Source organism: Caballeronia sp. LZ032 (genome assembly GCF_031451315.1).
Taxonomy (GTDB): Bacteria; Pseudomonadota; Gammaproteobacteria; order Burkholderiales; family Burkholderiaceae; genus Caballeronia.
Genome location: NZ_JARUXP010000001.1, coordinates 1,957,066 through 2,012,459, shown reverse-complemented (window position 1 = coordinate 2,012,459; position 55,394 = coordinate 1,957,066). Strand labels below are relative to the sequence as shown.

Below are 55,394 nucleotides of genomic sequence, written 5' to 3'. Positions count from 1 at the left end.
TGTTCCGCCTCGACCACCAGCCAGCCCGCGTAATCATGCGCCGCCAGACACGCGATGATGGCCGGATAGTCCACCGTGCCATCGCCGGGCACGGTGAACGCGCCGTTGATGACCGCATCCAGAAAACTCCAGTTGCGGTTGCGCGCGAGCTTCACGATCTCCGGACGCACGTCCTTGCAATGCACATGGCACACGCGCCCGATGTGCTTCTTCAGTTCCGTCAGCGCATCGCCGCCTGCGAAGGTGATGTGGCCGGCATCGAACAGCAGGCCCACCGCATCGCTCGTGAGCGCCATCAGGCGGTCGACGTCGGCGGGCGTTTCCACATATGCGCCCATGTGATGATGATAGGCAACACGCACGCCGCGCGAGAGCGTGTATGCGGCGAAGCGGTCGAGCCGCTCGGCGTATTCGTTCCAGCGGGCATCGGAGAAGAAACGCGGGCGTTGATACAGCGGCCGTGGCGCGCCCTGGATCGAGTCGGCGACCTCGCCGTACACCATCACCGTCGCGCCGTTCTGCGCCAGCAGATCGAGATGCGGACCCACCGCTTCGATCTCTTCCTCGACGCCGCGCGCCGCGAGCCGCCCCGAATACCAGCCGGACACGAGCGCGAGATCGTACTGGGCGAGCAGCGTCTTCAAGGCTTGCGGTTCGCGCGGAAACTTGTTGCCGAGCTCGAAGCCCGCATAGCCGATCTGCTGGCCTTCCGCGAGCGCGACAGACAGAGGCGTCTCCCCGCCGAGCGAAGGCAGGTCGTCGTTCATCCACGACAGCGGATTGACGCCGATACGTACGTTCAAGGACATGTCGGATCCTCACCGTTTTTGGGTACATCGCCGGCGCGCGCATTGAGCGCGCGCTCGTAGGCTTCCCGGGCCACGACCACCGCCGCGCGTTCCGATACTTCCGGCACCGCGACTTCCCACCACCAGCCGCCTTCTTCGGTCGGCCGCGCGGGATCGGTGTCGATGGAGATCAGATAGCTGCGGTCCGCGGCGCGTGCGCGCTGCATCGCGGCCTGTAGTTCATCGATGTTCGCGACATGTTCCGACAGCGCGCCGAGCGACCGTGCATGCATCGCGAAGTCGATCGTGGGCGCACCGAGCGCGCCTTGCCTGCAGTCGTCGATGAGATTGTTGAACGGCGCGCCGCCGCATGCCTGTTGCAGCCGGTTGATGCAGCCGAAGCCGCGGTTGTCGAGCAGCACGACGATCAGCTTGGCCCCGAGCATCACGGACGTCGCGAGCTCGCTGTTCATCATCAGATAGCTGCCGTCGCCGACGATCACGATCACCTCGCGCTCCGGTCGCGCCAGCTTCACGCCGAGGCCGCCGGCGATCTCGTAGCCCATGCACGAATAGCCGTATTCGACGTGATAGCCGCCCGGCGCACCCGTGCGCCACAGTTTCTGCAAGTCGGCGGGCAGCGTGCCGGCCGCGCACACGACGATATCGCCCGTGGGCGAGGCCTCGTCCGAGCGCTGCACCGCGCCGATCACATCGGCCTCGCGCGGCAACTGGCCGGCGTCGGGCGGCGTGTTCGTCACGTGGGCGACGGTCGCGCGCCAGTCCTCGGCGAGACGATGCGCACGCGTGGTCCATTGCGGCGCCGCGCGCCAGTCGCCGAGCGCCGCCGACAAGGCTTCCAGCGCGAGCCGCGCGTCCGCCTGCACGGCGACGGCGTCCTGCTTCAGCGCATCGAACGGATTGGCGTTGATGGCGACCAGCCGCGCCTGCTTGAAGAGCGTGTTCGAACCCGTCGTGAAATCCTGCAGCCGCGTGCCGACCGCCAGCACGCAATCGCCCGCGTGCGCCAGTTCGTTCGCGGCCGAGCCGCCCGTCACGCCGATGCCGCCGACATTCAACGCATCGTCCCACGCCAGCGCGCCCTTGCCGGCCTGGGTCTCCGCCACGGGCACGCCGTGGCGGTGCGCGAACGCGCGCAGCGTCTCCGCCGCCTGACCGTACAGCACGCCGCCGCCGGTCACGATCAACGGTTCGCGCGCGTCGCGCAGCAGCGCGGCGGCGCGTTCGATCTCGCGCGGCAGCGGCGCCGGCGCATGAAACTCGACGACACGCGGCGCAAAGAACGACGCAGGGTAATCGAAGGCCATCGCCTGCACGTCCTGCGGCAGCGCGAGCGTCACCGGGCCGCATTGCGCCGCGTCGGTGAGCACGCGGATCGCGCGCGGCAGGGCGCTCAGCAGTTGCGCCGGATGCACGATGCGATCGAAGTAACGCGACACGGCTTTCAGCGCATCGTTGGCGGAAACGCCGCCGTTGTGGCTGTCTTCGAGTTGCTGAAGCACCGGGTCCGGCGCGCGCGACACGAAGATATCGCCCGGCAGCAGCAACACCGGCAGGCGGTTCACGTGCGCGAGCGCCGCCGCGGTGACGAGATTGGTCGCGCCCGGACCGATGGACGTCGTCACCGCCATCATGCGGCGGCGCATGTGCGCCTTGGCATAGGCGATTGCGCTGTGCGCCATCGCCTGCTCGTTGTGCGCGCGATAGGTCGGCAGTTCGTCGCGATGTCGATACAGCGCCTCGCCGAGCCCCGCGACATTGCCGTGCCCGAAGATCGCGAACACGCCGCCGAACAGCGGCTCGCCATGCTCCGTGCGCAGCGCCGCGAGATAGCGCACGACCGCCTGCGCGGCGGTCAGTCGAACCGTGGACGACAGCTCGGTCTCCGGTTGCGTGGCTCGCTGGTTCATGCGATCTGCTCCTGTCGGGTGTGGAGGGACGCCGCGGACGAATCGCGCGTCTCGCGCCACGCCGCGATCAGCGTTTCAAAGGTATGCCGCACGCGCGTGATCAGTTCGTCGTCGCTGATTTGCTCCGAGAGCCACGCGCGGCTCGGTTCATGAAAGATGGTTCGACCGACCGTGAAGCCCCGGCAGGTCGCCGAGTCCGCCGCGGCCCTGAAGGCGTCGCGCAACTGCTCGACGCCCGCCGACAAACCGAGCAGCACGACACCGCGGCAATACGGATCGCGCTCGGCGATCAGTGCATCGACGGCTTGCCATTGCTGCGGGTTCATCGCTTCGAGCTTCCACCATTCGGGGTAGATGCCCAGGTTGTAGAAGCGCTTCAACGCGCGAACCACCGTGTCGTCCGCGACGGGCGGCCCGTTCTTCGGCACGATCACTTCCAGCAGCAGCTCATGGCCGCTCTCCTGCACGGCGTCGTAGAGCGCGCGCACTTGCGCTTCCTGTTCGAGCCGCAGTTCGTGCGGATGATCGGGGTGATACTGCACGAGGCACTTCGCGACCTGTTCGCGCGGCCACTGCACGAGCGTCGTGCCGATCGAGCGGCCATGGTCGAACACCAGCGGCAGCGAGCCCGGCAACTCGACCGGACGTCCGATCCACCAGCCACGGCCCGTCGCGGCGTTCAACGCATCCTGGCCGTAGCGGTCGTCGATCAGCACGCCGATCCGGCCTTCGAGTCCATGCTCCTTTTCGGTCTGGGCAACGGCCTCGACAAACAGGTTCTTCAGCGTCGCGATGCGCGTCTCGCTCCCGCCGGTCTGCTGTGCGAGATCGAAGAACTGGTTGCGATGATCGAAGGCAAAGCCGAGCACTTCGTCCCATGGTTTGCGCCGCGGGCTCACGCGATGCAGGCGCGCCAGCGTCGCATCGCGATCCGGCCGGCGCATGCGAACCGGATCCTCTTGCGCGGTTGCTAGAAAGTAGTCGAGCTCGGCGGGCGTGGGCATTGCGGGCGCGCAGCCGTGCCGCGACACCACCAGCGCGCCGCATGCATTCGCCGCGCGCGCACAGGCTTCGAGCGGCGCGTCGCGCAGCCATCCCGAGAGAAAGCCCGACGCAAACGCATCGCCCGCGCCGAGCACGTTCAGCACCTCCACTTCGACGCCGCCGTGCACCGCGGCGTCGTCGATGGAAGCGGGCACTTCGCCTTCGATGATCGAGCAGCCGAGCGGCCCGCGCTTCACGACGAGTGTCGCGCCGGTGACCTTGCGCACCATCGCGAGCGCATCGGTCAGGCGGTCCTTGCCGCCCGCGATGCGGAACTCTTCTTCCGTGCCGATCACGAGATCGATCAGCGGCAAAATGCGTTGCAGGTGCGCGGTGACGTCTTCGTTGGCGACGAAGCGCGTCTCGCCATCGGCCTTGCCGGTGAGTCCCCACAGCACGGGCCGGTAGTCGATGTCGAGCACCGTGCGCACCTGGTGACGCCGCGCAACTTCCAGCGCGCGCCGGCTCGTGCGGTTCACCTGTTCGGTCGAGAAGTGCGTGCCGGTGATGAGCAGCGCCTTCGATGACGCGATATAGGCTTCATCGAAATCCGCTTCGTCGACGGCCATGTCCGCGCAGTTCTCGCGATAGAACACCAGCGGAAAGGTGTCGCGGTCTTCGAGCCCGAGCAGCACGAGTGCGGTCAGCCGCTCCGGATCCACGCGCACATGGCTGACATCGCAGCCTTCGCGCGCGAGCGTTTCGGTGAGGAAGCGGCCCATGTGATCGTTGCCGACACGCGCGAGCATCGACGACGAGAGACCGAGCCGCGCGCAGCCGAACGCAATGTTCGCCGACGAGCCGCCGAGATACTTCGCGAAGCTCGAAACGTCCTCGAGCCGCGCGCCGACCTGCTGCGCGTACAGATCGACGGCGAGCCGCCCGAGGCACACGATGTCGCGCTCGCGGTCCGCAGCAAAACGAGAGGGGGAGAGTGTGGTCATGCCGGGGTCCTCAGATCGTCGCGCCTTCGAGTTCGCTCATCATCTGCTGCATTTCGGCGCCGCCCGCCATCATGTCGAGCACTTCGTTCTTGCTGATGGTGTCCTTCGTGAAGGTGCCCATCGAGCGGCCGCGATTGAGCAGCGTGAACGAGTCGCCGATCGGATAGGCGTGGTGCACGTTGTGCGTGATGAAGATCACCGAGATGCCTTTCTCGCGCGCCTTGTGGATCAGCTTCAGCACGTTGAAGCTCTGCTTCACGCCGAGCGCAGCGGTCGGTTCGTCGAGAATCAGCACGCGCGCGCCGAAGTGGATCGCGCGGGCAATCGCGAGGCATTGCTTTTCGCCGCCGGACATCGTGCCGATCGGCTGATGCGGATCGCGCACGTTGATGCCCATCTCGGCCAGCTTGGCGCGCGAGGTCTCGGCGGCGAGATCGAGATCCATCACCGTGAAGACGCCGAAGCGCTTTTTCTGCGGCTCGCGGCCCATGAAGAAATTGCGCGCCACGCTCAGCAGCGGCACCAGCGCGAGATCCTGGTACACGGTGGCAATGCCGAGATCCAGCGCGTCCTTCGGCGACTCGAAGCGGACCGGCTTGCCGTCGACAAGATAGTCGCCCGACGAGGGCGCGTGCACGCCCGCCAGCGTCTTGATGAGCGTGGACTTGCCGGCGCCGTTGTCGCCCAGCAGGCAGTGCACTTCGCCGCGCCTGAGCCGCAAGGTGACGCCGTTCAGCGCGATCACCTTGCCGAAGTACTTGCTGACGTTTTCGAGCGCGAGGATGTTGTCGTCATTCATGATGTCCTCCTCATTGGGCCTGCGACACGCGGCGGCGCACGTAGTGGTTGAAGAGCACGGCGAGCAGCAACATCACGCCGAGGAACACGCGGAACCAGTCGGAGCTCACGTTCGTGTAGGTGATGCCGATCTGCACGACGCCGAAGATCAGCGCGCCGAAACAGGCGCCGACCACCGAGCCGTAACCGCCCGTCAGCAGCGTGCCGCCGATCACGGCTGCGATGATCGCTTCGAACTCTTTCTGCAGGCCGCGATCCGCCGCGGCCGAGCCGATGTCGCACACTTGCAGCACCGCGAACAGGCACGAGCAGAACGCGGTGAGCACGAACAGCGAGATTTTCACGCGCCGCACCGGCACGCCGACATTCTTCGCGGCATTTGAATCGCCGCCGACGGCGAGGATCCAGTTGCCGTAGCGGGTCTTGGCGAGCACGAACGCGCAGACTGCCGCGAGCGCGAACCACCAGATGATGACCTTCGGAATGCCGGGCACGAGCGGTTCGCCGCTGTCGAGCAGCTTGCCGACGCCCATGTGCGCAAGCCACGTGAACACGCCGTGCAGCGCGACGCCATGGAACAGCGTGTTGGCGACGGGATCGCTCTGGGCGAGATCGCCGACGCCGGAGATGATGGTGCGGTCCGCGAACATGATCGAGAGCGCGAGCGTGAGGCCGCGCAGGATGAACAGGAACGCGAGCGTGACGATGAACGACGGCAGGCGCGTCTTCATCACGAGATAGCCGTTCAGCGCGCCGAGCAGCATCGACGTGACGAACGCGAACAGGATCGCGAGCGACAGCGGCCAGTGCAGATACACGGCGGGCAGCGCGACCATCATGCCGGCGAAGCCGATCATCGAGCCGATGGACAGGTCGAACTCGCCGGCGATCATCAGCAGACACGCGCCCACGGCGAGCAGCCCGAGATAGGCGGCGACTTGCGACCAGTTCATCACGCCGTCGAGGTTGAACATGCCCGATGAACCCGCGCCGAAGCCGAACACGAGGAACACCAGCACGGTGCCGGAGATGGCGGCGAATTCCGGGCGGTTGAGCAGATGGCCGAACCACGACTGGCGGCGCACGCGTTCGTCGGACGGCTTGACCGTGTCAGGTGTGTCGACGGTGTCCTGATGCGGGTTCGCGTGGAGAGGGTAATGCTTGCCGGCTACGCCCATGATGGCTCCTTGATGCTGACAACGACGCTGACGTCGAGACTGACTTCGATCCTGTGGCGAGTTGCGCGTCTCCACCCGCGTCCATGAAGGGTGGCGGGGGAGACGGGTCGAGCGGATAAAAGCGGGCAGTCCAGGACGGCTGCCCGAAACAGGTCAGGTGACGGTCAACGATATTGACCGGCGTACTTCACGACCTTGTCGAGATTCTCCTTGGTGATGAAGCCCGGGCCCGAGCGGATATTCTTCGGGCCATACGAGGGCTGCAAACCGTAGGTTTCGAGGCGTGCCTTGAATTTCGGATTGGCTTCGAGGATCTGACGGATCTTCGCCGGATCGGTGGTGTGCTCCTTGTGAACCACCGCGAGCACCGCGACCGGAATGTAGCCCTGCAAGTAGGGCTGCTGGTCGATCGCGAACTTGATGGTGCCGTCCTTGATGCCCTTCGCGATGTCATCCGAGAAGTCGAAGGTCACGAAGTAGATCTTGTTTTGCAGGCCCATTTGCGTGACGGCCTTGAGCGTGGCCGAGGCGGGCGTCGGTCCGAGCGTCAGGATCGCCTGCGTGTCCGGATGGTTGCGCAGATAGGCGGAGACTTTCGACTGGATCTCGGTCGGGTCCTGGCCCGAGTCGATGGTCGAGGCCTTGTAGTCGATGCCCAGTGCATCCGCGAAGCCCTTGCAGCGATCGAAGGAAACCGTATTGGTGGCGATGTGGTTCACGCACAGGAACGACTTCACGCCCGCGGCCTTCGCCTTCTTGCCGGCCTCGTTGCCCGCCACATATTCCGGCTGGCCAATATGCATGATCGCGCCCAGTTGCGCGCTCTGTTCTTCCGTGCCGGAGTTGATCGTCACGAGCGGAATCTTCTTCGCCGTGACCTTGCTGATTGCACTCTTCAGCACGTCGAAGTCCGCGATGGTGGTGATGACGCCGTCATAGTTGCGCGCCGCCGCCTGCTCGATCAGCCGCGACATGTCCGCGATGTCGCCGTTCGGCGGATTGCGGTAATCGGTCTGTACGTTGAAGTCCTCATCCGCCTGCTTGATCGCATTCTTGATGACGTTCCACCAGGAATCCGAGTCCGGCGCGTGACTGATCAACACGAACTTCGCGTCAGGCGCTGCCTGAGCAGGACTTGCCGACATCCACGCCGCGCTGCACAACGCAGCAGCAGCCGCCAGCGCGCGCAGCGCGGCCCGACCGTTGCAAAAGGTCATTGTCTCCACCTATCTCGGTTGTTGTCTGGTGTGATGTTTTGGCGAACGCGGCGCCGGGCTCTGACCGCCCGAACGTCGCGTTCAGGACCAAGAGTAGGTCAGTTTCCAAGCGTCTGCAATAGATATTTCACCCGCGATTCAAATGGAAAATACATTCCAATTTGCTTCCGCCGTTCCTATAATCGGTTGCACGGCGCGCGGCATCCGGCGCGCATAACACGAGCGTGGACATGGAAGAGACCAGCAACGAAGTGCAGGGCGTCGAGGAACTGATGCAACGGATCACCGACGCCTACGATTCGCTGCCGCGTCAGTTGAAGAGCGTGGCGACGTATATCGAGCAGCATCGCAGCAGCGTGATGATGGACCGCACCAGCGACATCGCGGCCGCCTGCGGCGTGCATGCCTCCGCCGTGGTGCGTTTTGCGCAGCGCTTCGGCTTCTCAGGCTTTTCGGATTTGCAGGCCGTGTTCCGGCAGGCTTATGCGGGCGGTGAATCGCCGCAGAGCTATCAGGAGCGCATCCGCAAGCTGATCGACGAGAAAGCCGGCGAGGCTTCGGGCGTGTCGGTGGCGCGCGAGTTCATCGCGGCGAGCCGCACCGGCCTGTCCGAGCTCGAAGCCGGCCTCGATGACGCGCAGTTCGAAGCCGCTGTCGAGATGCTGTCGCAGGCGGAGAACATCTATGTGATCGGCGTGCGCCGGTCGTTCGCGGTGGCGAGCTACATCGTGTATGCGTTGCAGCACACGCGCAAGCGCGTGCATCTCATTTCAGGACTGGGCGGCATGTTCCGCGAACAGGTCCGCAGCGTGAAGAAGAGTGACGTGGTGATCGCGATCAGTTTCGCGCCCTACGGCAAGGAAACGCAGTATTGCGTGCGCGCCGCGCAGCATCACGGCGCGAAGACACTCGTCATCACCGACAGCCAGCTTTCGCCGCTCGCGCGTCACGCGAGCGCGAGTCTGTTCGTGAAGGAAGGCAGCGCGTTTGCGTTCCGTTCGCTCACGAGCACCATTTGCCTGTGCCAGGCGTTGTTCATCGCGCTCGCGTACCGGCTCGAATTGAACGTCGAGGAATCCAAGGAGACAAGCGGCTATGACGATTGACGTGGCGGTGTTCGGGGCAGGGCGCATCGGCAGGATTCACGCGGCGAATCTGGCGCGGCAGCCGGGCGTGCGGTTGAAGTATGTCGTCGATGTGAATCGCGAGGCGGCCGCCGCGCTCGCGAAGGAGCACGGCGCGATGGCCGCCGATATCGACGGCGCGATGGGCGATGCATCGGTCGGCGCGACGGTCATCTGTTCGAGCACGGATACGCATGCCGACCTGATCCTCGCCTCGGCGGCGCAACGCAAGCATGTGTTCTGCGAGAAGCCGGTGGATCTGACGGTCGACCGTGCGCGCGCGTGCGCCGACGCCGTGCAGCAGGCCGGCGTGGTCTGCATGATCGGCTTCCAGCGGCGCTTCGATCCGACCTTCTCGGCATTGAAGGCGCGCATCGATGCCGGCGAGATTGGCGAGCCCGAGATGCTGATCGTGACGAGCCGCGATCCGGGTGCGCCGCCGGTTGAGTACATCGCGCATTCGGGCGGCATCTTCAAGGACATGCTGATTCACGACTTCGATATCTTCCGCTGGATTCTCGACGACGAAGCCGACACGCTGCATGCCACCGGCAGTTGTCTCTCGGATCCGGCCATCGCCGAGGCCGGCGACATCGATTCGACCGCCGTCACGATCCGTACGAAGCGTGGCCGCTTGTGTCAGATCAACACGGCGCGGCGCGCGGCGTATGGCTACGATCAGCGCTTCGAATTGCTCGGCAGTCTGGGCATGCTGCAGGCGGGCAATGTGCGGCCGACTGAAGTCACGGCGTACACGGCGGCCGCGGTATCGAACGACAAACCCGAGGCGTTCTTTCTGGAGCGCTATCGCGCGGCGTATGCGGCCGAGATCGCCCATTTCTTCGATGCGATCAATCATGGCAAGCCGGTGCGCACGACCGTCGCCGACGGGCTGAAGGCGCTCGAACTCGCCGAAGCCGCCACGCTGTCCTGGCGTGAGAAGCGCATCGTCAGGCTTGGGGAGCAGGCCACATGAGCGCCGTGCGTTGCGGAATCGTGGGGTTGGGACGGCTGGGCCGCCGCCATGCGGACAATCTCGCGTGGCATGTGCCGGGGGCGCGGCTCGTCGCCGCGTGCAGCCCGGTGGAGGAAGAGCGCGCGTGGGCGCGGCAGCGGCTGCCCGAGACGGCGCTGCATGCGGACTACGATGCGTTGCTCGCCAGCCCGGATATCGATGCGGTGTGGCTCGTCACGCCGACCTCGCTGCATGCGACGCAGATCATCGCCGCGTTGCGCGCGGGCAAGCATGTGTTCTGTGAGAAGCCGCTGTCGCTGGACCTCGCGGAATGCGACGCGGTGATCGAGGAACATGCGCGTCATCCGCATCTGCACGTGATGATCGGCTTCGTGCGGCGCTTCGATGCGAGCTATCGCGATGCGTTCGATCAGGTGGCGCACGGTGCGATCGGACGGCCGTTCATGGTGCGTTCGCAGACCTGCGACATGAACGATCCTGATGGTTTCTTCGTGCGGTTTGCGCCGACGTCGGGCGGGCTGTTCCTCGATTGCAGTGTTCACGATATCGATCTCGCGCGCTGGCTGCTTGGTAATCCGAAGGCGAAGCGCGTGTATGCGAGCGGCACGATTGCGATTCATGAGGGCTTGCGGGCGTGCAATGACATCGATAACGGCGTGGGCACCATCGAGTTCGACGGCGGGCGGCTGGCGGTGCTGTATGCATCGCGGACGATGGCGCATGGGCACGATACGCAGACTGAGGTGATCGGCACGAAGGGGGCGTTGTCGGTGGGGCGCAATCCGCGGTTGAACCGCGTCGAGATCGCCGATGGGCACGGCATGCGCAATGCATGTACGCCGACGTTCTTCGAGCGCTTCGAGGACGCGTTTCTGCGCGAAGCGCGGGCGTTTGTGGGGATGTTGCGGGGGGGCACGCAGACGGGGCTCACGCTCGATGACGCGCGCGAGGCGACGCGCATCGGGGTGGCGTTGAGGCGGGCGTTCGAGGAGGGGCGGGGGGTGGAGGTTTGAACTGGGGTTCGTTTCTAACCGATGACCAGCCTGACCGGTTTGCCCACTCTCGCCAGCATTTCGATGAGTGTGTCGATCGAAAATTTGCTTGATTTCTTGTTCACTACGTCCGAGACGCGGGGCCGCGTGACGTGCAGGATGTCTGCGGCTTCAGCCTGTTTCAAATGATGAGCTTCGATCCATAAGGCGAGTTCGCTCATCAACTGCTCTTTCAGTTCCAGCGTCTGACCGATCAAGGCCAGCGATTCGGCTTGGTAGTGTCGTGCTTCGTCCGGCGGGAAACCTAGCTCGACGAACAGGTTGGTGCCGGGTTTAGTTATGTGCCGAACGCTCGTATCCACTTTTTTCATGATGAGGTTTTCCTCTGGCTAGCAATCGCGCGGTAGCGCACCGTCGCAATCTCCTTATCCTTTTGAGACGTCTCCTGCGATTTCTTCTTGAAGCAGTGCAGCACATAGACCGCCTCCTCGAGTTTCGCCACGGACATCACGCAATACGCTCCGCTCGGGTCTCGGATACGGATCTTGCGTGCGCCAGGACCGAGGGCGTCGAAAGGCTTCCAGTCCTCCGGGTCGAGCCCAAACTGCGGACGACCGAGTTGAAAGCCGGCTTCGCGGCGCGCGGCTGCGGGGAAGTCAAGCAGGTCGTGAAATGACGAACCAAGCCAGCGGAGTGCTTTCTCCTGGTGCGTTGTATAAAAATTTATACGTAAACGGGCGATTTTCAAGCGGAGACCCGAGTCGGACGTGATCAACTCACGCGGGACAGCAGGGAAGGGATGTGCCGATGACCGAGTCGGATTTATCGGGATTTCAGTACGGCATGAACGAGACAAATCTCAACCTGAAGGGAGAGGTTGAGCGAAAGGCGCAGCGATGTTGGTTGAGGCCTCAGGCATTGCCCATCAGCCTGCTGGTGGGCGAAGGAGGCGCGGTCGGAGGCGGCGGTATGCTTTTGCCCGGGATCGCCCACGGTGGACGGATGCCCACTACGTTAAAATCCTTCGATCAGAGCGCACTCACCCCAGCCACACACAAAGGTTCAATCGCGATGGAAGTTCACAAGGAAGTCGACGCGCGCGGGCTCAACTGTCCGTTGCCGATTCTGCGGGCGAAGAAGGCGCTCGCCGACATGACGAGCGGTCAGATCCTGAAGGTTTTGGCCACCGATCCGGGATCGCAGCGCGATTTCGCCGCGTTCGCCAAGCAGACAGGCAACGAGATTGTCGAGGCAACGGCGCAGGACAAGACGTTCGTCTTCCTCATGCGGCGGCGTTAAAAAGCCAGGACCGCAAGAAAGCAGAAGGCCCGTCACACCGTGACGGGCCTTTCATTTACAAACCGCTCAACCCACGCGAAGCGCTCAACCGCGGCTTCAGCCTTCGAGAATCGGCGCGCGATTGCGCAGATACTCTTCGAATTCCGCCTTGACTTCCGGATGGCGCAGCGCGAATTCGACGGTCGCCTTCAGATAGCCCAGCTTGCTGCCGCAATCGAAACGCGTGCCGTGATACTTGTACGCGAGCACTTGCTCATCCGACAGCAGCGATTGAATCGCGTCCGTCAGTTGCAGTTCGCCGCCCGCGCCCGGCTTCAGCGCGCGGATGTGATCGAAAACACGCGGCTTCAGCACATAGCGGCCGACCACGCCCAGGTTCGACGGCGCCACCGCCGGCTCCGGCTTCTCGACGATGCCCGACAGCTTGAAGATGTTGTCTTCCCACTCCTTGCCGTCGATGATGCCGTACGACTTCGAGTCTTCCGGCGGAATCTCTTCGACGCCGATCACCGAGCTGTGATAGTGGTCGAAGACTTCGATCATCTGCGACATGACGGGCGGCTTGCCGTACAGCAAGTCGTCCGCGAGGATCACGGCGAACGGGTTGTCGCCCACCAGCTTCTCGGCGCACAGCACCGCGTGACCCAGACCGAGCGCTTCGGCCTGACGCACGTAGAAGCAATCGACATGGCTCGGCTTGATGCTGCGCACGAGTTCGAGCAGCTTGGCCTTGCCGCGCGCTTCGAGTTCGGCCTCGATCTCATAGGATTTGTCGAAGTGATCCTCGATGGCACGCTTGCTGCGGCCCGTCACGAAGATCATTTCGGTAATGCCGGCCGCCATCGCTTCCTCGACCGCATATTGAATCAGCGGCTTGTCAACGACAGGCAGCATTTCCTTCGGGCTGGCCTTGGTCGCGGGAAGAAACCGCGTGCCCAGACCCGCGACGGGGAATACCGCTTTGGTAACTTTTAGCATGTGATAACCCTGATCCTCTTAAAAACACTTGAACGTCGAGATAACTGAAGGGGCCCGAAATCCAGATCCCGAATCAAACAGCCATCCGCAATAATTGGGCCTGAAGCTTCGCAACCGTGGCTTCGTATTCTGCCAGCCTTTTCCGCTCCTGTTCCACGACAGCCGCCGGCGCTTTTGAAACAAAGCTTTCATTCCCCAGCTTCGCGTTACATTTGACAATTTCGGCGCTCAGACGGTCCACTTCCTTACCGAGACGCTCGCGCTCGGCGGCGACATCGATCTCCACCTTCAGCACCAGCTTGCTGCCGCCGACGATCGCCACCGGCGCGCCGTGCGCCTCGCGGTCGAGCGCGGCTTCGTCGTCGATGATCTTCACCTCCGACAGACGCGCCAGCGCCGCGACATACGGCGCAAACGCAGCCAAGCGCGCCGCGTCGCCGTGCGCGAGCAGCGGCACCTTGGTGGCCGGCGACAGATTCATCTCGCCACGCAGATTACGACACGCATCGATGACACTCTTCAGTTCGGCTGCCCACTGTTCAGACGATTCATCGATCTTTTTCTGCTCGGCGCGCGGATAGGGCTGGGTCATGATCGACACTTCGCCTTCCTGCGCGTTTGCCGGGAAGGCGTCCGTCAGCGGTGCCACCTTCTGCCACAGTGCCTCCGTGATGAACGGAATGACCGGATGCGCGAGGCGCAGCACCGTCTCCAGCACGCGCAGCAAGGTGCGCCGCGTGGCCGTCTGCTGTTCTGGGGTGCCGGTCTGGATCTGCACCTTCGCCAGTTCCAGATACCAGTCGCAGTACTCGTCCCATACGAACTTGTAAATCGCGCTGGCGACGTTGTCGAAACGGTAATCCGCGAAACCCTTCTCGACTTCGGCCTCGGTGCGCTGCAGGAGCGAGACGATCCAGCGGTCCGCCTGCGAGTAATCCGTGTAGCCGCCGGGGCCGCAATCGCCCGGCTTGCACGCGCCGGGGTTCGCGAAGCCGCAGTCGTGGCCTTCGCAGTTCATCAGCACGAAACGCGTGGCGTTCCACAGCTTGTTGCAGAAATTGCGATAGCCCTCGCAGCGCGCGAGGTCGAAGTTGACGTTGCGGCCAAGCGTGGCCATCGACGCCATCGTGAAGCGCAGCGCGTCCGTGCCGAATGGCGCAATGCCTTCCGGGAATTCCTTGCGGGTCTTCTTCTCGATCTGCGCGGCGGCCTTCGGATTCATGAGGCCCGTGGTGCGCTTGGCGACCAGCTCCTCGAGACCGATGCCGTCGACGATATCGATCGGGTCGAGCGTGTTGCCCTTGCTCTTCGACATCTTCTGGCCTTCGGCGTCGCGCACCAGGCCATGCACATAGACGGTGTCGAAAGGCACCTTCCCGGTGAAGTGCGTGGTCATCATCACCATTCTGGCGACCCAGAAGAAGATGATGTCGAAGCCCGTCACGAGCACGGAGGAGGGCAGGAACGCCTTCAGTTCGGGCGTTTCGTTCGGCCAGCCGAGCGACGAGAACGGCACCAGCGCCGACGAGAACCACGTGTCGAGCACGTCCTCGTCGCGGCGCAGCGCGCCTGTGTAGCCTTGCGCGTCGGCTTCGGCGCGGGCTTCGTCTTCCGTCTTCGCAACGAAGATCTCGCCGTTCTCGCCGTACCACGCCGGAATCTGGTGGCCCCACCACAGCTGCCGCGAGATGCACCAGTCCTGGATGTTCTCGAGCCACTGGTAATACGTGGTGGTCCAGTTCTCCGGAACGAACTTGATCTGGCCGCTGCGCACGACATCGAGCGAGGTCTCGGTGATGGACTTGCCCGGATTGAACGTGCCTTCCGGCGCGGCCTTGCTCATCGCGACGAACCACTGGTCGGTCAGCATCGGCTCGATCACCACGCCGGTGCGGTCGCCGCGCGGCACCATCAGCTTGTGCGGCTTGACGGATTCCAGCAGGCCGAGCGCTTCGAGATCCTTCACCACTTCCTTGCGGGCGTCGAAGCGGTCCATGCCGCGATACTTCGCGGGCGCGTTGTCGTTGATCTTCGCGTCGAGCGTGAGGATCTCGATCATCGGCAGCGTGTGGCGCTGGCCCACGGCGTAGTCGTTGAAATCGTGCGCGGGCGTGACCTTCACCACGCCGGTGCCGAATTCGCGATCGACGTATTCGTCGGCGATGACCGGAATCTCGCGGTCGCATAGCGGCAGCACCACCGTCTTGCCGATCAGATGCTGATAGCGCTCGTCATCCGGATGCACCATCACGGCAGTGTCGCCGAGCATGGTCTCAGGCCGCGTGGTGGCGACCGTCAGATGACCCGAGCCGTCCGGCAGCGGATAGGAAATGTGCCAGAGGTTGCCGTTTTCTTCCTCGCTGACCACTTCGAGGTCCGAGACAGCGGTGCCGAGCACCGGATCCCAGTTCACCAGGCGCTTGCCGCGATAGATGAGGCCCTGCTTGTAGAGCGTCACGAAGACATCGCGCACGGCGGCCGACATCTTGTCGTCCATCGTGAAGTATTCGCGCGACCAGTCGATCGACGCGCCCAGGCGCCGCACCTGGTTCGTGATGGTCGAGCCCGACTGCTGCTTCCACGCCCACACGCGCTTGAGAAACGCCTCGCGGCCGAGGTCGTGACGCGAGATGCCCTGGGCGTCGAGCTGGCGCTCGACCACGATCTGCGTGGCGATGCCCGCGTGATCGGTGCCCGGCACCCACAGCGTGTTCTCGCCGAGCATGCGGTGATAGCGCGTCAGGCCATCCATGATGGTCTGGTTGAACGCGTGCCCCATGTGCAGCGTGCCGGTGACGTTCGGCGGCGGCAACTGGATGGAGAAGTTCTTCGCGCCCTCCTTGAACGTGGGGGCGGCGTACCCGCGTCGTTCCCATTCCGGGCCCCATTGGGATTCGATCTGCTGAGGCTCGAAGCTCTTGGCAAGCGTGCTGTCGCTCATGGTGGAATCTGCCGAAAAATGCGTGAAAAGATGCGGAGAATCGCCAATTATAAGGTTCGGCACGGGCCATCGGACGAATTCGGCCGAGCGCGCCGCCCGTGCCCCCGAACGTCGCCGGCAGCGCGGTCTTATAATGACCGGCTTGCCTCGACCCCTCCGCGCCGCCTTTTTCCATGCCCGAACTGCTCGCCAACCTGAATCCCGAACAGCACGCCGCCGTGACGCTGCCCGACGAGTCCGCGCTCATTCTCGCGGGCGCCGGCAGCGGCAAGACGCGCGTCCTCATCACCCGCATCGCGTGGCTGATCCAGCAGGGCTATGCGTCGCCGCCCACGGTGCTGGCCGTCACCTTCACGAACAAGGCCGCGAAAGAAATGATGGCGCGGCTCTCGGCGCTGCTGCCCATCGACACGCGCGGCATGTGGATCGGCACGTTCCACGGGCTGTGCAACCGCATGCTGCGCGCGCATTTCCGCGATGCGGGCCTGCCGCAGGCCTTTCAGATCCTCGACACCGCTGATCAGCTGTCCGCCATCAAGCGGCTGATGAAGGGCCTGAATATCGACGACGAGAAGTATCCGGCCAAGAATCTCCAGTACTTCATCAACAATGCGAAGGAACAGGGGCTGCGGCCGAAGGACGTCGATGCCACCGACGACTTCAACCGCAAGTTCGTCGAGCTCTATCAGGCCTACGAGCAGCAATGCCAGCGCGAGGGCGTGGTCGACTTCCCGGAACTGCTGCTGCGCTGTTTCGAGCTGCTGGCGCACAATCCGCCGCTGCGCGCGCATTACCAGGCGCGCTTCCGCAATATCCTCGTCGACGAGTTCCAGGACACCAACAAGCTCCAGTACGCGTGGCTCAAGATGCTGGCGGGCGAGCACAACGCGATCTTCGCGGTCGGCGACGACGACCAGTCCATCTACGCATTCCGCGGCGCGAATGTCGGCAACATGCACGACTTCGAGCGCGAGTTCCGCGTGCGCAACCTGATCAAGCTGGAGCAGAACTACCGCTCGCACGGGCATATTCTCGACGCGGCCAACTATCTGATCGCCAACAACGCCAACCGGCTCGGCAAGAACCTGCGGACCGACGCGGGACACGGCGAGCAGGTGCGCGTCTACGAGGCGGCCACGGATTCGCAGGAAGCGGGCTGGATCGTCGAGGAAATCAAGGCGTTGATCCATGCGGGCGCGGCGCGCGGCGAGATCGCGGTGCTGTACCGGAGCAATGCGCAGTCGCGGACCATCGAGCACACGCTGGTGAACGCGGGCATTCCGTATCGCGTGTATGGCGGCCTGCGCTTCTTCGAGCGCCAGGAAGTGAAGCACGCGCTCGCGTATCTGCGCCTCATCGACAACCCGAACGACGACACCGCGTTTGCGCGCGTCGTCAATTTCCCGACGCGCGGTATCGGTGCGCGTTCCATCGAGCAGGTCGCCGACGCGGCGCGTCTCTATAACTGTTCGATGGCCGCGGCCGTGCCCTACGTCACCGGCAAGGCGGGTTCGAGCCTCGGCGCGTTCGCGACGCTGGTCGCGAAGATGCGCGCGGAGACGCAGCAGATGAGCCTGCCGGAAACGGTCGAGTACGTGGTGCGCGCGAGCGGTCTCGCGGCGTTCTACGAGACCGAGCGCGAAGGTCAGGACCGGCTGGAAAACTTGCAGGAACTCGTGAACGCGGCGGCGGCGTTCGTGAGCGAGGAAGGCTACGGTCTCGACACCCCGGCGCGTTCCATTCCGCTGCGCCCGGGCGCGACGGCGGCGCCGGAGATCGCGGCGGTGAGCGAAGACGGCGAGATCGAAGTGCTCGACGCGCCCGGCATCGCCGACCCCGCGCAGAATCCCGACACGATGACGCCGCTCGCGGGCTTCCTGTCGCATGCCTCGCTCGAAGCCGGCGACAACCAGGCGCAGGCCGGCCAGGACGCGGTCCAGCTGATGACCGTGCACGCGGCCAAGGGCCTCGAATTCATGGCGGTGTTCATCACCGGGCTGGAGGAAGGGCTGTTTCCGCACGAGAACAGCGCGCAGGAATCGGACGGACTGGAGGAAGAGCGGCGCCTCATGTACGTGGCGATCACGCGCGCCAAGGAGCGGCTGTATCTGTCGTTCGCGCAGAGCCGCATGTTGCATGGCCAGACCCGCTACAACATCCGCTCGCGCTTCTTCGACGAACTGCCCGAAGGCACGCTCAAGTGGCTCACGCCGAAGGTCGAGGCGGGCGCGCGCTGGGGCGGCCGCTCCGACAACGCCGGCTGGGGCCGCGACTGGTTCGCGCGGCCCGGCCAGGAGCGCGGCGGTTCGTCGTATGCGCGCGACCAGCAGGCCTCGGGCGCGGCGCTGCCGTCGTTCGCCAACGAGCAGCGCGCCGCCGACGCCGGCTTCAAGGTCGGTCAGGCCGTATTCCACACGAAGTTCGGCGAAGGCACCGTGACCGCGCTGGAAGGCGCCGGCGGCGATGCCCGCGCGCAAGTGCGCTTCAAGCGCCACGGCGAGAAATGGCTCGCGCTGGCGGTCGCGAAGCTGCAGGCCGTCGAATGAAGCGGCTCGGCATCATGGCCGCGCTGCCGCAGGAACTGGGCGACCTGATCGCGCGGATGCAGGCGGCCGGCGATTTCCGCACGGTGACGCTCGGGCGGCGCGAGTATCACATTGGCCAAGCGCATGGCGTGCCGGTCGTCGTGACGCTGGCGCGCATCGGCAAGGTGGCGGCGGCCGCGACGGCCAGCGCGCTGATCCACGTCTTCGACGTCGATGCCATCGTCTTCACGGGCGTCGCGGGCGGCGTGCGGGGCGATGTCAACGTGGGCGACATCGTCGTCGCGGATGCGCTGCTGCAACACGATCTCGACGCCTCGCCGCTGTTTCCGCGCTATGAAGTGCCGCTGCTCGAACGCGCGCGTTTCGAGCCCGATGCCGCGTTGGGCAACGCGCTTGCCGTCGCGGCCGCGTCGTTCGTGGCCGAACAGGGCGCCGCGCTCGCGGACCGCTTCGGCATCGCTGTGCCGCGCGTGCATCGCGGGCTGATCATCAGCGGCGATCGCTTCATCGCCAGCCATGACGCGCTGCTTGCCTTGCGCGACGCGTTGCCGGATGCGCTCGCCGTCGAAATGGAAGGCGCGGCGCTCGCGCAGGTCTGCTTCGAGCACGACGTGCCGTGCGCCGTCGTGCGCACCATCTCCGATACCGCCGACGCCGCCGCGCCCACCTCCTTCGTCGAGTTCCTGAGGGCGATCGCCGCGACCTGGTCGTCGGGTATCGTTGCGCGCTTTCTGCCCGCCAGCCGCTGAACGTTGCCCTGCTCTGGACGGGCAGGGCTTTCCCGCATTTCTCCCGGATTGGCCAAATCCCGCTTGTAGTTGAGAATGATTCTCAATACAATGACTTCCCAGAACCTGAGGCAACAAAACGGGAGGTCTCGAGACCATGACCAACGATTTCACCGCCATCGGTGCGGCGGGCGCGGCCAGCCCCGCCTGCGCGACGGACGAGCGGGAAACACGCAGTGACGCATGCGCCGTATCGGTGAATGCCGAGCGCGTGCTCGACACGACGCGCCGCGCGTGGAGCGAAGCCGCCGCGAACCCAACGCACGCTCATTCCGAGCGCCGCCCGAAACGCGCCGCACAATCGAAACGGCGCGTGGTGCCGCGGCTTTCGCGCTGGCCGAGCCTGATCGCCGCATTGAACTACTGGAGTCCGAAACCGCTGTGAATGCCGCCGATTCCGTGACGAGATCCGTCGAAATTCCGTCGCTCGTGCTCGACGAGCGTTTCTTCGACACCAGCCGTTTTCCGTTCGTGCGGCTGCGGCCGCGCGCTGTGCGGACCGGGTATGCGTTCGCGTGGAGCGCGCAGATGAGCCGCCTGCTGGCGCTCGCGACGCCGTTCGTGCTGGCCGTCGAGCACGACGAGCGCGAGTCCGCCGACGACGTCCGCCTGCGCGCCGCGTGGATGCGCACCCATCGCGCGGTGCTCGCCACCTTCTGCCGTGGGCTGATCGTCGTGGAGCCGCGCATCGAGGCGCGCGCGACAACCCGCGAAAAGCAGCGCGCGCTGACCGAAGGCTGCGGCGTGCGCACGGTCGTCGTGTCGAGCCTGCGGGTGGCGGGCGAACTCGCGCCCGTGCTGCTCAAGCATTCCGCGCCCGCGGCGGTGCCGTTCCCCGCGACGCGCGCGCGCAGCAAGGCGCTCTGAAGCGCGCCGCGCCCGGAACCGATCAGGGCGCGCCCTGTCTAGCAGGGGTTTTACGGCTGCTCTATCCTGAGGAGCCAAAAAGCCGCCTTGCAGAGGACGACGCGCATGCCGAGTTACCGAGAAGCGTATCGCCGGTCGATCGAGCAACCTGAAGACTTCTGGGCCGAACAGGCCCGCCGCATCCACTGGCAGACGCCGTTCGAGCAGGTGCTCGACCGGAGCCGTCCGCCGTTCGCGCGCTGGTTCGTCGGCGGCCGGACCAATCTCTGTCATAACGCCGTCGACCGCCATCTGGCCTCGCGCGCGGAGCAGGACGCGCTGGTGTACGTATCGACGGAAACGGGCATCGAGCGCCGCTATACCTACGCCGAGCTGCATGCCGAAGTGAACCGCATGGCGGCCGTCATGCGTTCGCTGCACGTGAAGAAGGGCGATCGCGTGCTGATCTACCTGCCGATGATCCCCGAAGCGCTTTTCGCGATGCTCGCCTGCGCGCGTCTCGGCGCGATTCATTCGGTCGTGTTCGGCGGCTTCGCGGCGCCGAACCTGGCCGCGCGCATCGACGATGCCGAGCCCGCGCTCATCGTCACGGCGGATGCCGGCGCGCGCGGCGGCCGGGTGATCGACTACACGCCGCTCGTCGACGAGGCGCTCTCGCGCGCGCAGTTCAAGGTGCCGCAGGTGCTGCTGATCGACCGGCAACTGGCGCCGGAGCGTCTGCAAGCGAGCTATCTCGTCGCCTACGAACCACTGCGCGAGCGTTACTTCGACGCCCACGTGCCGTGCGAATGGCTCGAAGCCAACGAGCCGTCCTACGTGCTGTATACCTCCGGCACGACCGGCCGGCCAAAAGGCGTGCAGCGTGACGTCGGCGGCTATGCGGTGGCGCTCGCCGCGTCGATGGAGCACATCTTCGAAGGTCAGCCCGGCGACACGATGTTCACCGCCTCCGACATCGGCTGGGTGGTGGGACACAGCTACATCATCTATGCGCCGCTGATCGCCGGCTGTACGACCGTCATGTACGAAGGCACGCCCATCCGTCCCGACGGCGGCATCTGGTGGCGGCTCGTGCAGCAGTACGGCATCAATCTGATGTTCACCGCGCCCACCGCGATCCGCGTGCTCAAGAAGCAGGACCCGGCGTTGATGGAGCGTTACGACCTGTCGAGCCTGCGCACGCTGTTCCTGGCCGGCGAGCCGCTCGACGAACCCACGGCGCGCTGGATTCAGGGCGCGCTGCACAAGCCCGTCATCGACAACTACTGGCAGACCGAAACCGGCTGGCCGATGATCGCGATCCCGCGCGGCATCGAGGCCTTGCCGTCGAAGCTCGGTTCGCCGGGCGTGCCGTCGCTGGGCTTCGGGTTCAAGCTGCGCAACGAGGCAACCGGCGACGAATGCGCGCCGGGCGAAAAGGGCGTGGTCACGCTGGACTATCCGCTGCCGCCGGGCTGCATGCAGACCGTGTGGGGCGACGACCAGCGTTTCGTCGATACCTACTGGAACAGCGTGCCGAACCAGCTCGTCTACTCGACCTTCGACTGGGGCGTGCAGGACGAAGACGGCTATGTGTCGATCCTCGGACGCACTGACGACGTGATCAATGTCGCGGGCCATCGGCTGGGAACGCGGGAGATCGAGGAAGCGCTGTCGGCGCACGCGGCGGTCGCGGAGGTGGCGGTGGTCGGCATCGCCGATGCGGTCAAGGGACAGGCGGCGGCGGCTTTCGTCGTGCTGCGCGACGCGGCGTGCATCGAGGCGCCGGGCGCGCGCGACGGGATGGAAGCCGAGTTGTGCCGCGCGGTGGATAGGCAACTGGGCGCGATCGCGCGTCCGGCGCGTGTGCACTTCGTGACGATGCTGCCGAAGACGCGCTCGGGCAAGCTGCTGCGCCGCGCGATTGCGGCGCTGGCGGAAGGGCGTGATCCGGGCGAACTGCCGACCATCGAAGATCCGGGCGCGCTGGCGCAGGTGCGGGAGGCGCTGGGCTCCTGAGGCGCCAATGCAAACGGCGGGCGCAAGCGCCCGCCGTCATCAGCACGCATCAACCGCGTCAATCAAGCCTTCGCATGCTCGTCATGCGTCTTCGGGAGCAGCACCGTCAGCACGCCGATCAGCGGCAGGAACGCGCAGACCTTGTAGACGAACTCGATGCTCGTCGCATCGGCCAGCTGGCCGAGCACGGCGGCGCCCACGCCGCCCATGCCGAACGCAAAGCCGAAGAACAGACCCGCGACCATGCCGACCTTGCCGGGAATCAGCTCGGTCGCATACACCAGGATGGCCGAGAACGCCGACGCCAGCACCAGCCCGATGATCACCGACAGCACGCTGGTCCAGAACAGGTTCGCATAGGGCATCAGCAGCGTGAACGGCGCGACGCCGAGAATCGACACCCAGATCACCGCCTTGCGTCCGACCTTGTCGCCGATCGGCCCGCCAACCACCGTGCCCGCCGCGACCGCCGCGAGGAACACGAACAGATGGATCTGCGCCGACTGCACCGACAGCCCGAACTTGTTGATCAGATAGAAGGTGAAGTAGCTGTTGATGCTCGCGAGGTAGAAGTACTTCGAGAACACGAGCAGCACGAGCACGCTCATTGCCATGATGACGGTCTTGCGCGGCAGCGTGGCGTGCTGCACCTGCGCGCGGCCTTTCTTCGTGGCGGGATGACGCTTGTACCAGCGGCCGATGTTGGCCAGCACGAACATCGCGACCAGCGCCGCCGCCGAGAACCACGCAATGCTGCGCTGGCCGTGCGGAATGATGATGAGCGCGGCAAGCAGCGGTCCGAGCGACGAACCCGCATTGCCGCCCACCTGGAACAGCGACTGCGCGAGGCCGTGCTTGCCGCCCGAGGCCATGCGCGCCACCCGCGACGATTCCGGATGGAACACCGACGAGCCGCAGCCGACCAGCGCCGCCGCCACCAGCAGCATGCCGAAGCTGCCCGCCACTGACATCAGCAGCAGCCCCGCCAGCGTGAAGCCCATGCCCACCGGCAGCGAGTAAGGCTTGGGATGCTTGTCGGTATAAAGCCCGACGAGCGGCTGCAGCAGCGACGCGGTGATCTGGTAGGTCAGCGTGATGAGGCCGATCTGCCCGAACGAGAGCGCGAACTCGCTCTTGAACATCGGGTAGATGGCCAGGATCAGCGACTGGATCATGTCGTTCAGCAGATGCGAGAAGCTGATTGCGCCGAGTACCGAATAGACGGTGCGCTGCGCGGCGGCCACGGGCTTGGCCGTCTGGGTATCGGAAGTGCCGGCCGTCGCGCCGGCGGGCGACAACGCGCCCTTGTCGATGCTGGTTTGCATGGTGAATGGCTGAGGTAAGCGGAATCGTCTCTGTTTTTGTTGTTTCAAGTCGGCCATTTATGCGCTGACTGAATTTCTGACAAGTGTAGGCTGTCCCCGATGCGTTGTCCTGCCAAGCTTTGTCGCGAATCAGACAGCTTGATGCACCGCAATCGATCATTCTGCTGACAAAAAGCATTTTTGGCACGCTATAACCGTATGAAGCGGCAGCGAACGCCTGTTCGCTATCCGTAGAAGCTCGGCTCAAGAAAGCCGGCCAACTGCCGTACTACCGGCGGGACCAGAACCGGACGCGCCACACGACGGCACCGTCCGCAGACCATCAGCGGGGATTCAATCGATGAAACTGTTTTCGCTACGCGGCGCACGGACCGCGGGCTTTCCGGCGGGCGCCCAGCGCGCATCCTCCACGGCCACGGCCCAGCCACGCGGATTGTCCGTCAAGGCGTCGCTCAGGCTGGCGTTCGGCGTGGTTCTCGCGGGCACGCTCGTCATCGGCGCACTGGCGCTGACCCAGATCAGCCGCCTCAACGGCTCGACCGAATCGATCTACACGCAGGGCTATGTCGCGAGCCGCGCCGCCGAGGAAACGCGTGGCTATCTGCTGCGCGCGAGCCGCTCGCAGAAGATGCTGCTCACTGCCAGCACCGCGAAGGAGCGCGACGACCTCGGCGCGGAAATCGAGCAGGCGCTTGCGGGCATCGGCCGGGAACAGGCGCAACTGGCGCAGTATGTCGATCACGGCGACCACGACGCACTCGCGCAGCAGAAGGCCTTCGCCGGCGCCGTCGGCACCTGGAGCAACAACCTGCGCACCTTCGTCAAGCTCGTGAAGGAACAGCCGCTCGATCTGTCGCAGATGAACTGGCAGGTCGGCACGCAGGACGTGTCGCTGCTGGTCGAGACCGGCAAGCTCGAAAAGCGCGTCGACGAACTCGTCGCGCGTCGGGGCGCCGCTGCGCGCGCCACCATCGATGCCGCCGCGTTCATCTTCCATTCGTCGTTCGTGATGGTGTCCGTGCTGACGCTCGCGCTGTGCGCGCTCGCGATCTGCGTCTCCGAATGGGTCGTGCGGCGGCTCGCCGGACAGCTCGGCGGCGAACCTGCTTACGCGAAGGACATCGCGCGGCGCATCGCGGCGGGCGACCTGGCCCACGAAATCAGGCTCCGGCGCCGCGACGACGACAGCATGCTGCACGCGCTCGCCGACATGCGGGCCGGCCTCTCGGCGACCGTCGGCGACATCGCAGCCAGCGCGGAGGCGATCGCTTCGGCATCGAGTGAGATCTCGACCGGCAACGTCGACCTGTCGCGCCGCACGGAAGAACAGGCGGTCGCGCTGGAAAAGACCGCGACCAGCATGGAGCAGCTCACCTCGACCGTGCGTCAGAACGCCGACAACGCCATGCAGGCGAGCACGCTGGCGCAGAGCGCGTCGGAGATCGCGGAGAAGGGCGGCGCGGTGGTGAACCGCGTCGTCGAGACGATGCAGCGGATCGATGCGAGCGCGAAGAGCATCGGCGACATCATCGGCGTGATCGAGGGCATCGCGTTCCAGACCAACATCCTCGCGCTGAACGCAGCCGTCGAGGCGGCGCGCGCGGGCGAACAGGGACGCGGCTTCGCGGTCGTCGCGGGCGAGGTGCGCAGCCTGGCGCAGCGTTCGTCGTCGGCGGCGAAGGAGATCAAGGGCTTGATCGACACGTCGGTGTCGCGCGTGTCCGACGGCTCCACTTACGCGCAGCAAGCCGGCACGACAATGGAAGAGGTCGTGCGCGCGGTGCGCCGCGTCACCGACATCATGGGCGAGATTTCGGCGGCGTCGGCCGAGCAGAAGACGGGCATCGAGTCGATCGGCGACGCGGTCTCGAAGATGGACGCCGGCACCCAGCAGAACGCGGCGCTGGTGGAGCAGGCGGCGGCCGCCGCGCAATCGCTCGACGACCAGGCGCGCGCGCTCAAGGCGCTGGTCGGCAAATTCCAGCTGGCCTGACGCGGCCGGTGGAACAAAAAGCACGATAGAATCGCGGACGGGCGCGGCAGGGCGCCCGTTCTCGCGAAAGTCCTACGCACCTGACCACGACGTACCGTCACCCTGGATCGAACCGCAACGTCGAACCTTTTCAGCCGCAGCGAGAACGGCGCCATAAAGGAACAACGTCATGTGGTCTACATCCTGTCCCATCGCTGCCCCCGCATCCCATGGCAACTACCTGCGCGAACACGCGCGACGCCTGCTGCGCCTCGCCCGCGACGGCGACACGAGCGCGTCCATGCCGGTGCTGCGCCGCCTGCTCGCGGCGCGCATCCTGCCGGCCGGCGGCCTCGCTCAGCTCCACGCGCGGCGCGCGGACCTGCAACTGAAACACCTGCTTGCGTTGATCGCCGCCGAACTGGGCTACGCGAACTGGGACGCGTGCAAGGCCGCGATCGACACGCAGCCGGATGCGGTCATCGACCGCTACCGGCTCGACGCCGGCGCGTTCAACGACTTCGAGAAGAACTGGTTTGCGAACGAGGCGGAAGCGCTCGACTGGCAGCGCGCCCACGGCGGCTATGTCGTGCGATACGGCGAGCAGGCCGTGGCGATCCTGAAAAGGGAATAACGCGCGTCCGGAGAGAGAAGCCGCTTCAGATCAGCTCGACTTCCTTCCAGTTGGCGCCGAGAAAGAAGCGGCTCAGTTCTTTCGTGAGGCCGTTCAGCGCGCTCATTTCAGGGGGCGAGATCTTGCGCACGTGCTGCGGATGCGTCCAGTCGCCATAGATGAGCGCGATGGTGGAATCGTTCGACTTCACCGGCAGCAGCACGAACGCCTGCGCTTCGCCGAGCGTCTCCTTGTACCAGCGCGGCAGGCGCGCGTCGATGCGGGCGTCGTGCGCGTTCTCGATGAAGATGCCCACCGGATTGCTGATGGCGAGATGGAATACGTCGGGCCGGAAGTCGGCGGAGAAGCGCAGTGCCGGCAACATCGGCTCGACGCCGCTGCCGAGCCCGAGCCGCGCATGGAATTCGTTGTTGGCCTGGCGCACGAAGACCACGGTGCGCGACAGATGCAGGCTCGCCATGATCGATTCGGAGACCAGCGCGAGCGCCGGCCCCAGCGCATTCCGGGTCGGCAGCGCGCGTAAATCCTCAATGCTCGCGCCGATGCGCGCCTCCGCCGAAATCTTCGCGCGCGCCATGGCGTCGGCGTTGGCCTGCAGTTCGGAGATCTCGCGGATCACGCCGTCGCTGGCTTCCTCGCTGGCGAGCGCGAGGCTCATCGAGGTGAGGAGTTCGGCGTCGGTGTTGAGCGCGCCGGCGTAGCGGCTGGAGATGTCGAAGACCACCGACTCGCGCCCTTCCGACGCCACGTTCTGCGCGGTGAGGGCGTCGGCGACCTCGGTGGAATAGTTCGAGATGGCGCGCAGCCAGCGCACGTGCTTCGGCACGGTTTCATCGACGGGCGCGTTCGGGTCGGTGGCGCGCATGCCTTCGCGGATGGTCTCCGGCAGGCGCCAGCGGTCGGCGGCCTCGAGGCCGATTTCATCGAAGGTCACGCCCAGCAGCGCCGCGCACGCCGCGCTGTCCGGGATGTTTTCCGACGCGGCCTTGCGGCGCAGCTGATCCCACTCGTGTTCCAGGTAGAACGCCACCAGCAGCTTGCCGATCTGCCGCATCAGCGTGCAGACCACGGCTTCCTCGGCGGAGCGCAAATCCTTGTGTTCTGTGAGCTGGCGCGCGACCGCGCCGGACAGCAGGGTGCGGTTGAGTTCCAGCTTGGCGTCGATACGGCGCGGCGCGCTCTGATGAAAGTGGTCGACGATCTTCAGTCCCACCACGAGATGACCGACGGCGTCCATGCCGAGGACCATCAGCGCGCGCGTGACGGTGGTGATGTTGCCGCCGAACGCGACGTACATCGCGGAATTGGCGAGGCGCAGCACCTTCTGCGTGAGGCCGACGTCCGACAGCACGACTTGCACGAGGGACGTGAAGTCGAGGTCGTCATCGCTCATGGCGGACACGGTCGAGCGCAGCGCCTGCGAGAGCATGGGGAAATCCCCGCGCTCGCTCATGCGCGACCACAACTTGTCCAATAGTTCGGCCTTGGTGCGTGCCATTGCTAAAAATAAGAACCCTGCGTTACGCGACGGCTATCCCGAGGCGGTCCAGCACCTACAATCCCAGCACCCGATAACGAAATTTACACGTTATTAGGGGGTTACGGCGCGTTCCTCAATCGGAACGCGAACAAAGGGGCGCGCTTCATGCCTCGTACAACACCAGCGAGTTCGACTGGAAAGAGCGGGCCAGTTCGTCCGACGGCAGCGCATGGCTGATCAGCCAGCCCTGGATGTGATCGCATCCGAGCTCGGCCAGCAGATCGCGCTGCGCTTCCGTCTCGACCCCTTCGGCGACCAGTTCGAGCCCGAGCGATTGCGCGAGCCCGACCACGGCGCCGACGATCGCACGGTTGTTGCGCGAGGTAACAATGTTCTCGACAAAGCTGCGGTCGATCTTGAGCTTGGAAAGCGGAAAACGCTGCAAATAGGCGAGGCTCGAATAGCCGGTGCCGAAGTCGTCGACGGCGAAGCGGATGCCGACCGCGGTCAGCGCCTCCAGCAGGCCCGTCGCTTCTTCCGGATCGTGCATCAGCAGGCTCTCGGTGATTTCGAACACGAGCCGCCGGGCGTCGATGCCGGTGAGCGCCAGCGCCTCCTGCACGGCCGCCGTGAAGCGTTTGTCGCGGAACTGCTGCGGCGACACGTTCACCGAGACATAGTCGAGCCGGATGCCGATCGCGTCCCACTGCACGATCTGCATGCAGGCGGCCTTCAGGACCCAGTTGCCCAGATAGTTGATCAGGCCGATCGATTCCGCGAGCGGAATGAAGGTCGAGGGCGGCACCAGTCCGTGCACCGGATGATTCCAGCGCATCAGCGCCTCCACGCCCACCACCGCGCCGGTCAGGATCTTCGTGATCGGCTGGAAGTAGAGCGAGAACTCGCCGTTGCGCACGGCTTCGTACAGGTCGGCTTCCAGCTTAAGGCGTTCGGCGTCGGCGGGGTTGTCGTCGAGCGTGTGAAACACGAGCGCGTTGCCGCCCGCTTCCTTGGCTTGCGCGAGCGCGTGATCGGCCATGCGCAGCAGGCTCGTCTGCACGTTGCTGCGCGCGTTCTTGCCCGTCTGGTCCGGATACAGCGCGACGCCCACGCTCGCCGACAAGTGCGTATGCTGCCCGCGATGCCGGTACGGCTGCGCGATCGCGGTAAGAAGACGGCGCCCGAGCGCTTCGGCGAGTTCGGGCGTGGTGCCGGGCGGCAGCAGCACGGCGAATTCGTCGCCGGCCACGCGCGCGACGCGCTCGCCGTGGCTCGCCGTGTGCTGGACGCGGCGCGCCGTTTCGCGCAGGAGTTCGTCGCCGGCGTCGTAGCCGAGGGCGCGGTTGATGCGCTGATAGTCGTCGATGTCCAGCAGCACCAGACCCGCGTGCGTGCGCATCGCCTCGGCTTCGGCCTGCGCCGCGCCGATCGCGGTCTTCAGCGCGGTCAGGTTCTCGAGTCCGGTCAGCGGGTCGTGATGCAGCCGATGGTTGAGCTCGGCCTCGCGTTCGCGCCAGTGGGACACGTCGAAGGCGGCCAGCGCGAAGCCCGGCGTGCCGCGCCCGGCCGTCGAGATGAGCCGCAGCTCGACGCAGATCGGATAGGTCAGCGACTTGACCACCGTCAGCACCGCCGACTCGAGCCGGCCGCTCGCGCGCGCCCGGGCGACGAGCGCATGCAGTTCGTCGGCCTCCTCGGAGGCGACGAGATCGTGCAGGGTCAGCATGCTCAGGTAGTCGCGGTGATAACCGATGAACTCGATGCTCGCGTCCGACACATATTGGAAGCGCAACGCGTCGTCGAGCTGGGCGAGGAAATCGACGGCGCCGAGCATGGCTTCGGGCGCCGGTGAAACGGGCGTGGCGTGGGGCACTTCTACGGTGACTGATGCGGTGGCAGGTACGGCGGCACGTGCGTCGGTGTTCATGGCCGCGGGGGCCAGCGGCGCTTCGGCCGGCGCGGCGTGTTCCTGGCGCTCGCGCGCGGCACTTCCCCAGGCGCGTGACAGCGCATCGAGCGCGATGCGCCACGGTGCGCGGCGGGAGGCGGTGATCCGGTTCGCTTGCATGATTTCAATGGGGTTCGGGCGGCGGCGCGCGTGTCCGGCAAGGACGGCGCGCTCACGCAGGGCTCGCGTCTGCCGCCGGGGGTGTGCCGGAACGGGCGCGGCACGCTTTATCAGGCGAGTTATCGGCCCAGGTGGCTGTTTCTTTAACAAGTCATCCAAATGCCACACATCATGCTGGCCCTAAAGAGTTGTCCAGCGATTGTCGATATCAAGTTTCATATTATGTATGTTCGCGTTATCGGTTACAGTGGCGCGGTTTCTGCAGCAAACGGTTACTCCGCCCACGGCCAGCCATCGCCGCGTTGTGAATTCCCAGCTTCCGTTCGCCTCATGATCGACTTCCTTTCGCTGCCGGTTCGGGCTCGAGCCCGGATCGTCAGACCGGCCTTCACGCATCCATCAGACACGCCTGCGGCAAGGTTCGCGCTCCGGCACGCTCAAGCGCGGTTCCCGACATGCCTGATTCGTTCCTGAGGCGCTCGATACTGGGCCGGCGAGGCCAGAGCGTCTACGTGGGCCGCCAGCCCATTCTCGATGGCGACGGCGCGCTGGTCGCCTACGAACTGCTGTTCCGCGACAGTCCCGACAACCGCGCGCGCGTCCACGACGACGTGCAGGCCACCGCCCACGTGGTCGCCCGTACGGTGGGGGAAATCGGCGTGCCGGCGGTGCTCGGGCCGTATCCGGGCTATGTGAACATGAGCCGCGAACTGCTGTTCGACGACATCGTGCACATCATGCAGCCGCAGCGTTTCGTGCTGGAGCTGCTCGAAAACATCACCTTCGACGACGTGCTGTTCAAGCGCTGCGCGCAGCTGCGCAAGGCGGGCTTCCGCTTTGCGCTCGACGACGTCGTGCGGCTGGACGAGCAACTGCTCGAGGCGTTGCCCTCGGTCGACATCGTCAAGGTCGATTTCCTCGCCGCCGATCGCGCGCATCTGCCGGAACTGGCGGCGGCGGTGAAACTGCAGGGCAAGCAGCTGGTGGCCGAGAAGGTCGAGACACACGAGGACTTCTCGCAGGCCAGGAAGCTCGGTTTCGATCTGTTCCAGGGGTATTTCTTCGCGCGGCCACAGGTGCTGTCGGCGCGGCGCGCCAGCCCGGCGCGCGGCGCGCTGCTCCGGCTGATGACCGTGCTCGCCGGCGAACCCGGCATGCGCGAACTCGAAACCGAACTCAAGCGCAACCCGGATATCGTCGTGCAGCTGATGCGCCTCGCCAATTCGAGCGCGCAGACGCGCGGGCGGCGCGTGTCGTCGCTGCGCGAGGCGATCGCGGCGGTCGGCACCCGCCAACTGATGCGCTGGGCGCAGTTGCTGCTCTATGCGGACGGCAGCGGGCTGCCGTGGCGCTCGGACCCGCTGCTGCAACTCGTGGGCACCCGCGCGCGCTTCCTGGAACTCGCGGCCGGCGTGCTGCGCCCCGGCGACGAAGCGCTCGCCGACGCCGCCTACATGACCGGCATCTTTTCGCTGGTGCACGTCGTGCTCGACATGCAGCCGGCGGAGATTCTCGATAAGCTCCATCTGGCGGCCGAGATCCGCACCGCGATCCTCGCGGGCGTGGGTCCGCTCGGCACGCTGCTCGGCGTCGCGCGGGCGGCGGAGCGGGGCGATGCGCCCGCCATCGACGCGAGCCGCCTGGCGCAACCCGGCCTCAACGCGCTCACGCCTGCCATGCTGGCGAAGCTGCAAGTGGAGGCGGCGGCCTGGTTCGCCGAGCATCGTCTGGACGAGGACACCGGCGACGCGTGACGCGCGCGCGCGGCGCACCCATTTCATCGACATTCACCGCAAGGAGCGCGCATGAACAGCAAGTCTCTCAACCGGACGGCGCGTGGCGCCCGCATGTGGGCGGCGGCCATCGCCTGCGCGGCCGCGCTCCAGCCGCTCACCGCGTCCGCGACGCTCAAGCCCGGCGATGCCGCGCCCAACTTCACCGCGCAGGCCTCGCTCGGCGGCAACGTGTACGACTACTCGCTCGCTGACGCGCTGAAGAAAGGCCCGGTGGTGCTGTACTTCTATCCGGCCGCGTTCACCAAGGGCTGCACGATCGAGGCGCACGAGTTCGCCGAAGCGGTCGATCAATACAAGGCAGAAGGCGCGACGGTCATCGGCGTGTCGCACGACAACATCGACACGCTCAAGCAGTTCTCCGTCAGCGAATGCCGCAGCAAGTTTCCCGTGGCCGCCGACGCCGATTCGAAGATCATCCGCTCGTACGACGCCTCGATGCCCATGAAGAGCACGATGGCCAATCGCGTCTCGTACGTGATCGCGCCGGACGGCAAGGTCATCTACGAGTACACGAGCCTGTCGCCGGACCAGCACGTCAGCAACACGCTGCAGGCGCTGCGCGACTGGAACGCGAAGCACAAGGCGCAGTGAAGCACTGCGGTTTTCTGATCTGAACGCACCGGAGCCGCCATGCCTATCGTCGTCGGACTGATCGTTGTCGGCCTGCTGATCTACGGCGCGATCTGGTCATTCGATGCCATTCACGCCCACTTCGGCCTCGGTGCGGCCATCGGCGCGGCGGTGGTCGTGCTGGCGCTCATCGCGGCGGGGCTGATGCGCTGGCGCGCGAGCCGTCGGGAGATTGCGCCGAACCTGAGCCGCGGCGAGCACGGCGACTGGACCCACGAACTCAAGGCCGAGTGGGGCGGCGTGCGGCTGGCGGCGGGCAAGCGCCTGTGCGACGTGCGCGTGGGCGAGGCGCGCGGCAGCTACATCTTCGCGGACCTGCGCGGCGCGCGCATGCTGGAGCCGGCGGGCGGCGGTGCCTGGCAGGTCGCGCTCGACGTGCGCGACGCGCAGCACGGCGAGTGGACCTTGCCGATGCGCGATCGCGCGCAGGCGCACCAGTGGGCGCGGCTGCTTACGCTGGCGACCCAGCAGAAGCTCTGATCATTCGGCGTGGTAGCCCATGTCGCCACGCACCTTGCCGCGAAACACCCAGTAGGACCAGACCACGTAGATGATCAGCACCGGCAGCAGGAACATCGTGCCGATCAGCAGGAACTGCTGCGAGAGCGGCGCCGTCGAGGCATCCCACAAGGTCACCGACGGCGGCGCGATGAATGGCCACAGGCTGATCACGAGGCCGGTGAAGGCGAGAAAGAACAGCCCCATCGAACACAGGAACGGCGTGACTTCGCGGCCCCTCGCGAGACTCGTCCACAGCGTCCACGCGAGCAGCACGGTCAGCACCGGCACCGGCGCGAACACGAAGCTGTAGGGAAAATCGAACCAGCGCGCCGCGATGCGCGCATCCTTGAGCGGCGTCCACAGGCTGATGAGCAGGATGAACGCAATCACGCCGATCAGCGCATAGCGCGCCATGCGCCGTCCCCACTCCTGCAATTCCCCCTCGGTCTTGAGCACGAGCCAGGTCGTGCCTTGCAGCGCATAGCCGAAGATCATGCCGACGCCGGTCAGGAGCGGAAACGGCGCGACCCAGTTCCAGCTGGTGCCGGCGTAGACCCGGCCTTCGATCGGAAAGCCCTGGATGAACATGCCGAGCACGATGCCCTGCGAGAATGTGGCGACCAGCGAACCGACGCCGAACGCGCCATCCCACAGCCGCTTGCGCGCGCCGATCACCTCGCGGAACTCGAACGCGACGCCGCGGAAGATCAGGCCCAGCAGCATGAACAGAATGGGGAAATAGACGGCCGGCACGATGATCGCGAAAGCCAGCGGAAACACCGCGAAGAGTCCACCGCCGCCGAGGATCAGCCAGGTTTCGTTGAAGTCCCAGACCGGCGCGACGGAGTTGATCATCAGGTTGCGCGACTCGCCGTCGCGGCGCAGCAGGAACATGATGCCGACGCCCAGATCGAAGCCGTCGAGCAGCACGTACATGAATACCGCCAGCGCGAGAATGGCGGCCCACAGGGGCACGAGATCGAGCATCGGGTTCTCCGGTTCGGTTCTTGATGATGCGTCCGGCGGCGCTTCAGGAGCGGCCGCGGCCCGGCGGGACGATATCGTCCTCACGCACCGGACGCGTCGCGCTGCTCCCACCCGCCGACACCGCCGAGAGCGGCCGTGCGGCGCGCGTCTTCGTGTCGAGCTCGTCCTTCTCGTGCGCATGCGCCACTTCCGCCGGTCCGACCCGCACCAGCCGGCGCAGCAGGAAGAAGCCCGCGCCGAAGATCACCAGATACGCCAGCACGTAAAGCAGCCACGAAAGGCCGACATCGGCGGCGGTCAGGGACGGCGTCACCGAATCTTTGGTGCGCAGCAGGCCGTACACGGTCCACGGCTGGCGGCCCGCTTCGGTGGTGGTCCAGCCGGCGATCACCGCGATGAAACCCGCCGGCATCGACCAGGTTGCGCAGCGCAGCCAGCGCGTGCTCGTCTCCACCTTGCCGCGCGCGAACAGCACGATGCCCCACAGCACGAGCGCGAACATCAGCAGCGCGATGCCTACCATGATGTGAAACGCGAAGAACACCACCGCGACGGGCGGCCGGTCCTCGCGCGGGAAATCCTTCAGGCCGCGCACGTAGCCGTTCGGATCGTGCGTCAGATAGAGACTGCCCAGGACCGGAATCGAGATCTCGAAGTGATTGCGCTCCTCATCCTGATCGGGGATCGAGAAGATATTGGCCGGAATGCGCGTGCCGGATTCCCACAGGCCTTCCATCGCGGCGAGCTTGGCGGGCTGGTGCTTCAGCGTGTTGAGGCCGTGCGAGTCGCCGAGCACCATCTGGATCGGCACCATGATGATCAGGAAGATCAGCGACATCTTCACCATCACGCGGCTTTCCTCGAGCGCGCGCCGCTGCCGCAGGTACATCGCGCCGACGCCGAGAATCACGAAGCCGGTCGTCACGAGGAACGCGCTCACGGTATGGCTCAGCCGGTACGGAAACGAGGGCGAGAAGATGACGTCGAAGAAGCTGACCACCTCGAAACGGCCGTCGGGCGTGATGCGATGGCCTTGCGGCGTCTGCATCCAGCTGTTCACGGCGAGAATCCAGAACGACGAAATCACCGTGCCCGCCGCGACGAACACCGCCGACATGACGTGCGCCCATTGCGGCACCAGCTTGCGGCCGAACAGCAGGACGCCGAGAAACGCCGATTCGAGGAAGAACGCCGTCAGCACCTCGTAGCCCATCAGCGGGCCGACCACATTGGCGGTGGCGTCGGAGAAACGGCTCCAGTTGGTGCCGAACTGGAACGGCATGACGAGGCCCGACACGACGCCCATCCCGAACGACACGGCGAAGATCTTGAGCCAGAACGCCGACAGGCGGCGGTAGACGTCGCGCTTCGTCACCCACCAGTTGAATTCGAGCGTGGCGATGAAGCAGGACAGGCCAACCGTGAACGCCGGCAGCAGAATGTGGAACGCGACGACCCAGGCGAACTGGAAACGGGACAGCAGGACCGAATCGACATGCATGAACGCTCCTTTTGAGGCATTCCTGAGACGGGTGGCGCGACCCGACGCCGCGCGCGGGCGCCGGCAGGTTGTTCCTGGCTTCCGTGATTAATACACGTTTTTGATGACGGAGGTCGGGCGCGGCGTCAACCGGACGGGCGATCTGGCGCGGTCGCCGGCGAGCCATGCACCACTTTGGTAAAATCCGGGCTTCGTTTCAAGGCCGGGCGGACGACCGCCTGCGCATCGTTTCCACCGGGGACGGCCCCGCTTTCAAGGGAGTCACCCCATGTCCTGGATTCTGCTGTTCATCGCCGGCCTGCTCGAAGTCGCCTGGGCCGCCGGCCTCAAGACCTCCGAAGGCTTCACCCGGCTGTGGCCGTCCGTCTTCACCCTCGTCACCGCCACCGGCAGCTTCGTGCTGCTCGCCATGGCCATGCGGCAACTTCCCCTCGGCACGGCCTACGCGGTCTGGACGGGTATCGGCGCCGTCGGCGCTTTCGTGTTCGGCATCGTGTTCATGGGCGAGGCGCTCACGGCGGCGCGCGTGCTGAGCGCCGTGCTGATCGTCGCGGGGCTGATCGGCCTCAAGCTCTCGTCAGGGCATTGAAAATACGGCCGGCGCGGCCGTGCGCCGGCGCACCGGGAACGCCGATCGCTTGGGTTGTTGCTGCACCGCGTGGTTTTGCGTGGATATAATGGTCTGAGGTCAACCGGTTTTCGTCCGATTCCTGTCTTCTGTGCGCCGCCCGATGCGCCATTGCGCTATCGCATGATCGGGCCGCACGGCTTCAATCCGGCAGGCGGCGTTTTTTTCATCATCCCCGGAAAGACCGCAATTTTCAGCCGGTCAATCGCCCGCCAGCGGCGAACCTCGGCAGGCAGCATCAAGGGAGGCGGCAATGCTTGAGTCACTTTCGCTCGCGGCGGGCCTGTCATGGGCGAGCGGGCTGCGCCTGTACCTGACGGTCTTCATCGCCGGGATGTTCCAGCGCATGGGCCTCGTCCACCTGCCGGATTCCCTCGCCATTCTCAGTTCCCCGTGGGTCATCGGCGTCGCGGCGGTGCTTACCGTCGTCGAATTTCTCGCTGACAAGATTCCCGCCGTCGATTCCCTGTGGGACGCGGTCCACACCTTCATTCGCATTCCGGCGGGCGCGGTGCTTGCGGCCGGCGCGCTCGGTCACGCCGATCCCGCCATGCTGACCATCGCGGCACTGGCCGGCGGCACGCTCGCCGGCGCATCGCATTTCGCCAAGGCGGGCACCCGCGCGCTCATCAATCTCTCGCCGGAACCGGTGTCGAACTGGGCCGCCTCGACCACCGAGGATGTCGGCGCGCTCGCGGGCATCACGCTCGCGCTGTTCGTGCCGCTGCTGTTCCTCATCCTTGTGCTGGTGTTCCTCGTGCTCGCGGGCTGGGCCTTGCCGAGGCTCGCGCGTGGTGTGCACGGCGGCGTGTCGCGCATGGCCAAGCACATGCTGCCCGGCACCTATGCGCGTATCGACCGGTTGCGGAGCAAGCACGATTGAGCTCCGCAGCGAAACCCGGTTCCAACTCTTCCCACGTCACACCCAAGGCCGGCGCGGCGCACGCTCCCGTGCGGCTCGGCCTCGTGCCGCTGATGCGCCAGGCATGGCGCATGACCGCACGCGACTGGCGCGCGGGCGAGCTGACCATGCTGCTGCTTGCGCTGGTGCTGGCGGTTGCCGCGCTGTCGAGCGTCGGCTTTCTCGCCGATCGCATGCGCCAGGGGCTGGCCCGCGACGGCCGCCAGATGATCGCCGCCGATTTCGTCGTGCGCGCCGATCATCCCGTCGATGCGAAATTTGCCAGTGAAGCGCAGTCGCTCGGACTGGAGACGGCGGGCACCACGATTTTCCCCAGCATGATCAGCTCGACAGCGGCGCAGCCTGCCTCGCGGCTCGCGGCGATCAAGGGCGTGACCGACGGCTATCCGTTGCGCGGGGCGCTGCGCATCGCGCCCGCCGTCGATGCGCCCGACGCCCCCGCGCATGGCATTCCCGCGCCGGGCACGGTCTGGGCCGATCCCGCGCTGCTCGATGCCCTCAAGACGAAGGTCGGCGGCACGCTCAAGGTCGGCACGCGCACCTTCACGGTGGCGGGTGTCATCACGCGTGAGCTGGATCGCGGCTTCTCGTTCGTGAACTTCTCGCCGCGCCTGATGATGCGTGCCGACGAAATCGCGGGCACCGGCCTGAACGGCTATGGCAGCCGGGTCACGTATCGCCTGCTGGTGGCGGGGCCGGACGACGAGGTCGAACGGTTCGCAAAATTCGCGCGCGACCAGGTGGACGGCGGCAAGCTGCGCGGCGTCGGCCTGGAATCGCTGTCGGACGGGCAGCCGCAGGTGCGCCAGACGATTGACCGCGCGAGCCACTTCCTCACGCTCGTGTCGCTGCTGACCGCGCTGCTCGCGGCGGTCGCCATCGCGATGGCCGCGCATCGTTTCGCGCGCCGCCATCTCGACGGCTGCGCCGCGATGCGCTGTCTCGGCGTCAGCCAGCGCACGCTGCGTTTGCTGTTCCTGAACGAATTCCTGGCGATCGGCGTGATCGGCAGCGTGACGGGCGTCGTGCTCGGTTTCGGCGGGCATCTCGTGCTGCTGAACTGGCTCGGCTCGCTCGTCGATGTCGAATTGCCGCAGGCCAGCGCATGGCCCGCGCTGCAAGGCATCGCGATGGGGCTCGTGCTGCTGCTCGGCTTCGCGCTGCCGCCACTGCTGCCGATCACGCGCGTGCCGCCGGTCCACGTGATCCGCCGCGAACTCGGCGATGCGCAGCGGGTCGCGCATGCGGCCTACGGCGTCGGCGTGCTGCTGTTCGCGGCGCTGCTGATCGTCGCGGCGGGCGAGTGGAAGCTCGGCGGCATCGTCGCGGGCGGCTTCGCGGCGGGCTTGCTCGTGTTCGGCGCGATCGCGCGCGCGGCGCTCTGGGCCGCGGCGCGCTTCGTGCGGCGCGAGCGCAGCCGGGCGGGCGTGGGCTGGCGCTACGCGCTGGCGTCGCTGGAACGGCGCAGCGGCTCGAGCGCACTGCAGATCACCGCGCTCGGCATCGGGCTGATGTGCCTGTTGCTGATCGGCATGACGCGCAACGATCTCATCAAGGGCTGGCGCGACGCCACACCGCCCGACGCGCCCAACCAGTTCCTCATCGATATCCAGCCGGACCAGCGCGCCGGCGTGCTCGACTACCTGCACACGCACGGCCAGCCGGCCGCCGTGCTGTCGCCGATGGTGCGCGCGCGGCTCGTGTCGATCAACGGCAAGCCGGTGAATCCCGACAACTACGACAAGGCCGATGCGAAGCGCCTGGTCGATCGCGAATTCAACCTGTCCTATACCACCCAGCTGCCCGACGACAACCGCGTGACGCAGGGCACGTGGTTCGGCACGGATGCGAAGCCGCAGGTGTCGATCGAAGAGGGCATCGCGAAGACGATTCGCGTGAAAGAGGGCGACATGCTGCGTTTCGACGTCGCCGGGCTGCCGGTGGAAGCGCCGGTGACGAGCTTGCGCAAGGTCGACTGGAATTCGTTCAAGGTCAACTTCTTCGTGCTGATGCCGCCCGAAGCGCTCGCGGATCTGCCCGCCACCTTCATCACGAGCTTTCATCTGCCCGAGAGCGGACAGCGGATGATCGACGGGCTGGTCGCGCGCTATCCGAACGTCACGGCCATCGATGTCGCGCCGATCCTCGCGCAGATTCATCGCACGCTCGCGCAGGTGATCGGCGCTGTGCAGTTCCTGTTCATCTTCACGCTCGCGGCGGGTGTGCTCGTGCTGTATGCCGCGCTCGCCGGCACGCGCGACGAACGCGTGCGCGAGTCGGCGCTGCTGCGCGCGCTCGGTGCGTCGCACGGCCAAGTGCGCGCGGTGCAGATTGCGGAGTTCGTCGCCGTGGGCGCGTTGTCGGGCCTGATGGCGGCGCTCGGCGCGCAGGGCATCGGCTATGTGCTGGCCGCGCGCGTGTTCGAATTTCACATCGATTTCAATCCGTGGCTCGTGCCGGCGGGCGTGGTCGCGGGCGTCGCCTGCGCGGGCCTGAGCGGCTGGCTGAGCCTGCGGCGGGTGCTCGCGCGTCCCGCGTTGCAGTCGCTGCGCGATGCCTAGCGTTTCACCGGTTCCCAAGCAATGACCGAAGTCAATTCCTCCTCGTCACCTTCTCCCGAAGACGAAGTCCAGCAGCCGACCGCGTTCGAGCTGATCGGCGGCGAAGAGCGCCTGCGTGCGCTCGTCGACCGCTTCTATGACCTGATGGACCTCGAACCCGAGTTCGCGGGCATCCGCGCGCTGCATCCGCCGACGCTCGACAATTCGCGCAACAAGACCTTCTGGTTCCTGTGCGGCTGGATGGGCGGACCGGATCACTACGTCAGCCGTTTCGGCCATCCGCGACTGCGGGCGCGGCATCTGCCGTTTGCCATCGCGTCGAGCGAGCGCGATCAATGGCTGCGCTGCATGGCCTGGGCGATGGAAGACATCGGCCTCGACGAAGGCTTGCGCGAGCGGCTGCTCACGTCGTTCTTCGACACGGCCGACTGGATGCGCAACCGTCCCGGTTGAATCGCTGGCTTTTGTATCGGTTCGATTGCGCAGGGTGTGCTGCATCATGTCCGCTCGCAGGCGCTCAGGCGTCTCATCCCCGAATACAGCAAGGAAGCACGATCATGGGCACACGCGCGCTATTCCGCGAGGACGCATATCTGACGCACTGCGAGGCGAGGATCACCGCCATCGACGAGCAGGGCATCCAGCTCGATCAAACCGTGTTTTATCCGCTCGGCGGCGGTCAGGCGGGCGATGCGGGCACGCTGACACTTGCGGACGGCACGACGATCGTCATCGCCGATACGCGCAAGGCGAAGTTCGAAGGCGCCACGCCGGACGATGCCGTCCACGTCCCGGCGCCCGATCAGGAAGCGGCGCTGGCCGGCCTGAAGGTCGGCGACACGGTGACGGCGGAAATCGACTGGGCGCAGCGCTACCGGCGCATGCGCCTGCATACGGCGAGTCATCTGATCTGCGCGGTGCTGCCGTATCCGGTGGACGGCTGCAGCATCACGACCGACTACGCGCGCCTCGATCTCGCGACCGTCGAGCCGATCGAGCGGGAAGCGGTCGAAGCGAAGCTGAATGCGTTGATCGGCGGCGCGCATGATGTGCGCACCGAATGGATCACCGACGACGAAATGTCCGCGCGCCCCGAACTCGTACGCACGATGAGCGTGAAGCCGCCGATGGGCCTCGGCCGCGTGCGGCTGCTGCGCATCGACGAGGTGGACTTGCAGCCGTGCGGCGGCACGCATGTGCGCAACACGAACGAAATCGGCGCATTGCGTATCGCGAAGCTGGAGAAGAAGAGCGCGCGCACGCGGCGACTCGTGCTGGAACTCGCCTGAACGTGGCGGACGAAATCGATCCGCGCGCGCAGTCGGTGCTCGACATGTGGTTCGGCGCGCCGGGTTCGGCCGAGTTCGGCACCGATCGCAAGCTGTGGTGGAAAAAAAAGCGCGCGTTCGACGCGCAACTCACCGAGCGCTTCGGCGCACTGCTGGCGAGTGCGCATGAAGAAGGCCTGCGTGAATGGGAGCGCGCGCCGCTTTCGATGCTCGCGCTGATCGTGCTGCTCGACCAGTTCTCGCGCAACTGCTTTCGCAACACGCCGCGCGCGTTCGCCGGCGATGCCCGCGCGCTGTCACTGGCGCGGACTTTGGTGGCAAACGGCGACGACATGCGGCTGCCGAGCGCCTGGCACCGCGCGTTCGCCTACATGCCTTTCGAGCACGACGAATCGATGCCGAGCCAGCACGAAGCGCTGCGCCTCTTCAAGCAGCTGATGGACGAGACCGGCATCTCGTCCTTTCATGAAGCGGCGCAACGGCATGCGGACGTGATCGCGCGCTTCGGGCGCTTTCCGCATCGCAACCGCATTCTCGGACGCGCGACGCTGCCCGAGGAAGAAGCCTGGCTCGCCGCGCACGGCGGCTTCTGAACGCCGCGGCTTAGCGGCCGCCGGTGACGTCGAGAATCGCGCCGGTCACGTACGACGACTCGTCCGACAGCAGCCAGACAATCGATTCACCCACTTCCTCCGCCGTGCCCGCGCGTCCGATCGGCGTCTGCACGCCCAGCACGTGCGCACGATCCGGCTTGCCGCCGCTCGCGTGGATCTCGGTGTCGATGAGACCGGGGCGGATCGCGTTCACGCGCACGCCTTCGCGGCCAAGTTCCTTCGCGAGCCCGAGCGTCAGGGTATCGATGGCGCCTTTGGAGCCTGCGTAATCGACATACTCGTTCGGTCCGCCGAGCCTTGCCGCCGCCGACGACACATTCACCAGCGAGCCGCCGCGGCCGCCGCGCGAGGTGGACAGGCGCCGCGCCGCTTCGCGCGCGCACAGGTACGCGCCGAGCACGTTGATGTCGAAGATGCGCTTCATGCGCGCCACGTCCATGTCGGCGAGCGCGGAGCCGGGCGCGACGATGCCCGCGTTGTTCACCACGCCGTCGAGCGGGCCGAAGGCTTGCTCGGTGGCGTCGAACATGGCGATGACGGAGGCTTCGTCGCTGACATCGCCCGCAATCGCGAGCGCCTTGCCGCCCGCCGCGCTGACCGCCGCGACGGTTTCCTCGGCAGCAGCGGCGTTGGACGCATAGTTCACGCCGACGGACCAGCCGCGCCGGCCGGCGAGCACCGCCGCCGCGCGGCCGATGCCGCGGCTGCCGCCGGTAATCAGGATGACTTTGGACATCGGACGGCTTCCCCTTGAGTTGGAACGTTCAGACGGCGTCGCGCTTCTGGGCCCACTTGTCGTGCACGGGCGGCGTGTAGGCCGCGAGCTTCGCGATCATTTCGTCCGGCCCGGCCGCGACCTGGATGATGTCGAGATAGGGCGCGCGCATGAAGCCTTCCTCGACGGTATGACGCAGCATCGCCATCAGCGGATCGTAGTAGCCGTTCACGTCGAGCAGGCCGACCGGCTTCTGGTGATAACCGAGTTGCGCCCACGTATAGACCTCGAAGAACTCCTCGAAGGTGCCGACGCCACCGGGCATCGCGACGAACGCGTCCGAGAGATCCGCCATCATCTTCTTGCGCTCGTGCATGTCGGGCACGACGTGCAGTTCCGTCAGGTCGGTGTGGCCCACTTCCTTCGCGAGCAGCAGTTCGGGAATCACGCCGACCGCACGGCCGCCGGCGGCGAGCACTTCATCCGCGATCAGGCCCATCAGGCCGACGCGTCCGCCGCCATAGACGAGCGCGAGATCGTTCTTCACGAGTGCCCGGCCGAAGGCCTTGGCTGCTTCGGCATAGACGGGGCGGGCGCCGCTCGCGGAGCCGCAATAGACACATACTGCTTTCATTGCCTGGAATCCTTGGTTTCGTTCTTCGCCGCAGGGAGCGGCGCGGGTGTTTCGTCGCGCGGCGCGCGGAAGTCGGCGAACTCGCGCTTCGGCAGCTTGCCCGAAACGAGGTCGTCGAACAGCTGGCGCGAGCGGCCGCGCAGATACGGCGCCATGATCGAGATGATGTGCTGGCTCGCCTGATGCAGCTCCGCGCGGATCGCTTCCTGGTCGTTGTACTTGCGCGGGTTCATCACGTACTGGTACGACAGCCAGTAGGTGGCGATGACGCCCATGTTGGTCGCGATCACCTGGATTTCCTCGGGCGTCGCGACCATTTCCTGATCGGCGACCAGCGCTTCGCACAGACGGCTCGCGAAGCGCACCTTGTGCGTGATGATCTGCTTGAAGTGCGTTTCGAGCGTGCGGTTGCGCGCCAGCAGGTCGTTGAGATCGCGATACAGGAAACGGTACGTCCAGAGGAAGTCCGCCATGTATTGCAGATACGACCACATCTCGTCGATGGTCGGACGATGGTCGTCCGGAAAGCGCAGCCGCTTTTGAATCTGCTGCTCGAACTGCGCGAAGATGCTGTTGATGATGTCGTCTTTGTTGCGGAAATGGTAGTACAGGTTGCCCGGACTGATTTCCATCTCCTCGGCGATCGTCGTCGTGGTGACGTTCGGCTCGCCGATATCGTTGAACAGTTTCAGCGACAGCTCGAGTATCCGTTCGCGCGTGCGGCGGGGTGGTTTGGCTTCCATGTCGTCCGACCTTGGCAGCGGGCCTGCGGCTCGGAATGAGCATTCGCGCGCGGCTTCCGTTGCTGTTACTGAGAATGTCGGACGATTATAAACCGGCCGTTCGGCCACACCGGACGTGCGCCGCGCGGCAGTCCCTCCGTTACACGATACGCGCGAACCACGCGGATGCAAGCGGCCAGAGAATCAGTCCCCACGTGATCAGGCAAGTGCCGAGCGCGACCATCACGGCCGCGCTGCCGAGATCCTTCGCGCGCTTCGAGAGTTCGTGACGTTCGAGCGAGATGCGATCGATGGCCGCCTCGACGCTCGAATTGAGCAGCTCGACGATCAGCACGAGCAGCACCGAAGCGATCAGCGCCGCGCGTTCCACCGGCGCGACCGGCACGAACAGGCTGCACGGCAGCAGGATCGCGGCGAGCGTCAGTTCCTGGCGAAACGCGCTTTCCTCGCGAATCGCGACCTGGAAACCGTACAGCGAGTTCTTCATCGCGTGCCACGCGCGCGTCACGCCGCGATTGCCCTTGTACGGATTGAAGGGCAGGTCGTCGGGGCTCAGGGGTTCGCGGGTCGGTGGGCTTGCGCCATTCGCGCCGTTCGCGCCGTTGAGCGGGTTCGACGTGTCGTCCCGGTCGTCGTCGATTTCGTCGTCGAACGGATCGCGTACGGACGCGTTCGCTTCGGCATGTTCCCGCGGCGCCGCGCGTCGCGTCATGCGGCCGCCTGCTCGGAGGTCGCGCGCGGTCCGAAATGACGCAGATGCGAGGCGAACTGTTCCGACGCCGCGCGCCACGAGAAGCGCTCGGCCCATGCGCGTGCATCGCTGCGCTCGATCTTCAGCGCCTGCAAGCAGGCTTCGCGCAGGTCGTCGTTCAGCGCGCCGGGACCTTCGGTGCCGAGCACGTCGATCGGACCCGTCACCGGATAGGCCGCGACCGGCGTGCCGCAGGCCATCGCTTCGAGCAGCACGAGGCCGAAGGTGTCGGTGCGGCTCGGGAACACGAAGACGTCGGCGGCGGCGTAGACCTTCGCCAGTTCCGGCTGCGACAGCACGCCGAGGTAGTTCACGTTGGTGTATTTCGACTTCAGCTCGGCGAGCGCCGGACCTTCGCCCGCCACCCACTTCGAACCGGGCAGGTCGAGCTTGAGGAACGCCTCGACGTTCTTCTCCACCGCCACGCGTCCTACATACAGGAAGATCGGCCGCGCGGTGTTGAGGACCTTCGAGTCCATCGGCTGGAAGATGTCGAGATCGACGCCGCGCGTCCACAGCACGACGTTCGTGAAGCCGTAGCGTTCGAGGTCGCTGCGCACCACCGGCGTGGGCGCCATGACCGCCTGCGACGGCTTGTGGAACCAGTGCAGGAAGCGATACGTCAGCGCCAGCGGAATGCCGAAGCGCGCCTTCACGTATTCGGGGAATCGCGTGTGATAGGCCGTCGTGAAAGGCAGCTTGTGACGCTTCGCATAAGCGCGTGCGGCGAGACCGAGCGGGCCTTCCGTTGCGATGTGCAGCGCATCCGGCTCGAACGCGTCGATGCGCTCCGCGACGCGGCGGCCCGGCATCAGCGAGAGGCGGATTTCAGGGTACGTGGGGCAGGGAATCGTCCGGAATTCGAGCGGCGTGAGCAACTCCACGCGATGTCCGAGCGCGGTGAGTTCCTTCGTCGTCTGCGTGAGCGTGCGCACGACGCCGTTGACCTGCGGCTGCCATGCGTCGGTAACGATCATGATTTTCATCGGTTCGGCCCTGAGTTGATGTCGCTTGAAGGTTTCGGCGCGGAGTTCAGACCGTCGCGCGCGCCCGCGTGGCGCGCTGCGAAGGCGAGCGCATGACGGTCCAGTAGACGATCTTCAGTTCACCGTCGTAAGTCTCGACGAGCGCCGACAGGCTCTCGACCCAGTCGCCGTCGTTGCAGTAGAGAACGCCGTCGATGTCGCGGATCTCGGCCTTGTGGATGTGTCCGCAGACGACGCCGTCGCAGCCGCGGCGACGCGCTTCGTCGGTCATCACCTTCTCGAACTGGGAGATGAAGTTGACGGCGTTCTTCACCTGGTGCTTCAGGTATTGCGACAGCGACCAGTAATTGAAGCCGAACTTCGTGCGCACGCGATTGAACCAGCGGTTCAGCAGCAGGATCATCGTGTAGGCGGTGTCGCCGAGATAGGCGAGCCACTTTGCATGCTGGATCACGCCGTCGAAGAGATCGCCGTGCACGATCCACAGGCGCTTGCCGGCGAGCGTCGTGTGGAACGCTTCGCCGCGCACGTGGATGTCGCCGAACGCGAGGTCGCAGAACTGGCGCGCGGCTTCGTCGTGATTGCCGGGAATGTAGATGACCTGGGTGCCCTTGCGCGCCTTGCGCAGGATCTTCTGCACGACATCGTTGTGCGCCTGCGGCCAGAACCAGCCCTTGCGCAACTGCCAGCCGTCGATGATGTCGCCGACCAGGTACAGGTACTCGGACTCGTGATGGCGCAGGAAGTCGAGCAGATAAGGCGCCTGGCAGCCGCCGGAGCCGAGATGGATGTCCGACAGCCAGATGGTGCGATAGCGCTGGGGCGCGTCGGTGGAGTCGTCGCTATCGTCCTCGTGGCGGGACGATGCGAGACGCGGATCGACATGGCCCGACGACGCGCCGGCCGAGGCGGAGGGCGGTGAGTCGGTGGATTCGGAACGCAGGGTGGGTCCGGCGCGAAACTCGCCGTTGCCGAAGCGAAGAGGGAACGACGTCAGTTCAACAGGCGGCTCGATTGCCGGGCGGACAGACGAGTGGTAGGCCATTGGCTCGCGCATCGGGTTTCGGTATGCGCATTGCGCCATGCGGCCATTACCGAGCCGTGACAGTCACGAGAAGTTCTTATTACTTGACAACAGCCTGGGCTGTGACGATGCGCGTGCCGGCGAGCCGGTCATGCAGGAACTGCCGCGCCGGATCGAGGCGCACGGCGGCGGCCCACAGGACGATCCACGCGGCGAAGACCGCGAGCGTCTGGGGCACGGCGAGGGAGAAGAGCGGATGCAGCGCGAGCGGCGGCAGGAACCAGAGCCAAGCGAGCACGTAGCGCGCGAAGGCACGGCCGGGCCGAAGGGGCTGACCGCGCGTATCGACGAGCTTGAGGCGCCAGGTTTTCATCGGCAGGGTCTGGCCGCCGTGGGTCCAGAAGTACACGAAATACGCGGCGAGCACGATGCCGATCCACGCCATCAGCCAGTTGTGATGCGTGAGGCCGTTGCGTTGCTGCGTGAGCGTGCTGAACAGATAACCGGCGATGAACACCACGCCGAACAGGATGACGCTCTCGTAGAGCATCGTGGCGAGCCGCCGGCGCAGCGTGGGCGCTCGCAGCGGGTCGGCGGCGGGGCTTACGGGCGGGGCGCTCACGAGCCGCTCACGAGCCGTTGTACATCGAAGGCGCCTGTTGCGGCGACACGGGAATGGGCGTGGCCGGCGCGATGCTCGCGGCATTCGGAATGGCCGGCTGGGCGGGTGCGCCAGACGCGGCCGCCGCGGTGGCTGACGCCGCCGAGCCGCCTTCCGGATGAGCGCCGGCGTGACCCTGTTCGCGCGCGGTGACGATCCGGTTGATGTCCTTCACTTCGGTCTTGCCGGTGGGCGGCGCGGAAACGACATTGCCGCGGCGCGTGCGCTCGCTCGCCGCCAGCTTCTTCTTCTGCTCCTCGGACAACTTCTGGTAGGCGTCCCAGGCCTTCTCGCGCTTCTCCAGCGGCACCGATTTCGACACCTGGTAGTTTTCGCGTGCGACCTTGCGCTGGTCGGGCGTGAGGCGCACCCATTCTTCCATGCGCTGATGCAGATGCTTCTGCGCCTCCGGCGACATGCGATGAAACCGCGAGGCGATCTTGAGCCACTTCTGCTTGCGTTCGTCGGAGAAGGAGTCCCACTGCGTGGCGAACGGCGCGAGCGCGACGCGTTGCGCGTCGGTGAGATGATTCCAGGAAAGCGGGCTGGTGGAGGCGGGCGCCGCGGCGCTGCCGTCCGGCGACGTGGCCGAACCGCCTACCGGCGTGGCGGCGGCCGAGGGCGCGGCGGGAGTAGCGGAGTAGAAGCGCGGATAGGTTGCGGCGAACGCGACCAGTCCCGCAATCGCGCAACCAAAGACAATCGCGAGACCGCGCTTGTAACTCACCCGAAAATTCCCCCGCTTGGTTCAGTGCTGCTGGTTCAGTGCTTAGTGATTGCGCGTCAGGTATGCGTTGAAGCCGTGGTCCAGATAGGCGTCGATGGGCAGGCTGTCGCTCATCATGGCGGCGTCGATCTCGGCCAGTTCCGCGCGCCGCTGCTGGTCTTCCCAGTACGCGATGCCGGCCATGCCGATGATCAGGGCCGCCAGCGGCCACGCAAGACCCAGGCCGCCCAGCCGCGCGAACAGGCCGCGCGTGCGGCGTTCCTCGCCGGAGCCGCCGCTGGTCAGCGTGGCGCCCGCGCCGGCCAAGGCCGGCGTGAACGCGGGTGCGCTGATGGCCACGGCCACTTTCTCGGGCTTCTTGCGGGCGATCGCCGCGCGGCGGGCGTCCCGCAGCCGGTCGACGGTGGCAGTGGGAAGACCGGCGGTGTTTTCATCGAGTGCGCGGGCGATCTTCAGCGCAAACTCGTTTTCCTTCGTTTCAAGTGCGGAACTCATAGCGTGATCCCTTTGGCTTTCAGGGCTTGAGCGAGAGCGTGCGTAGCGCGGGAGCAATGTGTCTTCACGCTGCCCTCGGAGCAACCCATCGCGGCGGCCGTCTCGGCGACATCCATGTCCTCCCAGTAACGCATGAGAAAAGCTTCTCGTTGACGCGCGGGCAGTTTCTGGATCTCGGCGTCGATCAGATTGAGGACCTGCTCGCGCTCCAGCTGGTTCTCGCTGCTTTCGCTGCCGACCGCGCCGTCTCCGGATTCGAAGGTTTCGAGCGGGTCGAATTCGTCGTCGTCGGCGTTGCCGAAGGACGAAAACAGGCTGATCCAGGTGTTGCGCACCTTCTGGCGACGAAAATGATCGTGCGTCGCATTCTGGAGAATACGCTGGAATAAAAGCGGAAGCTCGGAGGGTGGCCGGTCGCCGTACTTTTCGGCCAGCTTGATCATCGCCTCCTGGACGACGTCCAGCGCCGCGTCGTCATCGCGAACGGTGTACACGGTCTGCTTGAACGCGCGTCTTTCGACGCCCGCCAGGAAGTCGGCGAGTTCCTTGTCTGAGGCCATCCGTTGGGACCCGGGGCAACGAATCTGCGTCTGCAGTTGCGTCCGGGTTGCGTCGGTGAGGGATCGTGGAGTTCTGGGAAAACCTGCGAATGCTAGCAAATTTTCGTGGAATCCGGAGCTTTGGGGATGTTTTGTTGCGGTTCCTGACGCTCGACCGGTGGTTTGCGCGTGCGGCCGGAACAATCGTGTGCGATGACCGCTGCATGCAGCGGCTTGAAAGATTTTCGCAAGCGCGCGGCCGAAGCGGAAACTTTTTACTTGACCCGCCCGTTGCGCCGCTGTTACATTTTCTGACTCGCATCATCCAGTGAAATGTCTGCTTTGAGGCGAGCCCAAGAAGCACGCCTGTCAAACCTAGACGCGCCGCTTGAACCCGAGCCACAAGCCCGGTAGAGAGCACCCGATCAATTTTTTGCCGAAAATTCGAAAGGTGATGAATGAACATGCCCAGCGCGGAATTCTCCACGTCGGATACGACCCCCTCCACAGAAGCTGACTCCATCGGCGGCACCGTGCTCATGCGCGCCCTGGCCGATGAAAACGTCGAATTCATCTGGGGCTATCCCGGCGGCTCGGTACTCTACATCTACGACGAGCTGTACAAGCAGGACCAGATCCAGCACATCCTCGTGCGCCACGAGCAGGCCGCCGTCCATGCCGCCGACGCGTATTCGCGTTCCACCGGCAAAGTCGGCGTGTGCCTCGTGACCTCCGGCCCGGGCGTCACCAATGCCGTCACCGGCATCGCCACGGCCTACATGGATTCCATTCCGCTCGTCGTCATCAGCGGCCAGGTGCCCACCGCGGCCATCGGCCTCGACGCTTTCCAGGAATGCGACACCGTCGGCATCACGCGTCCGTGCGTGAAGCACAACTTCCTCGTGAAGGACGTGCGCGACCTGGCCGAAACCGTCAAGAAAGCGTTCTACATCGCCCGTACCGGCCGTCCCGGCCCGGTGCTGATCGACATTCCGAAGGACGTGTCGAAGGCGCCGTGCAAGTACGAGCCGGTCAAGAGCGTCTCGCTGCGTTCCTACAATCCGGTCACCAAGGGCCATTCGGGCCAGATTCGCAAGGCAGTGCAATTGCTGCTGTCGGCGAAGCGCCCGTACATCTACACCGGCGGCGGCATCATCCTGGCCGACGCGTCGCGCGAACTGAACCAGTTCGCCGACCTGCTCGGCTATCCCGTCACCAACACGCTGATGGGCCTCGGCGGCTATCGTGCGTCGGACAAGAAGTTCCTCGGCATGCTCGGCATGCACGGCACGTACGAAGCCAACATGGCGATGCAGAACTGCGACGTGCTGATCGCCATCGGCGCGCGTTTCGACGACCGCGTGATTGGCGACCCGAAGCATTTCGCGTCCTCGCCGCGCAAGATCATCCATATCGACGTCGATCCGTCATCCATTTCCAAGCGCGTGAAGGTGGACATTCCCATCGTCGGCGACGTGAAGGAAGTGCTGAAGGATCTCATCGAGCAGCTGCAGCACGCCGAGCACGGCCCGGACACGGCGGCGCTCAAGACGTGGTGGGACGAGATTGAAGGCTGGCGCGCGAAGGACTGCCTCGCCTACGACCGCAAGAGCGACATCATCAAGCCGCAGTACGTGGTCGAGAAGCTCTGGGAACTCACCGACGGCAATGCCTTCGTGTGCTCGGACGTCGGCCAGCATCAGATGTGGGCCGCGCAGTTCTACCCGTTCAACAAGCCGCGCCGCTGGATCAACTCGGGCGGCCTGGGCACCATGGGCTTCGGCCTGCCGGCGGCGATGGGCGTGAAGATGGCCTATCCGGACGACGAAGTGGTCTGCATCACCGGCGAAGGCTCCATCCAGATGTGCATCCAGGAGCTCTCGACGTGCAAGCAGTACAACACGCCCGTCAAGATCATCTCGCTGAACAACCGCTATCTCGGCATGGTGCGCCAGTGGCAGCAGATCGAATACAAGAAGCGCTACTCCAGTTCGTACATGGACGCGCTGCCTGACTTCGTGAAGCTGGCCGAAGCGTTCGGCCACGTCGGCATCCGTGTCGAAAAGACGGCGGACGTCGAGCCGGCGCTGAAGGAAGCGCTGCGTCTCAAGGATCGCACCGTATTTCTCGACTTCCAGACCGATCCCACCGAAAACGTATTTCCGATGGTGCAAGCCGGCAAAGGCATCACGGAAATGCTGCTCGGGTCTGAGGATCTTTAACGCGGGTTTGCCTCGCGAGGCTCGTGCGCGCCTGTCTTCACAAAGGACATGCGCCGCGCGCGGGTTTTTCGGGCAGGCGCCATTCTGGAAACACATCGGGAAACACGAACATGAAACACATCATCTCCGTTCTGCTGGAAAACGAACCGGGCGCGTTATCGCGCGTCGTGGGACTGTTTTCGGCACGCGGCTATAACATCGAAACGCTGACGGTGGCGCCGACCGAAGACAGCTCGCTGTCGCGGCTGACCATCGTCTCGATTGGCTCGGACGACGTGATCGAACAAATCACGAAGCACCTGAACCGCCTGATCGAGGTGGTGAAAGTGGTCGACCTGACAGAGGGCGCCCACATCGAGCGCGAGCTGATGCTCATCAAGGTCAGGGCGGTCGGCAAGGAACGCGAAGAGATGAAGCGCATGGCGGACATTTTCCGCGGCCGCATCATCGACGTGACCGAAAAGACCTACACGATGGAACTGACCGGCGCGTCCGACAAGCTCGACGCGTTCATCCAGGCGCTCGACGCCACGGCGATCCTCGAAACGGTTCGCACGGGCAGCTCCGGCATCGGCCGGGGCGAGCGCATCCTCAAGGTGTAACGGCGGGTATAACGGCGCGGCTCATCTCTTCAGCAGCACACGTAGCGCAACCTATTTCAACGCATCATCAGGACTCAAGGAACCACCATGAAAGTTTTCTACGACAAGGACGCCGACCTCTCCCTCATCAAGGGCAAGCAAGTCACCATCATCGGTTATGGCTCGCAAGGCCATGCACACGCGCTGAACCTGAAGGAAAGCGGCGTGAACGTGACGGTCGGCCTGCGCAAGGGCGGCGCATCGTGGAGCAAGGCCGAGAACGCCGGCCTCAAGGTGAAGGAAGTGGGCGAAGCCGTGAAGGGCGCGGACGTCGTCATGATGCTCCTGCCCGACGAGCAGATCGCCGAGGTGTACAAGAACGAAGTGCACGCCAACGCCAAGGAAGGCGCGGCGCTGGCCTTCGCGCACGGCTTCAACGTGCATTACGGCCAGGTGATCCCGCGCGCGGACCTCGACGTCATCATGATCGCGCCGAAGGCCCCGGGCCACACCGTGCGCGGCACGTACCAGCAAGGCGGCGGCGTGCCGCACCTGATCGCCGTGGCGCAGGACAAGTCGGGTTCGGCACGCGATGTCGCGCTGTCGTACGCGGCGGCCAACGGCGGCGGCCGTGCCGGCATCATCGAAACGAACTTCCGTGAAGAAACCGAAACCGACCTGTTCGGCGAGCAGGCGGTGCTGTGCGGCGGTACGGTCGACCTGATCAAGGCCGGTTTCGAAACGCTGGTGGAAGCGGGCTACGCGCCGGAAATGGCGTACTTCGAGTGCCTGCACGAGCTGAAGCTGATCGTCGACCTGATCTACGAAGGCGGCATCGCGAACATGAACTACTCGATCTCGAATAACGCCGAATATGGCGAGTACGTGACGGGTCCGCGCATCATCACCGAAGACACGAAGAAGGTGATGAAGGAAGTCCTGAAGGACATCCAGACCGGCGAGTACGCGAAGAGCTTCATCATCGAGAACCGCGCCGGCGCGCCGACGCTGCAATCGCGCCGCCGCATCACGGCCGAGCACCAGATCGAACAGGTTGGTGCAAAGCTGCGCGCGATGATGCCGTGGATCGCCAAGAACAAGCTGGTCGACCAGTCGAAGAACTAAGGTCTTTCGCCAGTCACGCTTCTTGCTGCCTCAAAAGCCGTCCGGACGCCCTTGGCGCCGGGCGGCTTTTGTTATCCTACGGTTTTCAAAAATACAGAACCCGTTCATGAACTATCCTCATCCGATCATCGCCCGCGAAGGCTGGCCGTTCATCGCCATTGCGGCTGTCGTCGCCATCCTCGTGCAGGCGATGGGCGGCTTGGGCTTCGCCTGGATCTTCTGGCTGATCGTGATTTTCGTCGTCCAGTTCTTCCGCGATCCGGCGCGTCCCATTCCCTCGCAGGCCAACGCCGTGCTGTGTCCGGCCGACGGCCGCATCGTCGCCGTGGAAACCACGCATGATCCGTATGCTGGCCGCGAGGCGCTCAAGATCAGCGTGTTCATGAACGTGTTCAACGTGCATTCGCAACGCTCGCCGGTGGACGGCGCCATCACCAAGGTGCAGTACTTCCCGGGCGCGTATCTGAACGCGGCCGTCGACAAGGCTTCCACCGAGAACGAGCGCAATGCTGTCGTGCTGCAGACGGCTGCCGGTCATACGGTGACGTCGGTGCAGATCGCCGGTCTGATCGCGCGACGCATCCTGTGCTACGTGCATGTCGGCGAACCGCTCACGCGCGGTCAGCGCTACGGTTTCATCCGCTTCGGCTCGCGGGTCGATGTCTATCTGCCGGTGGGAAGCCGTCCGCGCGTGTCGATCGGCGAGAAGGTTTCGGCCTCGTCGACGATCCTCGCCGAGTTCGCGGAATAACGCGGAGGTTCCATGGCGGCATTCAAACCGCGCCGTAACCGCGTGAACGGCGCTTCGCCGCGCGCGTTCCGCCGCAACAAGGCCGTGCAGGACGTGGGCGTCGTCGAGACGCGCCGCGCCAAGCGGCAGCAGTTCCTCAAGAAGCGCGGCATTTATCTCCTGCCGAACGCGTTCACCACGGCCGCGCTGTTTTGCGGCTTCTTCGCCGTCGTGCAGGCGATGAACGTGCGCTTCGAGATTGCGGCCATCGCCATTTTCGTCGCGATGGTGCTCGACGGCATGGACGGCCGCGTCGCCCGCATGACGCACACGCAGAGTGCGTTCGGCGAGCAGTTCGACAGTCTTTCCGACATGGTGTCGTTCGGCGTCGCGCCGGCGCTCGTGATGTACGAGTGGGTGCTGAAGGATCTCGGCCGCTGGGGCTGGCTTGCGGCATTCGTGTATTGCTCGGGCGCGGCGCTGCGGCTCGCGCGCTTCAATACGAATGTCGGCGTGGTCGACAAGCGCTACTTCCAGGGCTTGCCTTCGCCGGCGGCGGCGGCGCTGATCGCCGGCTTCGTGTGGCTCGCCACCGATAACCGCGTGCCGCTCAAACTCGTGTGGCTGCCGTGGGTGGCGTTCGCGCTCACCATCTATGCAGGCGTCACGATGGTGTCGAATGCGCCGTTCTACAGCGGCAAGGCGCTCGACGTGCGCTATCGCGTGCCGTTTGCAGGCGTGCTGCTGGTGGTGGTGGCGTTCGTGCTGGTGTCGTCGGATCCGCCGGTGATGCTGTTCTGCCTGTTCGTGCTGTATGGCTTTTCGGGCTATATCTGGTGGGGCTATCTCGCGATGCGCGGGCGGCAGAATCCGGCGCGCAGTTCGCAGCGGGATCATTAGAACCTTCTGCGTCTTCATGCGAAAAGGCGGCAACCGTGAGGTGTGCCGCCTTTTTGCATTTCCGGTGCTGGCTCGGTCAATTCACTGCGGTCAACCTGCGACCAGCGTGCCGTTCTCGACTCGCACGCGCTGACCCTGGCCAAACGGCGGCGCGTTCTTATAGGTGAAATAGCGCGTGTGGCCGTTCTCCATGCGCACGCGGACCGAATAATCGGTTTCGCTGCGAACGTGCTTCTCGACCGAGTTGCCGGCCAGACCGCCGCCGAGCGCGCCGAGCAGGGTCATCGCAGTGCGGCCGCCGCCGCGCCCGAACTGGTTGCCGACGACACCGCCCGCCACAGCGCCGCCGACCGCGCCAATCCCCGTGCCATGGCCTTCGCGCTTGACGGCGGAGATGGCTTCGACGGTGCCACACGTCGAGCAATAGGCCGGGTGTTGCGGCGGTTGCTGTGCGTAGGACGGTTGAGCGGGCTGCGGCTGTTGCTGGGCGGCTTGTTGAGCGGCTCGCTGTTGCGCTGCTTGCTGAGCGGCTTGCTGAGCAGCTTGTTGCTGCGCGGCTTGTTGCTCGGCAGCCTGCTGCTGTGCCGCGGCCGATTGCTGCGTCGAGCTGGGCGCTGCCGAGTCGACCACAGGCTGCTGAGCGACCGCAGCCGATTGCGTCTGCGGATTCTGCGCCGAGTTGCTGGTTGCCTTCGGGAAGAGTCCGGTCATGGCCGCCGTGGCCACGAGGCTGGCGACGATCACCGCGCCCGCCGCTGTCGCGATGAGCGGATGCAGACGCCGCTGCGGCGGCTGCGCGCCGCTCGAAGCGGGCGAGGTGCTGAATTTATTCGTCCCGTTATCCATCTTTTGAACCTCCTCTCGAGGCAATGTGTTGCGGCAGGGCCGACTGTCACGGTCATTGTCGGGCAAACCCGGATTCTTCGCTTTTTCGGGTTGTAACAATTTCGCGGAATCGCACGGCAAGAAGAAAAGCACAACGGATGCCAGCCTGAAAGGCCTTCAGCAAAGGGACGGCTGCGAGGGATGGCTTGAAACTTTTACCCGCAGTAACAGAAAAGCGTTCAGACGAAAAAAAAGCGCGCCCGGACGGGGCGCGCTTCGAGGCCGCAAAAAGCAAGAAGAATCAGTCTTCGCGACGCAGATGCGGGAACAGGATGACGTCGCGAATGCTGGGGCTGTCGGTGAGCAGCATCACCAGACGATCGATGCCGATCCCGCAGCCGCCTGTCGGCGGCATGCCG

Annotated in this window: 53 protein-coding genes (2 of these 53 only partly in view); 26 read left to right on the top strand and 27 right to left on the bottom strand. The window is 65.4% G+C overall.

Features of this window, described 5'->3' with window-relative positions; genetic code table 11:
• From iolE to QCE69_RS09330, 6 genes are all read right to left on the bottom strand, one after another.
• On the bottom strand, positions 1-809 hold the 5' portion of the coding sequence (gene iolE / locus QCE69_RS09355) for a myo-inosose-2 dehydratase (RefSeq protein WP_309930407.1). Its footprint begins 94 nt before the window's first position; the window shows 809 of its 903 coding nt (coding positions 1-809); the start codon lies at positions 807-809; its stop codon lies off the left edge, out of view.
• Positions 800-2,719 (bottom strand): 3D-(3,5/4)-trihydroxycyclohexane-1,2-dione acylhydrolase (decyclizing), encoded by a 1,920-nt coding sequence (gene iolD, locus QCE69_RS09350; protein ID WP_309930405.1) that lies wholly within the window; start codon positions 2,717-2,719, stop codon positions 800-802. Before iolD ends, iolE begins: the two co-directional genes overlap by 10 nt.
• Positions 2,716-4,707, bottom strand: coding sequence for a bifunctional 5-dehydro-2-deoxygluconokinase/5-dehydro-2-deoxyphosphogluconate aldolase (gene iolC, locus QCE69_RS09345; RefSeq protein ID WP_309930404.1), 1,992 nt, complete (start codon positions 4,705-4,707; stop codon positions 2,716-2,718). Before iolC ends, iolD begins: the two co-directional genes overlap by 4 nt.
• 10 nt (positions 4,708-4,717) lie before the next feature.
• Complete coding sequence (locus QCE69_RS09340) at positions 4,718-5,506, bottom strand: ATP-binding cassette domain-containing protein (RefSeq protein ID WP_309917219.1); 789 nt, start codon at positions 5,504-5,506, stop codon at positions 4,718-4,720.
• Positions 5,507-5,516: 10 nt separating this feature from the next.
• On the bottom strand, positions 5,517-6,683 hold the full coding sequence (locus QCE69_RS09335; protein WP_309930402.1) for an ABC transporter permease: 1,167 nt from the start codon (positions 6,681-6,683) through the stop codon (positions 5,517-5,519).
• 164 nt (positions 6,684-6,847) lie between these two features.
• Positions 6,848-7,900 (bottom strand): sugar ABC transporter substrate-binding protein, encoded by a 1,053-nt coding sequence (locus QCE69_RS09330; RefSeq protein WP_309808963.1) that lies wholly within the window; start codon positions 7,898-7,900, stop codon positions 6,848-6,850.
• 230 nt (positions 7,901-8,130) lie between these two features.
• Here QCE69_RS09330 and QCE69_RS09325 point away from each other — a divergent pair, with 230 nt between their 5' ends.
• From QCE69_RS09325 to QCE69_RS09315, 3 genes are read left to right on the top strand one after another with little or no spacing between them, the layout of a single operon-like run.
• Complete coding sequence (locus QCE69_RS09325; protein ID WP_309917213.1) at positions 8,131-9,006, top strand: MurR/RpiR family transcriptional regulator; 876 nt, start codon at positions 8,131-8,133, stop codon at positions 9,004-9,006.
• A complete protein-coding gene (gene iolG, locus QCE69_RS09320) occupies positions 8,996-10,000 on the top strand; it encodes an inositol 2-dehydrogenase (protein ID WP_309917210.1) in 1,005 nt (334 codons plus the stop codon). The genes QCE69_RS09325 and iolG overlap by 11 nt, the downstream gene beginning before the upstream one ends.
• The gene (locus QCE69_RS09315) at positions 9,997-11,013 is read left to right on the top strand and encodes a Gfo/Idh/MocA family oxidoreductase (RefSeq protein ID WP_309930400.1); all 1,017 of its coding nucleotides are present in this window, start codon (positions 9,997-9,999) and stop codon (positions 11,011-11,013) included. Before iolG ends, QCE69_RS09315 begins: the two co-directional genes overlap by 4 nt.
• A gap of 14 nt (positions 11,014-11,027) precedes the next feature.
• On the opposite strand, the gene QCE69_RS09310 is transcribed toward QCE69_RS09315, so the two are convergent.
• Together QCE69_RS09310 and QCE69_RS09305 are read right to left on the bottom strand one after the other, a co-directional pair.
• A complete protein-coding gene (locus QCE69_RS09310; protein WP_309930399.1) occupies positions 11,028-11,363 on the bottom strand; it encodes an XRE family transcriptional regulator in 336 nt (111 codons plus the stop codon).
• Entirely contained in the window at positions 11,360-11,740 is a 381-nt protein-coding gene (locus QCE69_RS09305) for a type II toxin-antitoxin system RelE/ParE family toxin (protein WP_309930397.1), read from the bottom strand. The genes QCE69_RS09310 and QCE69_RS09305 overlap by 4 nt, the downstream gene beginning before the upstream one ends.
• A 323-nt stretch (positions 11,741-12,063) precedes the next feature.
• Between QCE69_RS09305 and QCE69_RS09300 the strand changes: the two genes are divergently transcribed.
• Positions 12,064-12,291 (top strand): sulfurtransferase TusA family protein, encoded by a 228-nt coding sequence (locus QCE69_RS09300; protein WP_309808949.1) that lies wholly within the window; start codon positions 12,064-12,066, stop codon positions 12,289-12,291.
• A gap of 96 nt (positions 12,292-12,387) precedes the next feature.
• Here the strand turns inward: QCE69_RS09300 and galU are convergent, their stop codons facing one another.
• Positions 12,388-13,269: a UTP--glucose-1-phosphate uridylyltransferase GalU gene (gene galU / locus QCE69_RS09295; protein ID WP_309917199.1), complete on the bottom strand. Its 882-nt coding sequence runs from the start codon at positions 13,267-13,269 to the stop codon at positions 12,388-12,390.
• Between the two features lie 73 nt (positions 13,270-13,342).
• Positions 13,343-16,210 (bottom strand): valine--tRNA ligase, encoded by a 2,868-nt coding sequence (locus QCE69_RS09290; RefSeq protein WP_309917196.1) that lies wholly within the window; start codon positions 16,208-16,210, stop codon positions 13,343-13,345.
• Between the two features lie 173 nt (positions 16,211-16,383).
• Between QCE69_RS09290 and QCE69_RS09285 the strand changes: the two genes are divergently transcribed.
• The 5 genes from QCE69_RS09285 to QCE69_RS09265 all read left to right on the top strand — a co-directional run bounded on the left by QCE69_RS09285 (position 16,384) and on the right by QCE69_RS09265 (position 22,409).
• On the top strand, positions 16,384-18,756 hold the full coding sequence (locus QCE69_RS09285; protein WP_309917193.1) for a UvrD-helicase domain-containing protein: 2,373 nt from the start codon (positions 16,384-16,386) through the stop codon (positions 18,754-18,756).
• On the top strand, positions 18,753-19,505 hold the full coding sequence (locus tag QCE69_RS09280; protein ID WP_309930396.1) for a 5'-methylthioadenosine/adenosylhomocysteine nucleosidase: 753 nt from the start codon (positions 18,753-18,755) through the stop codon (positions 19,503-19,505). Before QCE69_RS09285 ends, QCE69_RS09280 begins: the two co-directional genes overlap by 4 nt.
• Before the next feature lie 136 nt (positions 19,506-19,641).
• Positions 19,642-19,929, top strand: a complete 288-nt coding sequence (locus tag QCE69_RS09275) for a hypothetical protein (protein WP_309930394.1) — start codon at positions 19,642-19,644, stop codon at positions 19,927-19,929.
• Positions 19,930-19,943: 14 nt separating this feature from the next.
• On the top strand, positions 19,944-20,411 hold the full coding sequence (locus tag QCE69_RS09270) for a hypothetical protein (protein ID WP_309930393.1): 468 nt from the start codon (positions 19,944-19,946) through the stop codon (positions 20,409-20,411).
• Between the two features lie 87 nt (positions 20,412-20,498).
• A complete protein-coding gene (locus tag QCE69_RS09265; protein WP_309930391.1) occupies positions 20,499-22,409 on the top strand; it encodes a propionate--CoA ligase in 1,911 nt (636 codons plus the stop codon).
• 62 nt (positions 22,410-22,471) lie between these two features.
• On the opposite strand, the gene QCE69_RS09260 is transcribed toward QCE69_RS09265, so the two are convergent.
• Positions 22,472-23,734 (bottom strand): MFS transporter, encoded by a 1,263-nt coding sequence (locus QCE69_RS09260; RefSeq protein WP_309917176.1) that lies wholly within the window; start codon positions 23,732-23,734, stop codon positions 22,472-22,474.
• 340 nt (positions 23,735-24,074) lie between these two features.
• On the opposite strand from QCE69_RS09260, the gene QCE69_RS09255 reads away from it, so the two are divergent.
• Together QCE69_RS09255 and QCE69_RS09250 are read left to right on the top strand one after the other, a co-directional pair.
• Positions 24,075-25,727, top strand: coding sequence for a methyl-accepting chemotaxis protein (locus tag QCE69_RS09255; protein WP_309917173.1), 1,653 nt, complete (start codon positions 24,075-24,077; stop codon positions 25,725-25,727).
• Positions 25,728-25,896: 169 nt separating this feature from the next.
• On the top strand, positions 25,897-26,340 hold the full coding sequence (locus QCE69_RS09250) for a hypothetical protein (protein WP_309917169.1): 444 nt from the start codon (positions 25,897-25,899) through the stop codon (positions 26,338-26,340).
• A 25-nt stretch (positions 26,341-26,365) separates the two neighbouring features.
• Here QCE69_RS09250 and QCE69_RS09245 read toward each other — a convergent pair whose 3' ends face one another.
• Together QCE69_RS09245 and QCE69_RS09240 are read right to left on the bottom strand one after the other, a co-directional pair.
• Positions 26,366-27,838, bottom strand: coding sequence for an HDOD domain-containing protein (locus tag QCE69_RS09245; RefSeq protein WP_309930389.1), 1,473 nt, complete (start codon positions 27,836-27,838; stop codon positions 26,366-26,368).
• 145 nt (positions 27,839-27,983) lie between these two features.
• Positions 27,984-29,888: an EAL domain-containing protein gene (locus QCE69_RS09240; RefSeq protein WP_309930388.1), complete on the bottom strand. Its 1,905-nt coding sequence runs from the start codon at positions 29,886-29,888 to the stop codon at positions 27,984-27,986.
• A gap of 455 nt (positions 29,889-30,343) precedes the next feature.
• Between QCE69_RS09240 and QCE69_RS09235 the strand changes: the two genes are divergently transcribed.
• The 3 genes from QCE69_RS09235 to QCE69_RS09225 all read left to right on the top strand — a co-directional run bounded on the left by QCE69_RS09235 (position 30,344) and on the right by QCE69_RS09225 (position 32,794).
• Entirely contained in the window at positions 30,344-31,642 is a 1,299-nt protein-coding gene (locus QCE69_RS09235) for an EAL domain-containing protein (RefSeq protein ID WP_309930386.1), read from the top strand.
• Between the two features lie 93 nt (positions 31,643-31,735).
• Entirely contained in the window at positions 31,736-32,275 is a 540-nt protein-coding gene (locus tag QCE69_RS09230; protein WP_309919774.1) for a peroxiredoxin, read from the top strand.
• A 39-nt stretch (positions 32,276-32,314) separates the two neighbouring features.
• On the top strand, positions 32,315-32,794 hold the full coding sequence (locus QCE69_RS09225) for a hypothetical protein (RefSeq protein WP_309917163.1): 480 nt from the start codon (positions 32,315-32,317) through the stop codon (positions 32,792-32,794).
• On the opposite strand, the gene cydB is transcribed toward QCE69_RS09225, so the two are convergent.
• Positions 32,795-33,802, bottom strand: a complete 1,008-nt coding sequence (cydB, locus tag QCE69_RS09220) for a cytochrome d ubiquinol oxidase subunit II (RefSeq protein WP_309930384.1) — start codon at positions 33,800-33,802, stop codon at positions 32,795-32,797.
• 43 nt (positions 33,803-33,845) lie between these two features.
• Positions 33,846-35,303 (bottom strand): cytochrome ubiquinol oxidase subunit I, encoded by a 1,458-nt coding sequence (locus QCE69_RS09215; protein WP_309917157.1) that lies wholly within the window; start codon positions 35,301-35,303, stop codon positions 33,846-33,848.
• 268 nt (positions 35,304-35,571) lie between these two features.
• Here QCE69_RS09215 and sugE point away from each other — a divergent pair, with 268 nt between their 5' ends.
• From sugE to QCE69_RS09180, 7 genes are all read left to right on the top strand, one after another.
• On the top strand, positions 35,572-35,892 hold the full coding sequence (gene sugE / locus QCE69_RS09210) for a quaternary ammonium compound efflux SMR transporter SugE (RefSeq protein ID WP_309808913.1): 321 nt from the start codon (positions 35,572-35,574) through the stop codon (positions 35,890-35,892).
• A gap of 54 nt (positions 35,893-35,946) precedes the next feature.
• Entirely contained in the window at positions 35,947-36,192 is a 246-nt protein-coding gene (locus QCE69_RS09205; RefSeq protein WP_309917154.1) for a hypothetical protein, read from the top strand.
• Positions 36,185-36,814, top strand: a complete 630-nt coding sequence (locus QCE69_RS09200) for a DUF4126 domain-containing protein (protein WP_309917151.1) — start codon at positions 36,185-36,187, stop codon at positions 36,812-36,814. Before QCE69_RS09205 ends, QCE69_RS09200 begins: the two co-directional genes overlap by 8 nt.
• A gap of 92 nt (positions 36,815-36,906) precedes the next feature.
• On the top strand, positions 36,907-39,414 hold the full coding sequence (locus QCE69_RS09195) for an ABC transporter permease (protein WP_409021201.1): 2,508 nt from the start codon (positions 36,907-36,909) through the stop codon (positions 39,412-39,414).
• A gap of 21 nt (positions 39,415-39,435) precedes the next feature.
• Positions 39,436-39,867: a group II truncated hemoglobin gene (locus QCE69_RS09190; RefSeq protein WP_309930383.1), complete on the top strand. Its 432-nt coding sequence runs from the start codon at positions 39,436-39,438 to the stop codon at positions 39,865-39,867.
• A gap of 104 nt (positions 39,868-39,971) precedes the next feature.
• Positions 39,972-40,703 carry an alanyl-tRNA editing protein gene (locus QCE69_RS09185; protein WP_309930381.1) on the top strand — a complete coding sequence of 244 codons (732 nt, stop codon included), beginning with the start codon at positions 39,972-39,974 and terminating at the stop codon, positions 40,701-40,703.
• A gap of 44 nt (positions 40,704-40,747) precedes the next feature.
• Positions 40,748-41,296 (top strand): DUF924 family protein, encoded by a 549-nt coding sequence (locus QCE69_RS09180; protein ID WP_309919768.1) that lies wholly within the window; start codon positions 40,748-40,750, stop codon positions 41,294-41,296.
• A 10-nt stretch (positions 41,297-41,306) separates the two neighbouring features.
• On the opposite strand, the gene QCE69_RS09175 is transcribed toward QCE69_RS09180, so the two are convergent.
• From QCE69_RS09175 to QCE69_RS09130, 10 genes are all read right to left on the bottom strand, one after another.
• Positions 41,307-42,053: an SDR family oxidoreductase gene (locus QCE69_RS09175; protein WP_309930380.1), complete on the bottom strand. Its 747-nt coding sequence runs from the start codon at positions 42,051-42,053 to the stop codon at positions 41,307-41,309.
• Positions 42,054-42,081: 28 nt separating this feature from the next.
• Entirely contained in the window at positions 42,082-42,666 is a 585-nt protein-coding gene (locus QCE69_RS09170) for a TIGR00730 family Rossman fold protein (protein WP_309808903.1), read from the bottom strand.
• Positions 42,663-43,409 carry a TetR/AcrR family transcriptional regulator gene (locus tag QCE69_RS09165; protein ID WP_309808901.1) on the bottom strand — a complete coding sequence of 249 codons (747 nt, stop codon included), beginning with the start codon at positions 43,407-43,409 and terminating at the stop codon, positions 42,663-42,665. The genes QCE69_RS09170 and QCE69_RS09165 overlap by 4 nt, the downstream gene beginning before the upstream one ends.
• 139 nt (positions 43,410-43,548) lie before the next feature.
• Positions 43,549-44,121 (bottom strand): diacylglycerol kinase, encoded by a 573-nt coding sequence (locus QCE69_RS09160; protein ID WP_309917141.1) that lies wholly within the window; start codon positions 44,119-44,121, stop codon positions 43,549-43,551.
• Positions 44,118-45,146: a glycosyltransferase family 1 protein gene (locus tag QCE69_RS09155; RefSeq protein WP_309930379.1), complete on the bottom strand. Its 1,029-nt coding sequence runs from the start codon at positions 45,144-45,146 to the stop codon at positions 44,118-44,120. Before QCE69_RS09155 ends, QCE69_RS09160 begins: the two co-directional genes overlap by 4 nt.
• A 46-nt stretch (positions 45,147-45,192) precedes the next feature.
• Complete coding sequence (locus QCE69_RS09150; protein WP_309917133.1) at positions 45,193-46,203, bottom strand: UDP-2,3-diacylglucosamine diphosphatase; 1,011 nt, start codon at positions 46,201-46,203, stop codon at positions 45,193-45,195.
• A gap of 67 nt (positions 46,204-46,270) precedes the next feature.
• Positions 46,271-46,792 (bottom strand): RDD family protein, encoded by a 522-nt coding sequence (locus QCE69_RS09145; RefSeq protein ID WP_309917130.1) that lies wholly within the window; start codon positions 46,790-46,792, stop codon positions 46,271-46,273.
• A 7-nt stretch (positions 46,793-46,799) separates the two neighbouring features.
• Positions 46,800-47,558: a DUF3106 domain-containing protein gene (locus QCE69_RS09140; protein WP_309930377.1), complete on the bottom strand. Its 759-nt coding sequence runs from the start codon at positions 47,556-47,558 to the stop codon at positions 46,800-46,802.
• Between the two features lie 42 nt (positions 47,559-47,600).
• Positions 47,601-48,053 (bottom strand): DUF3619 family protein, encoded by a 453-nt coding sequence (locus QCE69_RS09135; protein WP_309917123.1) that lies wholly within the window; start codon positions 48,051-48,053, stop codon positions 47,601-47,603.
• Positions 48,050-48,613, bottom strand: coding sequence for an RNA polymerase sigma factor (locus QCE69_RS09130; protein WP_309901837.1), 564 nt, complete (start codon positions 48,611-48,613; stop codon positions 48,050-48,052). The genes QCE69_RS09135 and QCE69_RS09130 overlap by 4 nt, the downstream gene beginning before the upstream one ends.
• 437 nt (positions 48,614-49,050) lie before the next feature.
• Here QCE69_RS09130 and QCE69_RS09125 point away from each other — a divergent pair, with 437 nt between their 5' ends.
• The 5 genes from QCE69_RS09125 (at position 49,051) to pssA (ending at position 54,150) form a co-directional block, all read left to right on the top strand.
• Entirely contained in the window at positions 49,051-50,814 is a 1,764-nt protein-coding gene (locus tag QCE69_RS09125; protein ID WP_309917120.1) for an acetolactate synthase 3 catalytic subunit, read from the top strand.
• Between the two features lie 110 nt (positions 50,815-50,924).
• Positions 50,925-51,416 carry an acetolactate synthase small subunit gene (gene ilvN / locus QCE69_RS09120; RefSeq protein WP_008341906.1) on the top strand — a complete coding sequence of 164 codons (492 nt, stop codon included), beginning with the start codon at positions 50,925-50,927 and terminating at the stop codon, positions 51,414-51,416.
• 87 nt (positions 51,417-51,503) lie between these two features.
• Positions 51,504-52,520, top strand: a complete 1,017-nt coding sequence (gene ilvC, locus QCE69_RS09115; protein ID WP_309808880.1) for a ketol-acid reductoisomerase — start codon at positions 51,504-51,506, stop codon at positions 52,518-52,520.
• A 106-nt stretch (positions 52,521-52,626) separates the two neighbouring features.
• On the top strand, positions 52,627-53,271 hold the full coding sequence (locus QCE69_RS09110) for a phosphatidylserine decarboxylase (protein WP_309808878.1): 645 nt from the start codon (positions 52,627-52,629) through the stop codon (positions 53,269-53,271).
• Between the two features lie 12 nt (positions 53,272-53,283).
• Positions 53,284-54,150, top strand: a complete 867-nt coding sequence (pssA, locus tag QCE69_RS09105; protein WP_309808874.1) for a CDP-diacylglycerol--serine O-phosphatidyltransferase — start codon at positions 53,284-53,286, stop codon at positions 54,148-54,150.
• Positions 54,151-54,240: 90 nt separating this feature from the next.
• Here the strand turns inward: pssA and QCE69_RS09100 are convergent, their stop codons facing one another.
• Together QCE69_RS09100 and lysS are read right to left on the bottom strand one after the other, a co-directional pair.
• Complete coding sequence (locus QCE69_RS09100; protein WP_309930376.1) at positions 54,241-54,996, bottom strand: glycine zipper 2TM domain-containing protein; 756 nt, start codon at positions 54,994-54,996, stop codon at positions 54,241-54,243.
• A 280-nt stretch (positions 54,997-55,276) separates the two neighbouring features.
• Positions 55,277-55,394: the 3' end of a lysine--tRNA ligase gene (gene lysS, locus QCE69_RS09095; protein WP_309930375.1), read on the bottom strand. 1,409 nt of this gene lie beyond the right edge of the window; the window shows 118 of its 1,527 coding nt (coding positions 1,410-1,527); the start codon falls outside the window, past its right edge; the stop codon is at positions 55,277-55,279.

What these genes read in the sequence shown, in the direction of transcription:
- sugE (WP_309808913.1), top strand. Translation starts at nt 35,572, where the DNA reads ATGTCCTGGATTCTGCTGTTCATCGCCGGCCTGCTCGAAGTCGCCTGG.
- QCE69_RS09255 (WP_309917173.1), top strand. Translation starts at nt 24,075, where the DNA reads ATGAAACTGTTTTCGCTACGCGGCGCACGGACCGCGGGCTTTCCGGCG.
- QCE69_RS09215 (WP_309917157.1), bottom strand. Translation starts at nt 35,303, where the DNA reads ATGCATGTCGATTCGGTCCTGCTGTCCCGTTTCCAGTTCGCCTGGGTC.
- QCE69_RS09195 (WP_409021201.1), top strand. Translation starts at nt 36,907, where the DNA reads ATGCGCCAGGCATGGCGCATGACCGCACGCGACTGGCGCGCGGGCGAG.
- QCE69_RS09180 (WP_309919768.1), top strand. Translation starts at nt 40,748, where the DNA reads ATGTGGTTCGGCGCGCCGGGTTCGGCCGAGTTCGGCACCGATCGCAAG.
- QCE69_RS09300 (WP_309808949.1), top strand. Translation starts at nt 12,064, where the DNA reads ATGGAAGTTCACAAGGAAGTCGACGCGCGCGGGCTCAACTGTCCGTTG.
- QCE69_RS09185 (WP_309930381.1), top strand. Translation starts at nt 39,972, where the DNA reads ATGGGCACACGCGCGCTATTCCGCGAGGACGCATATCTGACGCACTGC.
- galU (WP_309917199.1), bottom strand. Translation starts at nt 13,269, where the DNA reads ATGCTAAAAGTTACCAAAGCGGTATTCCCCGTCGCGGGTCTGGGCACG.
- ilvC (WP_309808880.1), top strand. Translation starts at nt 51,504, where the DNA reads ATGAAAGTTTTCTACGACAAGGACGCCGACCTCTCCCTCATCAAGGGC.
- QCE69_RS09290 (WP_309917196.1), bottom strand. Translation starts at nt 16,210, where the DNA reads ATGAGCGACAGCACGCTTGCCAAGAGCTTCGAGCCTCAGCAGATCGAA.
- QCE69_RS09100 (WP_309930376.1), bottom strand. Translation starts at nt 54,996, where the DNA reads ATGGATAACGGGACGAATAAATTCAGCACCTCGCCCGCTTCGAGCGGC.
- ilvN (WP_008341906.1), top strand. Translation starts at nt 50,925, where the DNA reads ATGAAACACATCATCTCCGTTCTGCTGGAAAACGAACCGGGCGCGTTA.
- QCE69_RS09325 (WP_309917213.1), top strand. Translation starts at nt 8,131, where the DNA reads ATGGAAGAGACCAGCAACGAAGTGCAGGGCGTCGAGGAACTGATGCAA.
- QCE69_RS09335 (WP_309930402.1), bottom strand. Translation starts at nt 6,683, where the DNA reads ATGGGCGTAGCCGGCAAGCATTACCCTCTCCACGCGAACCCGCATCAG.
- QCE69_RS09190 (WP_309930383.1), top strand. Translation starts at nt 39,436, where the DNA reads ATGACCGAAGTCAATTCCTCCTCGTCACCTTCTCCCGAAGACGAAGTC.
- iolD (WP_309930405.1), bottom strand. Translation starts at nt 2,719, where the DNA reads ATGAACCAGCGAGCCACGCAACCGGAGACCGAGCTGTCGTCCACGGTT.
- iolG (WP_309917210.1), top strand. Translation starts at nt 8,996, where the DNA reads ATGACGATTGACGTGGCGGTGTTCGGGGCAGGGCGCATCGGCAGGATT.
- QCE69_RS09155 (WP_309930379.1), bottom strand. Translation starts at nt 45,146, where the DNA reads ATGAAAATCATGATCGTTACCGACGCATGGCAGCCGCAGGTCAACGGC.
- QCE69_RS09200 (WP_309917151.1), top strand. Translation starts at nt 36,185, where the DNA reads ATGCTTGAGTCACTTTCGCTCGCGGCGGGCCTGTCATGGGCGAGCGGG.
- QCE69_RS09230 (WP_309919774.1), top strand. Translation starts at nt 31,736, where the DNA reads ATGTGGGCGGCGGCCATCGCCTGCGCGGCCGCGCTCCAGCCGCTCACC.
- QCE69_RS09285 (WP_309917193.1), top strand. Translation starts at nt 16,384, where the DNA reads ATGCCCGAACTGCTCGCCAACCTGAATCCCGAACAGCACGCCGCCGTG.
- QCE69_RS09110 (WP_309808878.1), top strand. Translation starts at nt 52,627, where the DNA reads ATGAACTATCCTCATCCGATCATCGCCCGCGAAGGCTGGCCGTTCATC.
- QCE69_RS09175 (WP_309930380.1), bottom strand. Translation starts at nt 42,053, where the DNA reads ATGTCCAAAGTCATCCTGATTACCGGCGGCAGCCGCGGCATCGGCCGC.
- iolC (WP_309930404.1), bottom strand. Translation starts at nt 4,707, where the DNA reads ATGACCACACTCTCCCCCTCTCGTTTTGCTGCGGACCGCGAGCGCGAC.
- QCE69_RS09170 (WP_309808903.1), bottom strand. Translation starts at nt 42,666, where the DNA reads ATGAAAGCAGTATGTGTCTATTGCGGCTCCGCGAGCGGCGCCCGCCCC.
- QCE69_RS09160 (WP_309917141.1), bottom strand. Translation starts at nt 44,121, where the DNA reads ATGACGCGACGCGCGGCGCCGCGGGAACATGCCGAAGCGAACGCGTCC.
- QCE69_RS09245 (WP_309930389.1), bottom strand. Translation starts at nt 27,838, where the DNA reads ATGGCACGCACCAAGGCCGAACTATTGGACAAGTTGTGGTCGCGCATG.
- QCE69_RS09310 (WP_309930399.1), bottom strand. Translation starts at nt 11,363, where the DNA reads ATGAAAAAAGTGGATACGAGCGTTCGGCACATAACTAAACCCGGCACC.
- QCE69_RS09150 (WP_309917133.1), bottom strand. Translation starts at nt 46,203, where the DNA reads ATGCGCGAGCCAATGGCCTACCACTCGTCTGTCCGCCCGGCAATCGAG.
- QCE69_RS09250 (WP_309917169.1), top strand. Translation starts at nt 25,897, where the DNA reads ATGTGGTCTACATCCTGTCCCATCGCTGCCCCCGCATCCCATGGCAAC.
- cydB (WP_309930384.1), bottom strand. Translation starts at nt 33,802, where the DNA reads ATGCTCGATCTCGTGCCCCTGTGGGCCGCCATTCTCGCGCTGGCGGTA.
- QCE69_RS09315 (WP_309930400.1), top strand. Translation starts at nt 9,997, where the DNA reads ATGAGCGCCGTGCGTTGCGGAATCGTGGGGTTGGGACGGCTGGGCCGC.
- pssA (WP_309808874.1), top strand. Translation starts at nt 53,284, where the DNA reads ATGGCGGCATTCAAACCGCGCCGTAACCGCGTGAACGGCGCTTCGCCG.
- QCE69_RS09340 (WP_309917219.1), bottom strand. Translation starts at nt 5,506, where the DNA reads ATGAATGACGACAACATCCTCGCGCTCGAAAACGTCAGCAAGTACTTC.
- QCE69_RS09330 (WP_309808963.1), bottom strand. Translation starts at nt 7,900, where the DNA reads ATGACCTTTTGCAACGGTCGGGCCGCGCTGCGCGCGCTGGCGGCTGCT.
- QCE69_RS09225 (WP_309917163.1), top strand. Translation starts at nt 32,315, where the DNA reads ATGCCTATCGTCGTCGGACTGATCGTTGTCGGCCTGCTGATCTACGGC.
- QCE69_RS09280 (WP_309930396.1), top strand. Translation starts at nt 18,753, where the DNA reads ATGAAGCGGCTCGGCATCATGGCCGCGCTGCCGCAGGAACTGGGCGAC.
- QCE69_RS09240 (WP_309930388.1), bottom strand. Translation starts at nt 29,888, where the DNA reads ATGCAAGCGAACCGGATCACCGCCTCCCGCCGCGCACCGTGGCGCATC.
- QCE69_RS09275 (WP_309930394.1), top strand. Translation starts at nt 19,642, where the DNA reads ATGACCAACGATTTCACCGCCATCGGTGCGGCGGGCGCGGCCAGCCCC.
- QCE69_RS09130 (WP_309901837.1), bottom strand. Translation starts at nt 48,613, where the DNA reads ATGGCCTCAGACAAGGAACTCGCCGACTTCCTGGCGGGCGTCGAAAGA.
- QCE69_RS09260 (WP_309917176.1), bottom strand. Translation starts at nt 23,734, where the DNA reads ATGCAAACCAGCATCGACAAGGGCGCGTTGTCGCCCGCCGGCGCGACG.
- QCE69_RS09125 (WP_309917120.1), top strand. Translation starts at nt 49,051, where the DNA reads ATGAACATGCCCAGCGCGGAATTCTCCACGTCGGATACGACCCCCTCC.
- QCE69_RS09135 (WP_309917123.1), bottom strand. Translation starts at nt 48,053, where the DNA reads ATGAGTTCCGCACTTGAAACGAAGGAAAACGAGTTTGCGCTGAAGATC.
- QCE69_RS09235 (WP_309930386.1), top strand. Translation starts at nt 30,344, where the DNA reads ATGCCTGATTCGTTCCTGAGGCGCTCGATACTGGGCCGGCGAGGCCAG.
- QCE69_RS09165 (WP_309808901.1), bottom strand. Translation starts at nt 43,409, where the DNA reads ATGGAAGCCAAACCACCCCGCCGCACGCGCGAACGGATACTCGAGCTG.